The organism is Alteribacillus persepolensis (assembly GCF_900099605.1).
Taxonomy (GTDB): Bacteria; Bacillota; Bacilli; order Bacillales; family Marinococcaceae; genus Alteribacillus; species Alteribacillus persepolensis.
Map to the genome: position 1 here is coordinate 115,343 of NZ_FNDK01000001.1, position 57,671 is coordinate 173,013.

The 57,671-nt window shown below is 42.6% G+C and carries 55 protein-coding genes and 1 other annotated feature (2 of these 56 running past the window's edge); of the genes, 53 read left to right on the plus strand and 2 right to left on the minus strand.

Features of this window, described 5'->3' with window-relative positions; genetic code table 11:
- From mraY to BLT18_RS00735, 35 genes are all read left to right on the plus strand, one after another.
- Window positions 1-723 carry the 3' portion of a phospho-N-acetylmuramoyl-pentapeptide-transferase gene (gene mraY / locus BLT18_RS00565; protein WP_091270230.1) on the plus strand. The gene continues 249 nt to the left of window position 1, outside the view, so only the last 723 of its 972 coding nucleotides appear in the window; its start codon lies beyond the left edge, outside the window; the stop codon is at window positions 721-723.
- Complete coding sequence (gene murD, locus BLT18_RS00570; protein ID WP_091270231.1) at window positions 720-2,069, plus strand: UDP-N-acetylmuramoyl-L-alanine--D-glutamate ligase; 1,350 nt, start codon at window positions 720-722, stop codon at window positions 2,067-2,069. The genes mraY and murD overlap by 4 nt, the downstream gene beginning before the upstream one ends.
- 96 nt (window positions 2,070-2,165) lie before the next feature.
- Window positions 2,166-3,275 (plus strand): stage V sporulation protein E, encoded by a 1,110-nt coding sequence (spoVE, locus tag BLT18_RS00575; protein ID WP_091270232.1) that lies wholly within the window; start codon window positions 2,166-2,168, stop codon window positions 3,273-3,275.
- Between the two features lie 7 nt (window positions 3,276-3,282).
- Complete coding sequence (murG, locus tag BLT18_RS00580) at window positions 3,283-4,392, plus strand: undecaprenyldiphospho-muramoylpentapeptide beta-N-acetylglucosaminyltransferase (RefSeq protein WP_281242316.1); 1,110 nt, start codon at window positions 3,283-3,285, stop codon at window positions 4,390-4,392.
- A gap of 52 nt (window positions 4,393-4,444) precedes the next feature.
- Window positions 4,445-5,353 (plus strand): UDP-N-acetylmuramate dehydrogenase, encoded by a 909-nt coding sequence (murB, locus tag BLT18_RS00585; RefSeq protein ID WP_091270234.1) that lies wholly within the window; start codon window positions 4,445-4,447, stop codon window positions 5,351-5,353.
- 65 nt (window positions 5,354-5,418) lie between these two features.
- Window positions 5,419-6,243 carry a cell division protein FtsQ/DivIB gene (locus BLT18_RS00590; protein ID WP_175487317.1) on the plus strand — a complete coding sequence of 275 codons (825 nt, stop codon included), beginning with the start codon at window positions 5,419-5,421 and terminating at the stop codon, window positions 6,241-6,243.
- The gene (locus BLT18_RS00595) at window positions 6,236-6,934 is read left to right on the plus strand and encodes a DUF881 domain-containing protein (protein ID WP_091270236.1); all 699 of its coding nucleotides are present in this window, start codon (window positions 6,236-6,238) and stop codon (window positions 6,932-6,934) included. Before BLT18_RS00590 ends, BLT18_RS00595 begins: the two co-directional genes overlap by 8 nt.
- On the plus strand, window positions 6,931-7,629 hold the full coding sequence (locus BLT18_RS00600; RefSeq protein ID WP_091270237.1) for a DUF881 domain-containing protein: 699 nt from the start codon (window positions 6,931-6,933) through the stop codon (window positions 7,627-7,629). Before BLT18_RS00595 ends, BLT18_RS00600 begins: the two co-directional genes overlap by 4 nt.
- Window positions 7,630-7,631: 2 nt before the next feature.
- Complete coding sequence (locus BLT18_RS00605; RefSeq protein WP_091270238.1) at window positions 7,632-7,982, plus strand: small basic family protein; 351 nt, start codon at window positions 7,632-7,634, stop codon at window positions 7,980-7,982.
- Between the two features lie 199 nt (window positions 7,983-8,181).
- Window positions 8,182-9,468, plus strand: coding sequence for a cell division protein FtsA (gene ftsA, locus BLT18_RS00610; RefSeq protein ID WP_091270239.1), 1,287 nt, complete (start codon window positions 8,182-8,184; stop codon window positions 9,466-9,468).
- Window positions 9,469-9,512: 44 nt separating this feature from the next.
- Complete coding sequence (ftsZ, locus tag BLT18_RS00615; RefSeq protein WP_091270240.1) at window positions 9,513-10,682, plus strand: cell division protein FtsZ; 1,170 nt, start codon at window positions 9,513-9,515, stop codon at window positions 10,680-10,682.
- Window positions 10,683-11,020: 338 nt separating this feature from the next.
- On the plus strand, window positions 11,021-11,926 hold the full coding sequence (gene spoIIGA, locus BLT18_RS00620; RefSeq protein WP_281242317.1) for a sigma-E processing peptidase SpoIIGA: 906 nt from the start codon (window positions 11,021-11,023) through the stop codon (window positions 11,924-11,926).
- A gap of 1 nt (window position 11,927) precedes the next feature.
- A complete protein-coding gene (gene sigE / locus BLT18_RS00625; RefSeq protein WP_139184691.1) occupies window positions 11,928-12,665 on the plus strand; it encodes an RNA polymerase sporulation sigma factor SigE in 738 nt (245 codons plus the stop codon).
- 429 nt (window positions 12,666-13,094) lie between these two features.
- Window positions 13,095-13,880: an RNA polymerase sporulation sigma factor SigG gene (gene sigG, locus BLT18_RS00630; protein ID WP_091270243.1), complete on the plus strand. Its 786-nt coding sequence runs from the start codon at window positions 13,095-13,097 to the stop codon at window positions 13,878-13,880.
- A gap of 149 nt (window positions 13,881-14,029) precedes the next feature.
- Window positions 14,030-14,272, plus strand: a complete 243-nt coding sequence (locus tag BLT18_RS00635; protein ID WP_091270244.1) for a YlmC/YmxH family sporulation protein — start codon at window positions 14,030-14,032, stop codon at window positions 14,270-14,272.
- Between the two features lie 114 nt (window positions 14,273-14,386).
- Window positions 14,387-15,220, plus strand: a complete 834-nt coding sequence (pgeF, locus tag BLT18_RS00640; protein ID WP_091270245.1) for a peptidoglycan editing factor PgeF — start codon at window positions 14,387-14,389, stop codon at window positions 15,218-15,220.
- Between the two features lie 18 nt (window positions 15,221-15,238).
- Window positions 15,239-15,931, plus strand: a complete 693-nt coding sequence (locus BLT18_RS00645; RefSeq protein WP_091270246.1) for a YggS family pyridoxal phosphate-dependent enzyme — start codon at window positions 15,239-15,241, stop codon at window positions 15,929-15,931.
- A gap of 21 nt (window positions 15,932-15,952) precedes the next feature.
- Window positions 15,953-16,369, plus strand: coding sequence for a cell division protein SepF (locus BLT18_RS00650; protein WP_091270247.1), 417 nt, complete (start codon window positions 15,953-15,955; stop codon window positions 16,367-16,369).
- 24 nt (window positions 16,370-16,393) lie between these two features.
- Complete coding sequence (locus tag BLT18_RS00655) at window positions 16,394-16,648, plus strand: YggT family protein (RefSeq protein WP_091270248.1); 255 nt, start codon at window positions 16,394-16,396, stop codon at window positions 16,646-16,648.
- A 12-nt stretch (window positions 16,649-16,660) separates the two neighbouring features.
- Window positions 16,661-17,440 carry a YlmH family RNA-binding protein gene (locus BLT18_RS00660; protein ID WP_091270249.1) on the plus strand — a complete coding sequence of 260 codons (780 nt, stop codon included), beginning with the start codon at window positions 16,661-16,663 and terminating at the stop codon, window positions 17,438-17,440.
- Between the two features lie 70 nt (window positions 17,441-17,510).
- On the plus strand, window positions 17,511-18,029 hold the full coding sequence (locus BLT18_RS00665; RefSeq protein WP_091270250.1) for a DivIVA domain-containing protein: 519 nt from the start codon (window positions 17,511-17,513) through the stop codon (window positions 18,027-18,029).
- A 39-nt stretch (window positions 18,030-18,068) separates the two neighbouring features.
- Window positions 18,069-18,289: a binding site (T-box leader), on the plus strand.
- A gap of 77 nt (window positions 18,290-18,366) precedes the next feature.
- Window positions 18,367-21,135, plus strand: a complete 2,769-nt coding sequence (gene ileS / locus BLT18_RS00670; RefSeq protein ID WP_091270251.1) for an isoleucine--tRNA ligase — start codon at window positions 18,367-18,369, stop codon at window positions 21,133-21,135.
- A 100-nt stretch (window positions 21,136-21,235) separates the two neighbouring features.
- Window positions 21,236-21,712 carry a signal peptidase II gene (lspA, locus tag BLT18_RS00675; protein WP_091270252.1) on the plus strand — a complete coding sequence of 159 codons (477 nt, stop codon included), beginning with the start codon at window positions 21,236-21,238 and terminating at the stop codon, window positions 21,710-21,712.
- Complete coding sequence (locus tag BLT18_RS00680; RefSeq protein WP_091270253.1) at window positions 21,709-22,620, plus strand: RluA family pseudouridine synthase; 912 nt, start codon at window positions 21,709-21,711, stop codon at window positions 22,618-22,620. The genes lspA and BLT18_RS00680 overlap by 4 nt, the downstream gene beginning before the upstream one ends.
- A 228-nt stretch (window positions 22,621-22,848) precedes the next feature.
- Complete coding sequence (pyrR, locus tag BLT18_RS00685; protein WP_091270254.1) at window positions 22,849-23,400, plus strand: bifunctional pyr operon transcriptional regulator/uracil phosphoribosyltransferase PyrR; 552 nt, start codon at window positions 22,849-22,851, stop codon at window positions 23,398-23,400.
- A 213-nt stretch (window positions 23,401-23,613) separates the two neighbouring features.
- Window positions 23,614-24,954: a solute carrier family 23 protein gene (locus BLT18_RS00690; protein WP_091270255.1), complete on the plus strand. Its 1,341-nt coding sequence runs from the start codon at window positions 23,614-23,616 to the stop codon at window positions 24,952-24,954.
- A 362-nt stretch (window positions 24,955-25,316) separates the two neighbouring features.
- A complete protein-coding gene (locus BLT18_RS00695) occupies window positions 25,317-26,261 on the plus strand; it encodes an aspartate carbamoyltransferase catalytic subunit (RefSeq protein ID WP_281242318.1) in 945 nt (314 codons plus the stop codon).
- A complete protein-coding gene (locus BLT18_RS00700) occupies window positions 26,258-27,544 on the plus strand; it encodes a dihydroorotase (RefSeq protein ID WP_091270256.1) in 1,287 nt (428 codons plus the stop codon). The genes BLT18_RS00695 and BLT18_RS00700 overlap by 4 nt, the downstream gene beginning before the upstream one ends.
- A complete protein-coding gene (locus BLT18_RS00705; protein ID WP_091270258.1) occupies window positions 27,541-28,623 on the plus strand; it encodes a carbamoyl phosphate synthase small subunit in 1,083 nt (360 codons plus the stop codon). Before BLT18_RS00700 ends, BLT18_RS00705 begins: the two co-directional genes overlap by 4 nt.
- A 19-nt stretch (window positions 28,624-28,642) precedes the next feature.
- A complete protein-coding gene (carB, locus tag BLT18_RS00710; protein WP_091270259.1) occupies window positions 28,643-31,867 on the plus strand; it encodes a carbamoyl-phosphate synthase large subunit in 3,225 nt (1,074 codons plus the stop codon).
- 11 nt (window positions 31,868-31,878) lie between these two features.
- Window positions 31,879-32,640, plus strand: coding sequence for a dihydroorotate dehydrogenase electron transfer subunit (locus BLT18_RS00715; RefSeq protein ID WP_245705153.1), 762 nt, complete (start codon window positions 31,879-31,881; stop codon window positions 32,638-32,640).
- The gene (locus BLT18_RS00720; RefSeq protein ID WP_139184692.1) at window positions 32,637-33,551 is read left to right on the plus strand and encodes a dihydroorotate dehydrogenase; all 915 of its coding nucleotides are present in this window, start codon (window positions 32,637-32,639) and stop codon (window positions 33,549-33,551) included. The genes BLT18_RS00715 and BLT18_RS00720 overlap by 4 nt, the downstream gene beginning before the upstream one ends.
- Window positions 33,548-34,258: an orotidine-5'-phosphate decarboxylase gene (pyrF, locus tag BLT18_RS00725; protein ID WP_091270264.1), complete on the plus strand. Its 711-nt coding sequence runs from the start codon at window positions 33,548-33,550 to the stop codon at window positions 34,256-34,258. Before BLT18_RS00720 ends, pyrF begins: the two co-directional genes overlap by 4 nt.
- Complete coding sequence (pyrE, locus tag BLT18_RS00730) at window positions 34,255-34,884, plus strand: orotate phosphoribosyltransferase (RefSeq protein ID WP_091270266.1); 630 nt, start codon at window positions 34,255-34,257, stop codon at window positions 34,882-34,884. The genes pyrF and pyrE overlap by 4 nt, the downstream gene beginning before the upstream one ends.
- Window positions 34,885-34,977: 93 nt before the next feature.
- Entirely contained in the window at window positions 34,978-35,634 is a 657-nt protein-coding gene (locus BLT18_RS00735; protein ID WP_175487318.1) for a class I SAM-dependent methyltransferase, read from the plus strand.
- A 41-nt stretch (window positions 35,635-35,675) separates the two neighbouring features.
- Here the strand turns inward: BLT18_RS00735 and BLT18_RS00740 are convergent, their stop codons facing one another.
- Entirely contained in the window at window positions 35,676-37,388 is a 1,713-nt protein-coding gene (locus tag BLT18_RS00740) for an Rqc2 family fibronectin-binding protein (RefSeq protein WP_091270273.1), read from the minus strand.
- A gap of 176 nt (window positions 37,389-37,564) precedes the next feature.
- Here BLT18_RS00740 and BLT18_RS00745 point away from each other — a divergent pair, with 176 nt between their 5' ends.
- From BLT18_RS00745 to spoVM, 15 genes are all read left to right on the plus strand, one after another.
- Window positions 37,565-40,225 (plus strand): calcium-translocating P-type ATPase, PMCA-type, encoded by a 2,661-nt coding sequence (locus BLT18_RS00745; protein WP_091270275.1) that lies wholly within the window; start codon window positions 37,565-37,567, stop codon window positions 40,223-40,225.
- A 100-nt stretch (window positions 40,226-40,325) separates the two neighbouring features.
- Window positions 40,326-41,204, plus strand: coding sequence for a YicC/YloC family endoribonuclease (locus tag BLT18_RS00750; RefSeq protein ID WP_091270276.1), 879 nt, complete (start codon window positions 40,326-40,328; stop codon window positions 41,202-41,204).
- An 85-nt stretch (window positions 41,205-41,289) separates the two neighbouring features.
- A complete protein-coding gene (remA, locus tag BLT18_RS00755; RefSeq protein WP_091270278.1) occupies window positions 41,290-41,550 on the plus strand; it encodes an extracellular matrix/biofilm regulator RemA in 261 nt (86 codons plus the stop codon).
- Window positions 41,551-41,592: 42 nt separating this feature from the next.
- Complete coding sequence (gene gmk, locus BLT18_RS00760; protein WP_091270279.1) at window positions 41,593-42,207, plus strand: guanylate kinase; 615 nt, start codon at window positions 41,593-41,595, stop codon at window positions 42,205-42,207.
- Window positions 42,208-42,210: 3 nt separating this feature from the next.
- Window positions 42,211-42,414, plus strand: a complete 204-nt coding sequence (rpoZ, locus tag BLT18_RS00765) for a DNA-directed RNA polymerase subunit omega (RefSeq protein ID WP_091270281.1) — start codon at window positions 42,211-42,213, stop codon at window positions 42,412-42,414.
- 164 nt (window positions 42,415-42,578) lie between these two features.
- Window positions 42,579-43,781 carry a bifunctional phosphopantothenoylcysteine decarboxylase/phosphopantothenate--cysteine ligase CoaBC gene (coaBC, locus tag BLT18_RS00770; RefSeq protein ID WP_091270283.1) on the plus strand — a complete coding sequence of 401 codons (1,203 nt, stop codon included), beginning with the start codon at window positions 42,579-42,581 and terminating at the stop codon, window positions 43,779-43,781.
- Window positions 43,782-43,784: 3 nt separating this feature from the next.
- Entirely contained in the window at window positions 43,785-46,196 is a 2,412-nt protein-coding gene (priA, locus tag BLT18_RS00775; RefSeq protein WP_091270285.1) for a primosomal protein N', read from the plus strand.
- A 66-nt stretch (window positions 46,197-46,262) separates the two neighbouring features.
- The gene (gene fmt / locus BLT18_RS00780) at window positions 46,263-47,210 is read left to right on the plus strand and encodes a methionyl-tRNA formyltransferase (RefSeq protein ID WP_245705140.1); all 948 of its coding nucleotides are present in this window, start codon (window positions 46,263-46,265) and stop codon (window positions 47,208-47,210) included.
- Window positions 47,200-48,543: a 16S rRNA (cytosine(967)-C(5))-methyltransferase RsmB gene (gene rsmB / locus BLT18_RS00785; RefSeq protein WP_091270287.1), complete on the plus strand. Its 1,344-nt coding sequence runs from the start codon at window positions 47,200-47,202 to the stop codon at window positions 48,541-48,543. Before fmt ends, rsmB begins: the two co-directional genes overlap by 11 nt.
- Window positions 48,544-48,565: 22 nt before the next feature.
- Window positions 48,566-49,651 (plus strand): 23S rRNA (adenine(2503)-C(2))-methyltransferase RlmN, encoded by a 1,086-nt coding sequence (gene rlmN, locus BLT18_RS00790; RefSeq protein ID WP_091270289.1) that lies wholly within the window; start codon window positions 48,566-48,568, stop codon window positions 49,649-49,651.
- A gap of 9 nt (window positions 49,652-49,660) precedes the next feature.
- On the plus strand, window positions 49,661-50,413 hold the full coding sequence (locus BLT18_RS00795) for a Stp1/IreP family PP2C-type Ser/Thr phosphatase (protein ID WP_091270291.1): 753 nt from the start codon (window positions 49,661-49,663) through the stop codon (window positions 50,411-50,413).
- Entirely contained in the window at window positions 50,413-52,395 is a 1,983-nt protein-coding gene (gene pknB, locus BLT18_RS00800; RefSeq protein ID WP_091270293.1) for a Stk1 family PASTA domain-containing Ser/Thr kinase, read from the plus strand. The genes BLT18_RS00795 and pknB overlap by 1 nt, the downstream gene beginning before the upstream one ends.
- Window positions 52,396-52,403: 8 nt before the next feature.
- On the plus strand, window positions 52,404-53,282 hold the full coding sequence (rsgA, locus tag BLT18_RS00805; RefSeq protein ID WP_091270295.1) for a ribosome small subunit-dependent GTPase A: 879 nt from the start codon (window positions 52,404-52,406) through the stop codon (window positions 53,280-53,282).
- Window positions 53,283-53,285: 3 nt separating this feature from the next.
- Entirely contained in the window at window positions 53,286-53,939 is a 654-nt protein-coding gene (gene rpe / locus BLT18_RS00810; protein ID WP_091270297.1) for a ribulose-phosphate 3-epimerase, read from the plus strand.
- Between the two features lie 400 nt (window positions 53,940-54,339).
- Entirely contained in the window at window positions 54,340-54,420 is an 81-nt protein-coding gene (gene spoVM, locus BLT18_RS00815) for a stage V sporulation protein SpoVM (RefSeq protein WP_091270301.1), read from the plus strand.
- 116 nt (window positions 54,421-54,536) lie between these two features.
- On the opposite strand, the gene rpmB is transcribed toward spoVM, so the two are convergent.
- A complete protein-coding gene (gene rpmB, locus BLT18_RS00820) occupies window positions 54,537-54,725 on the minus strand; it encodes a 50S ribosomal protein L28 (RefSeq protein WP_091270303.1) in 189 nt (62 codons plus the stop codon).
- Between the two features lie 208 nt (window positions 54,726-54,933).
- Here rpmB and BLT18_RS00825 point away from each other — a divergent pair, with 208 nt between their 5' ends.
- From BLT18_RS00825 to BLT18_RS00835, 3 genes are all read left to right on the plus strand, one after another.
- Window positions 54,934-55,296 (plus strand): Asp23/Gls24 family envelope stress response protein, encoded by a 363-nt coding sequence (locus BLT18_RS00825; RefSeq protein WP_091270305.1) that lies wholly within the window; start codon window positions 54,934-54,936, stop codon window positions 55,294-55,296.
- A gap of 21 nt (window positions 55,297-55,317) precedes the next feature.
- Window positions 55,318-57,033: a DAK2 domain-containing protein gene (locus BLT18_RS00830; protein WP_091270312.1), complete on the plus strand. Its 1,716-nt coding sequence runs from the start codon at window positions 55,318-55,320 to the stop codon at window positions 57,031-57,033.
- 61 nt (window positions 57,034-57,094) lie between these two features.
- A protein-coding gene (locus BLT18_RS00835; protein WP_091270314.1) for a DegV family protein crosses the window boundary here: on the plus strand, window positions 57,095-57,671 show its 5' portion. It continues 284 nt past the right edge of the window; 577 of the gene's 861 nt are visible here — the first part of the coding sequence; the start codon lies at window positions 57,095-57,097; its stop codon lies beyond the right edge, outside the window.

The window sequence follows — 57,671 nt, forward strand, 5'->3', positions numbered from 1 at the left end:
TTATTAGTTACAATCGGATTTGGGCTGATTGGATTTCTTGATGATTTTATTAAAATCACAAAAAAGCGCAATCTCGGCCTGACGTCTAAACAAAAGTTAGCAGGGCAGCTTGTCGTTGCCATTATCTTTTTTCTTGTTTTAAACAATCAAGGTTTTGATACATCTGTAGCCGTACCAGGAACCAATTGGTCTGTTGAATTCGGCTGGTTTTATGTCATATTGGTTATTATTATGCTCGTCGGTGCTTCCAATGCTGTGAATTTAACGGATGGACTGGATGGCTTGCTTGCAGGGACATCAGCCATTGCATTTGGTGCATTTGCTGTGCTGGCTTGGAATGCAGAAATGACAGAAGCTGCTGTTTTTTCAGCAACAATCGTTGGCGCAGTCCTGGGTTTCCTTGTATTTAATGCACATCCGGCAAAAGTATTTATGGGGGATACTGGCTCTTTAGCGTTGGGTGGCGCGATAGCAGCTATTGCGATCTTAACGAAGTTAGAGTTGTTGCTGATTTTAATCGGTGGTGTCTTTGTTGTCGAAACATTATCGGTTATTCTCCAAGTACTTTCTTTTAAACTAAGAAACAAACGAATTTTTAAAATGAGTCCGATTCATCACCATTTTGAATTGATAGGCTGGTCTGAATGGCGTGTTGTTGTAACGTTCTGGGCAGTTGGAATGGTGTGTGCAGTACTCGGTATTTATATTGAGGTGTGGGTATGATGAAAACAAGTTGGTTTCAAGGAAAGCATGTTCTAGTAATTGGCCTGGCAAAAAGCGGTATGGCAGCATCAAAACTTTTGCGCCGCTTAGGTGCTCATGTGACTGTTAATGATGCGAAAGATCTAACCGGGACAGAGGAAGGGCGTACTTTAAAAGATGCAGGAATGACAGTAGTATCGGGAGGCCACCCATTGTCTTTATTCGATTCAAAAGTTGACTATGTGGTGAAAAACCCTGGTATCCGTTATGATACGCCCATTATAGAAAAAGCGGTAAGCTTAGGAATTCCGGTTGTTACCGAAATGGAGCTGGCAGGACTTGTTGCTGAAGGCGATATCCTTGCTATTACCGGATCAAATGGAAAAACAACGACCACGACATTAATTTATGAGATATTAAAAAGAAGCAATGTCCATGCTCATATTGCCGGGAATATTGGCAAAGTGGCTTGTGCTGTAGCAGAGAATACAAAAAAAGACGACGTGATGGTAACAGAAGTATCTAGTTTCCAATTGAAAGGCACGGAGTACTTTCATCCGAAAACAGCGGTGCTTTTAAATATTTATGATGCCCATTTAGATTATCATGGAGATCGTGCGGACTATGAGTATTCCAAAGGGAAAATTTTTGCCAACTTAACAGCTGGTGATTATGCGGTTTACAATGCAGACAATCCATCTGCCGCATCGCTTGCACAGGCATCGTCTGCAAAACTTATACCCTTTTCTGCCAACACAGAAGTACCAGAAGGCGCTTATGTGAAAGATGGTGCTTTTTATTTTCAAAACATGTATATTCTTTCGGTGAAAGAGGCTGCACTGCCTGGACGTCACAATCAAGAAAACATGCTTGCTGCGATTGCAGCAAGCATGCTTCACGGTGCAGAAGCAGAAGAGGTACAAGCTGTATTAAAAACATTTACCGGTATTGAACATCGTCTGCAGTATGTCGGCGATGTCCATGGACGAAAAGTCTACAATGACTCTAAAGCAACCAATATTTTGTCTACGCAAAAAGCGGTGGAAGCATTTGACGGCCCTGTTGTATTGATTGCGGGTGGACTGGACCGCGGGAATGAATTTGATGCATTAATTCCCTCTCTGCAAACTGTAAAGGCAGCTGTTTTTTATGGTGAAACAAGAGACAAACTAAAAAAAGCAGCACAAGCAGCTGGTGTAGCCGATACTGTAACGGTTGACTCATTAACAGAAGCGGTAAGACATGCTTATGCGTACACACAAGAGAATGATGTTTTGCTGCTTTCTCCGGCTTGTGCAAGCTGGGATCAGTTTCAAACGTTTGAAGAGCGCGGCCGTTGTTTTATAGAAGAAGTAAATAAGCTGTAGGAAGTAAGGCTTGTCATTTGAGAAAGCATGTTCACCTCTTTTTATTCATACATTTGAAAGAAGAATACAGTTCATAGATGAAGAGGTGAACAAACGATGGACAATCAAACGCGTCCGTTAGATCCAGTACTGCTCGCAGCCGTCATCGGCCTGTTGGCTGCAGGTCTGTTTACGGTATATAGTGCCAGTTCGGCCTGGGGAGAGTTTGTGCAAGGAGATGCTTTTTATTTTGTGAAACGGCAAATGATTTTTGCTGGTGTAGGCATCTTTGCCATGATTTTTATTTCTAAAATAGACTACTGGTTTTGGCAGCGCTGGTCGCTCGTTATATTACTTATCTGTTTTGTGCTGTTAATAGCAGTATTAATTCCTGGCATAGGTATGGTGCGCGGTGGTGCTAGAAGCTGGATTGGAGCGGGTGCTTTTTCAATTCAGCCTTCGGAGTTTATGAAACTTGGTATGATTATGTTCTTGTCGCACTATTTAATGCAGTATCATAAGCGGATTACATCCTTTCAAAAAGGGATGCTGCCAGTCTTAATGCTTATTTTTACTGCTTTTGGATTAATTATGCTGCAGCCCGATTTAGGTACAGGGACTGTCATGGCAGGGACGTGTTTTGTGTTATTGTTTGTAGCCGGGGCTCGTATTCGTCATTTCGTATTGTTAGGGATGGTTGGTATAGCTGGATTTGTAGGGCTGATAGCATCAGCGCCGTACCGTATACAGCGTATTACGTCGTTTTTAGATCCGTGGTCTGATCCACTAGGGGCTGGTTTCCAAATTATCCAATCATTATATGCGGTTGGACCAGGAGGGTTATTTGGTTTAGGCTTTGGTGACAGCAGGCAGAAATATTATTACCTTCCTGAGCCGCAAACCGACTTTATTTTTGCTATATTAGCAGAAGAAGCGGGATTTATCGGTGCAAGTTTTGTGCTGGTTTTGTTTGGTATTTTGCTGTGGCGGGGAATTGCTACAGCTTTGACGGCTCCTGACATGTTCGGTGCATTTTTAGCAACAGGCATATGCGGAATGATTTTTATCCAAGTATTAATTAATATCGGTGTTGTCACCGGGCTGTTTCCGGTTACTGGTATTACACTGCCATTCTTAAGTTACGGAGGGTCATCGCTCACATTGATGTTAGTGGCTGTTGGCATCTTATTGAACATTACGAGGTTTCGAGTGAATTATCATCAGTAGAACAGAAATGCAGGAGGATATTATGAGAGTGATTGTAACAGGAGGGGGGACCGGTGGTCATATTTACCCGGCTCTTGCCCTAGTAAAGACGATAAAGCAGATGAATCCACACAGTGAGTTTTTATATATCGGTACCAAAAATGGATTAGAAAAGGATATTGTGCCAAGGGCAGGCATTCCTTTTCAAACAATCACAATCAGCGGATTTCGGCGTAAACTGTCATTGCAAAATGTAAAAACGGTTTGGCGCTTCCTTCGAGGGACGAAAAAGGCCAAACGTGTGATTAAAGAATTTGGAGCAGACGTGGTAGTTGGAACAGGAGGTTATGTTGCAGGTCCTGTCGTTTATGCGGCAGCGAAATTAGGGGTGCCTTCCATTATTCATGAACAAAATAGTGTGCCGGGGTTAACAAATAAGTTTTTGAGCCGTTATGTCGATAAGGTGGCGGTGTCATTTCAAGATTCCGCGGTTTATTTCCCAAAAGAAAAAGTGCGTTACACAGGAAACCCCAGGGCCTCCGAAGTGACACGCAGCACGTCGCGTAATCCACTTCCTGATTTTGGTCTGCACTCAAATAAAAAAACAGTCGTTATCGTTGGCGGCAGCCGGGGGGCCAGGCCGATAAATGAGGCGTTTTTGGCATCTCTGCCGAGAGTGGAAAACAAAAAATGGCAGTATTTGTATGTAACTGGAACTGTTCATTATGATAAAGTAATAGAAGAAGTAAAAAAAGCAGGCAGTCCCAATAACGTTGTGATTGAACCTTTCCTTCACGATATGCCTGCTGTTCTTTCGTATGCAGATCTTCTCGTGACAAGAGCAGGAGCTACGACGTTAGCTGAAATCACTGCTTTAGGGCTTCCGTCTATTCTTATACCAAGCCCCTATGTGACGAATAATCATCAGGAAAAAAATGCGGCGGCGTTAGCGGATGGCGGTGCAGCAATTGTCAGGAAAGAAAGCGAGTTTAATGCTGATGTGCTGCTTGAAGATATTGATCATGTTTTGACAGATGAGAAAAGGTGGCAGCATATGCATCAAGCAGCTTTGCAATTAGCAGCTCCAAACGCGGCTGAAAATATATATCAATTAATGGAAGAGTTAATGACTCCGTAATAACTAGGTTTGACACGTTTGTTCTTCTGTAGAAGCAAGGAGGGTAAAAGATATGAAAGAACTGATAACCGACTTACAAAATGCGCAAGTAGGCCGCGTGGCAGAAAATGAACCAATGGCCAAACATACAACATGGAAAATAGGCGGTCCGGCAGATGTTTTCATTGAACCAGACGGAGTGGACGGTTTAGTGGAGACGATGAACCTTATTCAAAAACATCAAGTGCCATGGCGGGCGGTCGGACGCGGTTCGAACTTGCTGGTGGATGATGCAGGTATTGAAGGTGCCGTCATCAAGCTGGGGCAAAACATCAGCCATTTAGAAATAGAGGATGATATCATCCGTGTCGGTGGTGGCTATTCTTTTATTAAGTTAGCAACCATTATTAGCAAAAAAGGGTTATCCGGACTCGAATTTGCAGGCGGCATACCAGGAACGGTTGGCGGTGCTGTTTTTATGAATGCTGGTGCACATGGATCCGACATGTCCGACATTTTGATTGAAGCTCGTGTGCTGTACCCGGACGGAAGTTTAGCCTGGGTAAAAAATGAAGACATGGATTTTTCGTATCGCACGTCTATTTTGCAAAAACAGCAAGGAATTTGTGTGGAAGCAAGGCTGCAAATGCAGCAGGGAGATAAATCATCCATCGTGGAAGAGATGCAAAAGCATAAAAGTTACCGCCGTCAAACACAGCCCTGGAATTATCCGTGTGCAGGCAGCGTCTTTCGCAATCCCCTCCCTGAACATGCTGGTGCGTTAATTGAAAAATCTGGTTTAAAAGGGTACCGTATCGGCGGTGCACAAATTTCTGAACTCCACGGAAACTTTATCGTTAACGTAGATAATGCCAAAGCACAAGATGTGTTAGCGATTATTTCCCACGTTCAAGAAGCAATCAAAAAACGTTATGACATCGATATGAGAACGGAAGTGGAACTCGTCAAAAGGCAGGCATAGTCCTGTCTTATTTGAGAGTTCTTTTGTCGTTGCGTGCGCTGTCTGCTTTATATGGAGGGATGAACATGGCAGATAAAAAAGTTGTCACCATCGATGACAAAATTCCCGGGTTGAAAGAAAAGCGGAAGAAAAGGTCCAACCGCCGCCTGCTTGTGTATTTGTCAATCTTTTTTTTACTCATTCTTTTAGTTATTTATTTTCAATCACCGTTAAGTCATGTACGAAATATTGATGTGGCTGGAAATATACATACAGACAATACGCAAATCATTCGCACGAGCGGAGTGGAAGAGGGAGTAAGTTTGTGGGATGTTGATCGTGATGACGCAAAAGAAAACATTGAAAAATTAGCGGAAATAAAAGAAGTGACAGTGAAAAGAAAACTGCCGTCAACGATTCAGATAAATGTTGTGGAACATCAGAGGATTGCATATGTGTCAGCAGGTGGAGATCAGTATATTCCTATATTAAAAAATGGAAAGGTCTTGCTTGAAAATAAAGTGGATATCCTTCCTGCTGATGCACCTGTATTATATGGATTTGAAGAAGGTCCAGTCTTGCAAAAATTTGCAGAGCAATTAAGCCAATTGGGAAATGGTATTACCAATCGTATTTCTGAAATTCATTTTAAAGAAGAAGAGCTGGTGACCCTTTACATGAATGATGGCATTGAAGTGGAGAGCGTGGTGGCCAACTTTGCAGAGTATATGTCTGCTTATCCATCTGTTGCAGCAGAAATAGATCCCGATATACCAGGAGTGCTGCACATGAAAATGACCCCGTATTTTGAAGCAGACCAGCCAGAAGAAGAATCAGAAGAAGAATCAATAGAAGAGGACGGCGAAGCAGCAATGGACAACTCCGGGTCAGAGGAGGTGGAGCGTGAATAGCGGAGCAGTAAAAAAGACAGCAGTTATCAGTCTGATTCTCGGTTTTTTATTGACGGTTGTGTACCAAACAACAGCTGAAAAAAGTGGCCAGGAAATCAGCAGCGACCGATGGTACAAAGAAGAGGAATTACGGCAGTCTATTTTGCAGGAGCAAAAAGAAAATAGGCAGTTAGAAGAAGAGTGGCGTTCTTTGCAAAGAGACGTGCGTGCGGTGGAAGAAGAGATGGCACATAGAGAGGTCTCTACATTTAACTTGGTTGAGGATTTGGAGAAACTGCGTATGCTCAGCGGTGAAGTAGCGGTAAAAGGACCAGGAGTTGAAGTGACATTAAACGATCACACATATGTTCCTGATGGCAATAATCCCAATGATTATATTGTCCACGAACGGCACATTCAACAAGTAGTGGATGAACTTATGCTTGCAAGTGCTGAGGCTGTGTCCATCAATGGAGTCCGTATTACTCGAAATTCGTCTATTCAATGTGAAGGGCCAGTGATCAGTGTTGATAATTATACGTCCACAGCTCCATTTGTTGTGCGAGCCATCGGTGACCCGGACCAGTTAGAAGCAGCCCTGGAGCTTTCTGGCGGGGTGAAAGATCAACTAGTCAATGAAAACATTGAAGTTCGTATGCAGCAGCAAAGCGAAATATTGATGGATACAGTAGTAGGTGAAAGAGAAACATGAAGAAACAACAAAAGGTATTCATTGCGGGGCTCTGTGCAGCAGCTGGCTTTCTGGTAATTAATAATATTGATTTTTCATCAGAAAGCAGCGCCCGTGAAAATAAGGATATAGTGGAATTACGAAAAACACTGGAAGAAGAGCAAGAACATAGGCAAAAGTTGTATGAACATATTAGAGAACAAGAACAATTGTTAGAAAGATATAAAACGGAACAAAAAAACAGCAGGGAAGAAGCCATGGAAGAGGCAGTAGCGAATTTGGAGGAAAAAGCGGGTTTGACAAAGCGGCGTGGAGAGGGGGTAACGATACAATTAACAGCAGATACCAAAGTAGAAGAGACCGCTGATAATTTTATAGGCCCTGAGGTGTTGCGAAAGCTCGTGAATGAACTATACCGCTTCGGTGCCAAAGACATTTCCATTGAAGGCGAACGGATATTAGAAACGTCAGCGTTTCGGGATATTGATGGTGAGGTCCATATCAATGGACAGCCGCTTTCTGGATTCCCTATTACAATTAAAGCGTTAACTGATGACCCAAAGGCAGTACATAACCAATTTATGGTTTCGGATTCGTGGGAATATTTAACGTATGAACAAATTGCGATTGAGTCATCAATTGAACAAGAACTTGTTATACCGGCTTATGAGGAAGTTAGAAGAGTACGATTTATGGAAGCGGCAGAGGAGGACTAACCATGTGGCTGCCGGTTGTTGGTGTATTATTTGGTGTGCTGCTTGGGCTGTTAACAGGGGCGAGCGTTCCTGCTGCCTATACAGCTTATTTATTGGTAGCGGTATTAGCGACGGTGGATACGCTGTGCGGGGGAGCAAAAGCGGGTTTGCAAAACGAGTTTGATGATGCGCTGTTTCTATCCGGATTTCTTATGAATCTGGTTGCAGCCTTAAGTTTAACTTTTCTAGGTGAGCAACTTAGTGTAGACTTGTATTTAGCAGCTGTTTTTGCTTTTGGTGTGAGGCTTTTTCGAAATATTGCTATAATACGACGGGAACTTATCACACGGTGTAAATATAGAAAACGTTTATAATAGTTTTTCCTTTTTGGACAAGGGATTTGTAAAGCAATTGTTGAATTGTAATAACATTGAAAAACAATCGTAAATAATTTTTTGTTCGTTTTTTTACACCATCCATCTGTATGCATGCTAAGATGGAAGGAAGATTAACTAACTAGAAATAAAGAGAATAATAGATGCAGTTAAGATATGCAACGGGAGGTGCCAATACATGAACAACAAAGATATTTATGTCAGCCTTGATATCGGTACGTCCGGCGTTCGGGTAATTATTGGTGAAATGTCCGGAGGCTCTTTGAAAGTAGTCGGAGTCGGAAGTGCTCCTTCTACCGGTTTGAAAAAAGGAGCTATTGTAGATATCGATGAGACAGTAAGATCGATTAAACAGGCTGTCGATCAAGCAGAACGAATGGTAGGATTACAAATAGAACAGGTCATTTTAGGTGTAAACGGCAATCATATTGATATGCAAGAATGCAGTGGTGTGGTGGCAGTGTCAAGCCCTGATCGGGAAATAAGAACGGAAGATATTGACCGGGTAATGGATGCAGCACAAGTGCTTTCTATTCCACCAGAACGCGAAGTCATTGATGTGATTCCGAATCAATTTATTGTCGACGGATTAGAAGGTATTAGTGATCCGCGCGGCATGCTTGGTGTACGTCTAGAACTGGAAGGAATTATTATTACTGGAGCGAAAACAGCATTACATAACTTGCTTCGTTGTGTTGAAAAAGCTGGACTAGAAGTGGCTGATATTTGTCTGCAGCCTCTTGCTGCAGGAACGGTGGCACTGTCCAGAGATGAAAAGGCACTAGGGGTAGCTCTTGTGGATATCGGTGGCGGTTCGACTACTGTTTCTGTCTTTCGAAATGGGGTTATGCAATCGATGTCTGTGCTGCCAATTGGAGGCGATCACGTAACCAACGATATTTCTGTTGGAATTCGGACAACGACAGAAGAAGCGGAACGGGTGAAAAGAGAACACGGCCATGCCTTTATCGATGAGGCTTCAGATGAAGTGACATTTGAGGTGCAGACAATCGGCAGCGAAGAGAGTGAAGAATATTCCCAGTATGAAATAGCCCATATTATTGAACCTCGTTTTGAAGAAATACTAGAGCTGGTTGATAATGAAATATATAAAATGGGTTTTTCTGATCTTCCCGGAGGTTATATACTTACGGGAGGTTCTGTTATGGTTCCAGGAGCGCTGGAGCTAGCAAGGGATGTCCTTCGCCATAATGTGCGAATGGCAGTTCCAGACTACATTGGCGTAAGAGAGCCAATATATACCACAGGTATCGGGTTGATTGAATTTGCTCACCGAAATGTTAAAATTCAAGGTAAGGAGGCAGCTGCTTCCGTTTCTTCACAGAATAAGGAAAGTGAAGAAGAACCGCAGCAGCCTGCGCCTAAAAAGGAACAACAAAAAGATCCCGATAATCCTGGAATGAAAAAGAAGATGAAAAACTTCTTCAAAGTTTTCTTCGAGTAAAGTGATGCAGGATTGATAGATTTGAAGAATTAGGAGGACCTTGAATGTTAGAATTTGAGATGGATATGGAACAGTTAGCACAGATTAAAGTTATAGGCGTTGGAGGAGGCGGATCTAACGCTGTCAATCGAATGATTGAAAATGGGCTGCAAGGAGTAGAGTTTATTGCAGTTAACACAGACGCACAAGCGCTTCAATTGTCTGAAGCAGAAACAAAGCTGCAGCTCGGTGGAAAGCTGACGCGCGGCCTGGGTGCTGGTGCGAATCCAGAAATTGGCAAGAAAGCAGCAGAGGAAAGCAAAGAACAAATTGAAGAAGCCTTAACCGGTGCTGACATGGTATTTATCACCGCTGGTATGGGCGGCGGTACTGGAACGGGAGCAGCTCCAGTCATTGCAGAAGTAGCCAAAGAAATAGGAGCACTCACTGTAGGAGTTGTCACAAGACCATTTACATTTGAAGGACGTAAACGTTCGGGACAAGCATCCACTGGTATTACCGCGCTAAAAGAAAAAGTAGATACGTTAATCGTTATTCCAAACGACCGCTTGTTAGAAATTGTTGATAAAAATACACCGATGCTTGAAGCATTCCGCGAAGCAGATAATGTACTTCGTCAAGGTGTGCAAGGTATTTCGGACTTGATTGCTGTACCGGGGCTCATTAACCTTGACTTTGCCGATGTCAAAACGATTATGAGTGAAAAAGGATCGGCGTTAATGGGAATTGGTATAGCAACTGGAGAAAATCGTGCGGCAGAAGCGGCGAAAAAAGCGGTATCAAGTCCGTTGCTTGAAACATCTGTGGATGGGGCGCAAGGTGTATTAATGAATATTACCGGCGGCACGAATTTAAGTTTGTTTGAAGTACACGAAGCGGCAGAAATTGTTTCAGAAGCTTCCGATCATGAAGTGAATATGATATTTGGCTCTGTGATTAACGAAAATCTAAATGATGAAATCGTTGTGACAGTGATTGCAACAGGTTTTGAAGACAATGAGGATAAAAAACAGAAGCAATCACAGCGTCAATCTAACATGCAGCAGCGGCGTCCGCAGCAAAGTGCAGGATCAGCACCACGTATGAATGCGCCGCAACAGGAACGCCCTTCAACAGAAGAAGTGAATGAACCAGAACGTGAACAGCAGCCTCAAGAGAACACAGAAACATTGGACATACCGACATTTTTACGTAATCGCAGACGCAGAAAGTAAATGCAAACCTGTCCTGTTCCCCGGATTTATCGGGAAACAGGACTTTTTTGTGGATGGAAGGAGAACAGCTGTGGTTATGGAAATGGAGACCAATAGCACAGACCTCTAATGGTTGCTTATAACCTTCAGTACATTTCTTTATTCTACGGCGTTTTAGCATTTATCTATCCCTTGTTTTAATAATTAGCAATATTCTATCTTTTTTTTATGACAAAATCTCTAAAAAGAACAAGAAAAAGCTGTCATGAAATGACAGACTTCTAAATAGATTACATATATAATTAAAATACTCTGTAAGAGCAATGCACAAGAGGGTGATATGAATATATTATCTTGATTTGTTATGGGGATTAAACATGATCATTCACCTTGTATTGTTTGCGGGAACGGCAAAGTTAGTAAAACGCCGGATATCGAAAAAAAGACTATGGTTAGCGGCACTTCTTGGTTCTTGCAGTATTTTTATCGTTTTAACTCCGTGGGAGGACTGGCTCATACATCCGCTAGGAAAATTAGCATTATCCATTCTTTTAGTATGGACAGCATTTGGTTTTCCATCCTTAGCTTTATTTTTTCAAAGCTTATGTATGTTCTATGTGATGAGTTTTTTAGCAGCAGGGACGATGACAGCGGTTGAAACACTACGGTTTTCGATGCAGCAGCAGTCTGGCTTTCTGTCAGAGTACACATCATCAATGTATAGCAGTTATTCAGTAATGCTTGTTCTGTTTTCCATTCCGCTTGTTTGGTTTGCAACGAGGTGTACCGATAACATTACCACAGCACGAAAATTGCAGGCAGCGAAAATAGCAGATATCAGTGTCCATGTAAATCAGGCTGTTTATCAAGGGAAGGCTTTAATTGATACAGGGAATCAGCTGAAAGATCCAGTTACACGTGCTCCGGTAATGGTGATGGAAGCATCCCTTGTACAATCACAATTAGCTGGTGAGCAATACCAACAACTCTATACAATGATTAGCAAAAAACGTATCGAAGATTTGGAGAATCTCACGTTTTGGGAAGGGAGGTGGCGGCTTGTACCGTTTCGCTCTGCTGGACAGAGCAGTCAAATAATGTTTGCTCTAAAGCCGGACGTTATAACCGTTCAATGGGAAAACACGACGCTGCGGTTTGAAAATGTATTGGTAGGCCTAGAAGCAGAAGCTTTGTCAGCGAATCAGGATTTTCAAATGATTTTTCCATCTGATCCACTGCAAGCACAGGCACATGAAAGTGCCTAATATGCTAACGTGGGAGGTTGTTTGCTTGCTAAAATTGAAGTTTAAGCTGTTATGGTATAGGCTGCTGCAAAAAATTGGTTTGAAGCCGGACGAACTATATTATATTGGAGGAAGTGAAGCATTGCCGCCTCCTCTTTCAAAAGAGGAAGAAGCTCATTTGATCAGCTTGCTGCCAAAAGATGATGAGGCGGCACGTTCGATGTTAATTGAAAGAAATTTACGTCTTGTTGTCTACATTGCGCGTAAATTCGAAAACACAGGTATCAATATTGAGGATCTAATCAGCATTGGTACGATTGGTCTAATTAAAGCTGTTAATACATTTAATCCAGAAAAGAAAATTAAACTGGCCACGTACGCTTCCCGTTGTATCGAAAATGAAATTCTTATGCACTTGCGTCGTACAAATAAACTGCGCTCAGAGATATCATTTGACGAACCATTAAATATTGACTGGGACGGAAATGAGTTGCTTCTGTCCGATATTCTCGGTACAGAAGAAGACATTATTACAAAAGGAATTGAAGATAAAGTAGACCGCCGTTTATTAAGAAGAGCATTAAGTACGTTAAATCCACGAGAAAAGCAAATTATGGAAATGCGTTTTGGGCTTGCAGGACAGCCTGAAAAAACACAAAAAGATGTGGCTGATTTATTGGGGATTTCGCAATCATATATATCTCGTTTAGAAAAACGAATTATTAAAAGACTGCGAAAAGAATTTAATAAGATGGTGTAATAGCCTGTTTCAATAAAACATCGGGCTATGAGAAAATTCGTCTTGAGACAGCACATTTGAATAGAAGCGCAGGCAGACTGAGAAAGACTGTATTGTTTAAGCAAACATCATGTGTAAACAGTTAAAGAAAAACTAATGATATTCATATATTCTTTATGTATAAAAAGGATAGCCAGGATCTATGGGAAGGTCCGGCTATTCTTTTTATATAAAGAGGTAATTTAAAAAAATGTTAATTTATATATGGAAAATAAATGCGCGAAAACAGTGTTGATACAAGAGATGACATGTTAACTATATGAAACAGTCCTTTTTTCCATCATTTGCTTTCTGCATAATTTTTCTTTCCAAGGACATACTGAACATAAACATACAAGATTGACGGGGTGTACATACATCCCCCTACATCATTGCTTGGGAGGGAACACAGTGGCACGTAGCAAGGTGGAGATTTGTGGTGTTGATACTTCTAAACTTCCCGTTCTAAAAAACAAAGAAATGAGAGAGCTTTTTAAGCAAATGCATGAGGGAGATGAACAAGCTAGAGAAGAATTAGTAAATGGAAATCTTCGTCTTGTTCTCAGTGTCATACAACGTTTTAATAATCGCGGAGAACATATGGATGACTTATTTCAAGTCGGATGTATTGGTCTTATGAAATCCATTGATAACTTTGATTTGTCGCAAAATGTCCGGTTTTCAACCTATGCGGTGCCGATGATTATTGGCGAGGTGAGACGTTATCTGCGCGATAATAATCCTATTCGAGTATCCAGGTCTTTGCGGGATACGGCGTATAAAGCCCTTCAAGTTCGTGATCAGTTAATGGCAGAGAGAGCTCGTGAAGAAGAGCCGACTGTACAGGAAATCGCAGCGAAATTAGATATGCCAAAAGAAGATGTTGTTTTTGCCTTGGATGCTATTCAAGATCCGGTGTCGTTATTTGAACCCATTTATAACGATGGTGGAGATCCTATTTATGTGATGGATCAAATCAGTGATGACAAAGAACAAGATAAAAAATGGCTTGAGCATCTAGCTTTAAAAGAAGCAATGGTGCAATTAACAGACAGAGAAAAAATGATTTTAAATATGAGATTCTTTCAAGGGAAAACGCAAATGGAAGTGGCAGATGAAATCGGTATTTCACAGGCACAAGTGTCTCGTTTGGAAAAAGCAGCGATTAAACAAATGAATCGTTCAGCGAGTAGTTAACACGTATGTCCCCGCCATCATGTGGCGGGCTTTTTTTTTGTGACGAACGAACATAGAAGGCTGTAAAGTTTTTTATTTCAAGTGATATGTTTAACGAATGAGTCACATATAATGAAGTACGCAACTATTGGATAAAGGGGCCAGTGTAGATGAGAATATCTGATTTGCAGTCCAAAGATATTGTGAATATGCACACGGGAAAACGCCTTGGTCATGCTGGTGATGTAGATATTAACGTAGAAACTGGTCAAGTCGATGCCATTATTGTCGGCGGAGCAGCAAAAATGATGACATTATTTAATCGTGAACAGGAGTTTGTTGTTCCGTGGACACAAATTGTCAAAATAGGCTCGGATGTTATATTAGTTAATTTATATGAAGGAGACGAGTGAGGTAATGCTGATGCGGAAATTGCCAGAACGTGCAACATTTTCTATGGGAAACACACAAATTATGTTAAAATAAAAAGAACAAATATGACGAATGAGTGCGAAGGAAGTGGTCCGATGGAAAAAGATCCTTTTGCAAAAGAACATGACAGTATTCTTTCCGTACAAAGTGAACCGTTTCAACAAAATCCCTTGCTCGTAAGCGGTATGACCACGCGAAATGGTGGGGTCGGAAGGCACCCTTATGAGACATTAAACACCGCTTTTCACGTAGGAGAAGACATAGATACTGTTATCGAAAACCGTCAAAGGATTGCACGAGAACTGAATTTTCCACTTTCTTCCTGGGTGGCACTCGAACAAGTGCATGGGTCAGACATTGTAAAAGCCGCTAGTACAGATAAAGGAAAAGGCTCTGTTTCACGTGATACAGCACTAAGCAAAGCAGATGGGTTTTATACAAATGATAAGGGAGTGCTGTTAGTGAGCTTTTACGCTGATTGTGTTCCCTTATTGTTTTATGCACCAAAAGCTGGGTATATTGGTCTTGCTCATGCTGGCTGGAAAGGGACGGCTTTAAATATTGGCGGAAAATTTGTTGAAACGTGGAAGAAAGAAGAACATATTGATGCAGAAGATATATATGTTGTAATTGGTCCATCGATTTCTGAAGCTGCCTATGAAGTTGACAATAAAGTGATTACACAAATGAAAGCGGCACTTCCAGCTCAACAACAAACACCGTGGTATACGAAGGGAAATGGAAAGTACCAACTAAACATGAAACAAATGAACAGGTACTTGTTAGAATCTGCCGGCATTTCTCCCGATCACATTTTCATCAGTTCTTATTGTACATACACAAATGATGCGTACTTCTTCTCACACCGAAGAGATGGGCAGAAAACAGGGCGGATGATGACATTTATTGGGTTTAGAGATAAAGAATAGAAAGGAGAAAGAGACACCGTGGACATAGCAGAACAACTTCATACCATTCAACAAAACATTAAAAAAGCATGTGAGCGCTCCAATCGAAATTCAAATGATGTAACGGTAGTTGCGGTAACGAAATACGTGTCTGTGGAAAGAACAAGACAAGCCATCGAAGCGGGTGTCGAACATATTGGTGAAAACAGGCTTGAAGGTGCTTTGGAAAAATGGGAAGCTTTCGATGGACAAGCAGCGTTTCATTTTATTGGCACGCTGCAGTCAAAAAAAGCCAAACATATTATTGATAAGTATGACTATCTTCATTCATTAGACCGTTTATCACTCGCTAAAGAAATCGAAAAGCGATGTCCGGAAGGAAAAAAAATTCGTTGCTTTGTGCAAGTGAATGCATCAGGAGAAGCATCTAAATCCGGGCTTATCCCGGAAGAAACGATGGATTTTATTGAAAAGTTAAGGGATTTTCCATCCATCGAGGTAGTTGGATTAATGACAATGGCACCACTTGAAGAAGATCCGGAACAAACACGTCCAGTATTTAAAAGGTTAAAGCAGCTGCGTGATGATATTCAAAAGCAAGATTTTGACCACGCGCCTTGTCATGAATTATCCATGGGAATGTCTAATGATTATCAGGTGGCTGTAGAAGAAGGGGCAACATTTATTCGTTTAGGCTCTACGTTAGTTGGTCGTGATAAGGCGAATGGCTAAAGGGAAGAAGGAGGGAAGAGGATGAGCTTCAAAACGAAATTCAAGCGTTTTTTTGAATTGGAAGACGAAGAATTTGATGAAACAACTAGTTATCAAACAGGAGCAGACCAAGAAGACGAAAACTATGACACACGCGGCAAAAATGTGGTTAGTTTGCAAAGTGTTCAGCAGTCTGCCAAAATGATGCTGGTTGAACCGCGCACCTATGATGAAGCTCAAGATATTGCTGATCATCTGAAAAATCGCAAGTCAGTCATTATTAATGTTCAGCGTATTCCAAACGATCAAGCCAAACGGATTATTGATTTTTTAAGCGGCACAGTCTATGCCATTGGCGGAGATATTCAAAAAGTCGGGCGGAATATTTTTCTTTGTACCCCGGATAATGTGGATGTTTCCGGCGCGATATCGGAAATTTTATATGATAAAGACGATTGATTGTGGTAAAGGAGAATGTAAAAGATGAGTACAATTGGATCATTATTGCTGTTAGGTATGCAGCTATACTCGTGGATGATTATCATCTATATTTTAATGTCCTGGTTTCCTAATGCTCGAGAGTCATCTTTTGGGCAAATGCTTGGCTCGTTAGTCGAACCATATTTAGAACCGTTCCGAAAAATTATTCCGCCGCTTGGCATGATTGATATTTCTCCGATTGTTGCCATTGTTGCATTGCATTTTGCACGCTATGGTGTCATGGCGCTGTTTTTCTAAGGAGTATTATATATGTCAATTCTTGTACATTTCCGAAAAGATGAGCATGCATTTGTCGAACAAGTATTGGAATGGAAAGAAATGGTAGAAACGCGTTATGAACGGAAGCTTACTGATTTTTTAGATCCAAGAGAACAAGATATCCTCACGTCCGTTATTGGCAAGGATGATGTGGTACACGTTCAATTTGCAGGAGGGCAAGGTGGCTGTGAAAGAAAGCGGGCGCTCTTGTATCCATTTTATGAACAGCCTGCTTTGGCGGATTTTGAATTAGCATTATTTGAAGTAAGTTACCCGAAAAAGTTTGTTACGATCGGCCATCGCGACGTACTTGGGTCGCTGATGGGACTTGGGTTAAAGCGCAGTAAGTTTGGTGATATCGTCGAAGGAGACGGATTGTTTCAATTTGTAGCAGCAGAAGATATCCGTTTGTTTATTGAGATGAATTTAAGTAAGATAGGAAGCGCGTCGGTCTCTGTGCAGCCAGCTCCCATAGAGAAGATGCTTTTTATAGACGACAACTATGAAGAAATAGAGTCGACTGTTTCTTCTTTTCGTCTGGATGTCTTGATCGCTGATATGTACCGTTTATCACGAAGCAAAGTCATTCCTTTTATTGAAAAAGGCCGTGTGAAGGTAAATTGGAAGACGATTGACCAAGCTTCATTTCCTCTAGAGCCAGGAGATTACGTATCAGTACGTGGAATGGGGAGAAGGAAGTTTTTACATGCCGGGCATAAGACGAAAAAAGGCCGCTATAAAATAAGGTATGGAAAAAAACAGGATCCTTAACAAAAAAGCAGGATTTAAGCAATCGTTGTCGAAATAACCGTTACGCAAAAACTAAAAGGAGGTGCAGCCGTTGCCTTTAACGCCGTTGGATATTCATAATAAGGAATTTACGAGAGGGTTTCGAGGGTACGATGAAGATGAAGTCAACGAATTTCTCGATCAAGTCATTAAAGATTATGAGAATGTTATCCGGGAGAAGAACGAGTTATTTGGTAAAGTGGATGAATTAGAAGAACGTTTAGAACATTTTTCGAACATAGAAGAAACGTTAAATAAGTCAATCCTTGTCGCGCAAGAGTCAGCAGAAGAAGTACGGCAAAATGCCAAAAAAGAAGCACAGCTTATCATCAAAGAAGCAGAAAAAAATGCGGATCGCATTATTAATGATGCCTTGAACAAATCACGAAAAATTGAACTAGAAATTGAAGAGTTGAAAAAGCAAGCATCTGTGTACCGGATGCGTTTTAAAATGTTAATTGAGGCACAGCTGGAAATGTTACATAATGATGATTGGGATCAAGTGGTGGATGGAAGTGAAGAAGAAAAACTAACAGTATCGAATGATGAGGCTTCTAATCAGCTTGACTAACAAAGGAAGAATGTTCTATAATTTTCTTCACAAAACACGTTAAAAACGAAGAAAGGGACGCGCCGATTGTTACGTTTTCTTTAGCGAGCCGTGGATGGTGGGAGCACGGTGAAAAAGTCAATACGGACATCACCCTGGAGTTTCGGAACCGAAGATGTTTTATCGAGAGGCTTCCGACGGTACATGCCGTTATCATGATGAGCCGATGTTGTACATACAGCATAACTAGGGTGGTACCGCGAGACCTTCTCGTCCCTAACAAGGGATAGAAGGTCTTTTTTTATTGTAGGGCTGTAAACGATGAATAAACGTTTTAATAAACAGAAGGAGGAAAACGATGAGCTATAAAGAAACACTATTAATGCCAAAAACAGCGTTTCCAATGCGAGGAAACCTGCCAAACCGTGAGCCGGAAAAGCAAAAAGAATGGGACGAACAAAACATTTATGAAAAGGTGCAGGAGCGGACGAAAGGACGTCCATTGTTTGTACTGCATGATGGACCGCCGTATGCAAACGGCGATATTCATATGGGGCATGCTTTAAATAAAATTTTAAAAGATATGATTGTCCGTTATAAATCAATGAACGGTTTTCACGCTCCATACGTTCCGGGATGGGACACACATGGTCTTCCAATTGAAACAGCGTTAACCAAAAAGAAGAAAATAGACCGTAAAAAAATGAGTGTTGCGGAGTTTCGAAAAGCATGCGAAGAGTATGCGCTTGAACAACTCGACCGCCAGCGTGAACAGTTTAAGCGGTTAGGAGTACGGGGGGATTGGGACAACCCATACATTACATTGACAAAAGAATATGAAGCGCAGCAAATTAAAGTGTTCGGAGAAATGGCGAAAAAAGGGTATATTTATAAGGGTAAAAAGCCTGTTTACTGGTCGCCGTCTTCAGAATCGGCGCTTGCAGAAGCAGAAATTGAGTACCACGACAAACGATCTCCTTCAATTTATGTCGCGTTTGACGTCAAAGATGGAAAAGCAACTTTAGACGGTGATGAAAAGTTTATTATCTGGACCACAACACCTTGGACGATTCCAGCTAACTTGGCTGTTACCGTTCATCCTGACCTCGATTATGCTGTTGTAAAGGTGAAAAATGAAAAATATGTGGTGGCAAAGGATCTCGTAGAAGATTTAGAACAAGAGCTGGAATGGGAAGAGGCAACTGTGCTGAAAACCGTAAAAGGACAAGAGCTTGAGCATGTAATGACGTCTCACCCTATTTACGGGCGGGACTCCCTTGTTATTCTAGGTGAACATGTTACCATCGATGCTGGTACAGGGTGTGTGCACACAGCACCTGGACATGGGGAAGATGACTATGTAGTCGGCCAGAAGTATGGATTAGAGACGCTGTGTCCAGTGGATGATAAGGGCTACTTTACAGGCGAAGCACCTGGATTTGAAGGAATGTTTTATGACGAAGCAAATAAGCCGATCACACAAAAGCTTGATGAATTAGGAGTGCTTTTAAAACTTCAGTTCATTACCCACTCGTATCCGCACGATTGGCGTACGAAAAAGCCGGTTATTTTCCGGGCCACTGCACAATGGTTTGCTTCTATTGACGACTTTCGGGATGATTTGCTAGAAGCAGTGAAAAGTGTTACATGGCTGCCAGAGTGGGGCGAAACACGCCTTTATAACATGGTAAGAGACAGAGGGGATTGGTGTATTTCCAGACAGCGCGCGTGGGGCGTGCCAATTCCGATTTTTTATGCTGAAGATGGTACAGAAATCGTAACCGATGAGACTATTACACATGTCTCCGAATTGTTCCGTCAGCATGGATCAAATATTTGGTTTGAATGGGATACAAAAGACTTGCTGCCAGAAGGATTTACTTCATCACATAGTCCAAACGGTAAGTTTACCCGGGAAATGGATATTATGGATGTGTGGTTTGACAGTGGTTCATCTCATCAAGCGGTACTCGAAGAAAAGGATGGATTAGAGCGTCCGGCCGATATTTATCTGGAAGGGTCCGACCAGTACCGCGGCTGGTTTAATTCATCGCTCTCCACCAGTGTAGCTGTTACTGGAAAAGCTCCATACAAAGCGATTATTAGTCACGGGTTCGCTTTAGATGGGGAAGGCAGAAAAATGAGTAAATCAGTGGGCAATGTGGTTGTGCCAAATAACGTCATGAAACAGCTGGGAGCTGATATTTTACGGCTGTGGGTAGCTTCTGTAGATTATCAAGCTGACGTGCGCATTTCTGATAAGATTTTAAAACAAGTTGCAGAAGCGTATCGTAAACTGCGTAACACCTTCCGGTTCCTGCTTGGAAATCTTCATGATTTTGATCCAGCAAAACATCGCGTACAAGACGATGACTTGCCGGAATTGGACAAATACATGATGATAAAACTGCAAGATGTCATCAATCAGGCGAAAAAAGGCTATGATGACTACCAGTTTGCTTCGGTATTTCACAGCGTCCATAATTTCTGTACGATTGACTTGAGTTCGTTTTATATGGATATTGCCAAAGACACGCTTTATATTGAAGCACCGGACAGTGAAGAACGCCGTGCCATTCAAACGGTAATGTATGACACGCTTGTCGCACTTGTGCGTCTGGTATCACCGATTATTCCGCACACTGCCGATGAAGTGTGGGCATTTATTCCAGGAGTTGAAGCAGAGAGTGTTCAATTGACTGATATGCCGCAAGAAAAGGATATTGAGTCATTTAACACGCTGAAAGAAAAATGGGACAAAATCATGGATGTGCGCGATGATGTGTTAAAAGCGTTAGAAAACGCAAGAAATGAAAAAGTAATCGGAAAGTCGTTAACGGCGTCTGTAACATTGTATCCAACACTTGAAGTAAAAAATATCTTAGAAGAAGCTGGCGATTTGGCGAAGCTCTTGATTGTATCTAACGCCGAAATCGGTGGAGCAAAAGAAAATGCGTCTGCTCGTGCAGAATCATTTGAATATGTAGCGGTTGATGTAAAACCGGCAGAAGGTGAAACGTGCGAAAGGTGCTGGACTGTTACAGAAAACGTAGGCAAAGATGAAAAACATCCTGGATTATGTGATAAATGTACCGATATTGTTAACACTCACTACAGCCACGTATAAGTTAAACATCCGGAAGCTGTGCGTACGGCATGGTTTCCGGATACTTTTTAAATAATTGCCGAATTTCTCGGTGAACATAAAGAGCAGGGTGGATGGTAGGATGGTCATTTTATGGTATTATTTGTTAAGTATAGTGGTTATTGGTATTGACCAATTAACGAAATATCTCGTAGCAGAACATATGGAAATAGGGGAAAGCATCGAAGTTATTTCCGGCTTTCTTTATTTAACGTCCCATCGCAATGCCGGCGCTGCATTTGGAATTTTGCAAGGACAGATGTGGCTGTTTTTTATCGTGACCGTCATCGTTATTATTGCGGTGATTTATCATTTGCATAAATATGCAAATGACAGCGGCGTTACAGGTATTTCACTTGCACTCATTTTAGGTGGTGCCATCGGCAATTTTATTGACCGGTTAATGTTTGGAGAAGTTGTTGATTTTTTTGATGTCTATATTTTTTCATATAATTATCCTATTTTTAATATTGCAGATTCAGCTCTTGTGGCGGGAGTTATTCTCTTGATCATGAAAATGATAAGAGACGAATGGAAAGAAAAGAGGAAAAAAGCATGAACAAACGCGAATGGATCGTTCAACAAGATGATGAGCAGATACGGATTGATAAATTTCTTTCTCAAAAACACAAGGAATCACGTACGGCTGTACAAGCATGGATTAAAGAAGGAAATGTGCTGGTAAACGGAAAAAATGTAAAAAGCAATTATATTGTCCAAGAAGGGGACGTTATTGTCGTATATGTAAAAAAGGCGGAAGAACCCAATATTCAGGCGGAAAACATCGCGCTTGATATCCGCTATGAGGACCAAGATATTGTAGTGGTGAATAAGCCGAGAGGAATGGTGGTGCACCCAGCACCTGGTCATTATTCGGGAACGCTTGTAAATGCACTGTTGTACCATTGCCAGGATCTCTCTGGTATTAACGGAGAATTGCGTCCAGGTATTGTGCATCGCATAGATAAAGACACGACTGGTTTATTGGTGGCGGCTAAACACGATAAGGCACACGAGCACTTAAGTAATCAACTGCAAAACAAAAAGATAGAGCGCGTATACCGCGCGGTTGTACATGGAGACATTCCACATGATCACGGGACGGTTGATGCTCCGATTGGAAGAGATCCAAAAGACCGACAAAAAATGGCGGTAACAGAAAAAAATGCCAAAGAAGCAGTAACGCATTTTAATGTTCTAGAGCGCTGGAATGACTATACGTATATTGAATGTAAACTTGAAACAGGAAGAACTCACCAAATTCGTGTGCACATGGCTTATATTCGCCACCCAGTAGCAGGGGATCCAAAATACGGACGCCAAAAAACGCTTCCTATCCAAGGACAAGCTTTGCATGCTGGAAAGCTGGGTTTTTTGCATCCAGCTAAAGATGAGTATATGGAGTTTGAAGCACCTCTGCCTGATGATATGTCAAAAATCATTGCTGGTTTGCAAAAAAAGTATTGACCTTTCATGGGTAGTTTGCGATAATCAGTTACAAGATAAAAATAATGTCCCTTTAAGACAGTCCCGTGAGGCTGAGAAGGAGTTTGTGTACTGGTCGCTTTTTTAGTGGCAGTATGTCTAAGTATAGGAAACTCATCCTCTCACCCATCGGGCGGGAGGATTTTTATATGCTTCGAGGCCATAGAGGGAAAAGAAGTATTACGAAAAATAGATAGGACGGTAAATACAATGGATACACAAGAACGCGTATTGTTAGATGATCAAGCCATTCGCAGAGCACTGACGCGGGTATCACACGAAATTATCGAAAAAAACAAAGGCATTGAAGACTGCATTCTTGTTGGTATTAAAACGCGAGGCATTCATATTGCTGAACGGCTTGCCCAAAACATTTCCCGTATTGAAGGCAAGGAAATCCCAGTAGGCGTAGCCGATATTACTCTTTATCGAGATGATTTAACGCCGCAAACAGAAAATGCGGATCCGGAGTTAAAAGGAACCGATATTCCTTTTGATGTCCAAGAAAAAAAAGTCATACTCGTTGATGATGTCTTGTATACAGGACGGACGGTCCGTGCAGCGATGGATGCCGTGATGGACCTTGGAAGGCCGTCACAAATTCAGCTGGCTGTTTTAATTGACCGAGGCCACCGTGAATTGCCAATCAGACCAGATTATGTTGGCAAAAACATTCCTACATCAAAAGAAGAAGTTATTTCGGTGAAAGTAGCAGAAGTTGATGAAAATGATCGAGTCACGATCTGCCATAAAAGTAAATAGAGAACACCTCTTTAAATCAGTCCAGAGAGGCTGAAAAGGGGTATAAATCAAGCAGGGTTGGACAATGCTCATGTTCTTATCCGCTTGTCATTTGTACCTCTTTGTCCTCTTAGGGCAGGGAGTTTTTTTATGCCGGTGATAAGGCGAGGGAAACTTCTTGCAGCTGTGAGGAAGCGACAAACACAGAAAGAACCATAACGGGAGGGACAAAGGATGGAAAACGAAACAAAATTACAGATTCACGAAGTACCCAAATGGAACCAGTGGCTGATTTTAAGCTTGCAGCACTTGTTTGCCATGTTTGGAGCAACGATTCTTGTGCCTGTATTAACCGGATTAAGTCCAGCCATTGCTCTTATATCAAGCGGGGTAGGAACAATTGCTTATTTAATTGTGACAAAAGGGCAGATTCCGGCTTACCTTGGCTCATCATTTGCTTTTATTATGCCGGTTATTGCAGCGATGTCTATTGGCGGACCAGAAGGCGTTATGATAGGGACATTTACAGCTGGTGTCATTTACGGCATTACAGCATTGCTGATTAAAACGACAGGTGTCAAATGGCTGATGAATCTATTGCCGCCAATCGTTGTTGGTCCGGTTATCATGGTCATTGGTTTGGGACTGGCAAGTACAGCAATTGAGATGGCTATGAACTTTGACGAAGAAACCGGCACATACATCGATCCGATGCTGCACTTTAGTGTTGCGCTTACTACACTATTTATCACAATTGTCGCATCGGTCTATTTTAAAGGCTTCTTTAATCTCATTCCTATTTTGTTTGGTATTGTCGGTGGATACACAGTGGCTGCTTGGCTTGGTCTGGTGGACTTTGCAGAAGTTGCTGAAGCACCGTGGTTCAGAGTTCCTGACTTTGTTACTCCATTTGCTACATTCGACCCGCAGTGGTCTTGGAGCATTGTTGCTATTATGGCACCGATTGCGGTAGTGACGATTGCCGAGCATATTGGTGATCAAATGGTGTTAAGTAAAGTAGCTGGAAAAAACTTTGTCAAACAACCAGGTTTACACCGCTCGATTCTTGGTGATGGGATAGCAACCATCATCGCATCACTTGTAGGCGGTCCTCCTAACACTACGTATGGTGAAAACATTGGCGTCTTAGCCATCACGAGAGTGTTTAGCGTGTTTGTCATCGGCGGCGCAGGAGTGCTTGCGATACTGTTTGGCTTTATCGGAAAAGTTGAAGCATTAATTGCCAGTATCCCCGGAGCAGTCATGGGCGGCGTCTCAATTTTGCTCTTTGGTATCATTGCTTCCTCTGGAATGCGGATGTTAATTGACAATCAAATTGACTTTGGTGTGAAACGAAACTTGATTATTGCGTCTGTCATTTTGGTTACAGGCATTGGCGGCGCATTCATACAAATTGGTGATACGTTAGAGATCGCCGGTATGGCACTAGCAACACTTTTTGGCATTGTTCTGCACGCTATTTTGCCTGGAAAAGAACACGGACAAGGAAATGGAAAGATGTTTGGTTCCCTTCACGAACAGGTAAGAGAAAACAATAACGACCGTGCTGCATAAACGACATCCTTTAAAAGAGTACAGAGAGACTCTCAAGGGTGAACGTACAGAAGCTAGAGGGACAATACACAGGCGACGTGTACTGTCTTAGCTCTGGCTGATAAAGCTGTATGTATCCCCCCTGGAGAGTATCTTCAGGGGGGTTTTTATATGATGGAAAGCAGGGCATTTTCGCATGGGTGAGTCATTGATGCAGTGAACGTTTTGAGGCAGTTCCTATACGTCCAGCACGGCTGCCGCCTGTACCTAAAGACTTAGTGACAGCCGCGTTTTCTTTAGAAATGAATGCTGGCAGCAGTGAAGCAAAAACATGGGATTGGATGGTTTTTTCATAAACATTTCGATGGGGAGATGATGGTGGAATGATGATGCAGACTGAACTGGAAAGAAAATGGGAGCGATGTAAACCGGCACACGTATTAACAGTAGAAGACTGGAGTGTTTCAGAGATTCACAGCATACTGGATGCAGCAGAAACTCTGTCACATGCGCCAAAGCAGTTTTCTGGCAGGGGCTTGTTTGCGGCTAATCTATTTTTTGAGCCGAGTACACGCACAAAAATAAGTTTTGAAGCTGCTGAAAAAACACTGGGACTGGATGTTCTTCCTTTTGAAGCTGATACATCAAGCGTAAAAAAAGGAGAAACATTATACGATACGGTAAAAACACTGGAGAGTATCGGAGCTGATGTTGTGGTGATCCGACATAGCAAAGAGCGCTATTTTGATGAACTTCGCGATAAAATCAACATCCCGATTATTAATGGCGGTGATGGCTGCGGGCATCATCCAACCCAATCTTTTCTCGATCTGCTGACGATAAAACAGGAATTTGGACAATTTAACGGCTTAAACATTGTCATTGCTGGTGATATTTTTCACAGCCGTGTGGCCAGGTCCAATCTCGATGTGCTGGAACGCTTAGGTGCAAATGTTTATGTGAGCGGACCAAAAGAGTGGATGTCAAAGGAGTTAATGAGTCGGTATGTAACAATGGATCAAGCAATGGAAATGGCAGATATTATGATGCTGCTTCGTATCCAGCATGAGCGTCACGCAGTAAAAATGGTTGCTGGTCCTGGTGAGTACCACAAACTCTATGGGTTGACCGCACAAAGAGAAAAGAAGATGAAGAAACATAGCATCATTATGCATCCAGCTCCTATCAATCGCAACGTAGAAATTGCCGATGAGCTTGTTGAATGCAAACGTTCGAGAATCTTTAAGCAAATGAAAAATGGTGTATTTGTACGAATGGCCGTGTTAAAGCACGTTCTTGACCAACATAAAGGAGGATTTTTTCAATGAATGGATGGATTATCGGTGCAACGGTATTTACAGAGAATGAAGAATTGGAAAATAACGATGTGTATATTGAAAATGGCATGATTAAAGAAGTAGCACAAGCACCAGAACATGCTGATGTGTTGTTGCGCGCGCATGGCAAACTGCTTTCCCCGGGATTTATCGATGTGCATGTTCATCTGCGTGAGCCAGGCGGGGAACATAAAGAAACGATTGAAACAGGAACCAAAGCTGCAGCTAAAGGCGGTTTTACAACGGTATGTCCCATGCCCAATACCCGTCCAGTACCTGATACAGCACAGGAAATGAAAAACCTCTATGCACGCATCAAACAACACGCACATGTTCATGTGCTTCCGTATGCAGCCATTACAACCCGTCAGCTCGGCAAAGAGCGAACTGATTTTGAAAGGTTAAAACAGGCAGGAGCCTTTGCTTTTACAGATGATGGTGTCGGAGTACAAGATGCTTCGACGATGCTTAAAGCGATGAAAGAGGCGGCTCGAATGGATATGCCGATTGTTGCTCACTGTGAGGAGAATACGCTTGTTAATAAAGGAAGTGTGCACGAAGGGGATTTTTCAAAAAAACAAGGTATCAACGGTATTCCGTCTGCTGCCGAATCGGTACATATCGCAAGAGACGTTCTATTAGCTGAAGCGTCTGGTGTTCATTATCATGTTTGCCACGTGAGCACAAAAGAGTCTGTTCGTGTGATTCGCGATGCTAAAAAAGCAGGCATCCATGTGACCGCAGAAGTAACACCACATCATTTGCTGCTGACAGACGAAGATATTCCTGGATTAGATGCAAATTTTAAAATGAATCCACCGCTTCGCAGCAACGAAGATCGGCAGGCATTGCTAGAAGGATGGCTGGATGGAACGATTGATTTCATTGCGACCGATCATGCTCCTCATGCTAAAGAAGAAAAAGACGTTGGCATGGAAAAGGCACCGTTTGGAATTACTGGATTGGAAACAGCTTTCCCATTGTTATACAAACACTTGGTGAAAAAAGGCGTATGCAGTCTCGAGCAGCTGCTAGCCGGATTGACAAAAAAGCCGGCTTCGGTATTTAACCTCTCAAAAGGTGTCATCGCACCTGGAAAGCCGGCAGATATCACATTCATTGATTTGGATAAAGAGGAAACAGTGGATCCTCACACGTTTGTCTCAAAAGGGAAAAACACTCCGTTTACAGGGTGGAGCATAAAAGGAATGCCTGTTGCTACTATGGTTTCTGGCAAAATCGTGTACGAAAAGGAAGGAGCATATCAATCATGAAACGCAAATTAGTTTTAGAAGATGGCACAGTATTTATTGGAGAAGCACTCGGAAGTGAACGTGAAATATCCGGTGAAGTCGTATTTAATACAAGCATGACAGGATATCAAGAAATTCTTTCAGACCCTTCTTATTGCGATCAAATTATTACATTAACGTATCCTCTCATTGGCAACTACGGTGTTAATCGTGATGACTTTGAAACATTGAATCCGTCAGCCGGGGGGTTGATTGTACGAGAATCTGCTGCTCACCCTAGTAACTTTCGCAGTGCGCAGTCGCTCGACCAATGGTTAAAAGACAAAAATATTCCAGCAATATGCGGCATCGATACGAGAATGCTGACACGTTTAATACGAAACCAAGGAACACTGAACGGACGAATTTGCCACGAAAAAGCCGATGAGAAAGAAGTATTGGAAGAGTTGCAAGCTTTTCAGCCGTCCAAAGATAAAGTAAAAAAGGTATCAACTAAAAATGCATATCACGCACCTGGTTCAGGCCGGCGGGTAGTTCTTATGGATTATGGCGCCAAACACGGTATTGCCCGAAATTTAATTGAACGCGGCTGTGATGTATTTGTTTTGCCCTTTAACGCCACGGCTGATGATATTCGTGCCTTCAATCCAGACGGCATCATGTTAAGTAACGGGCCGGGAGATCCATCGGATGTGGCGCAAGCAAGTGAAACCATTAAAGAATTGCTTGGTGAAATACCGATTTTTGGTATTTGTCTTGGTCATCAATTGCTCTGTCTGGCTGCGGGAGCCCGTTCATCAAAGCTGAAATTTGGACATCGCGGCGGAAATCATCCTGTCAAAGATGTTCGTACAGGACGAGTAGATATTACGTCACAAAACCACGGATATACGATTGACCGGGACTCATTAATGGGTACAGATTTACAGCTGACACATGTCAATGTCAATGACGGCACTGTAGAAGGGGTTGCTCATCACCATTACCCTGCATTTAGCGTGCAATATCATCCGGAAGCAAGTCCAGGCCCGAATGACTCCAACGATTTATTTGATGACTTTATTACCCTCATGGATAAACAGAAAACGGTAATTAGCTAAACGAAAAGGAGAGAGGATCATGCCAAAACGAACAGATATACAAAAAATACTTGTTATTGGATCCGGACCAATTGTTATTGGTCAAGCTGCTGAATTTGACTATGCTGGCACACAAGCTTGCCAGGCTCTGAAAGAAGAGGGCTATGAAGTAATTCTTGTCAATTCAAATCCGGCCACAATTATGACGGATACCAACATGGCCGATAAAGTGTACATTGAACCTATTACACTTGAGTTCGTCAGTCGGGTGATTAGAAAAGAAAGACCAGATGCCCTTCTTCCGACGCTTGGCGGGCAAACGGGGTTGAATATGGCAATGGAACTCTACCAAGAAGGTATTTTAGACCGGTACAATATATCACTTTTAGGAACAGAGCTAGAAGCCATTCAAAAAGCAGAAGATAGAGAAGTATTTCGTTCACTCATGCAAGAACTAGGCGAACCGGTGGCAGAAAGTGAAATCATTCATAATTTGAATGAAGCCAAAACGTTTGTTGAAAAAATCGGCTATCCTGTAATCGTTCGTCCAGCTTACACGCTCGGCGGAACAGGAGGTGGCCTTGTTCACAATGAGGAAGAACTCCACGACATTGTCAGTTCCGGTTTGAAATACAGTCCGGTTCATCAATGCCTGCTAGAAAAAAGCATTGCAGGTTTTAAAGAAGTCGAGTATGAAGTGATGAGAGACAGTGCTGGTCAAAGCATTGTTGTGTGTAACATGGAAAACATTGACCCGGTAGGCATTCACACAGGAGACTCAATTGTAAGTGCACCCAGTCAAACGTTGTCTGATCGTGAGTATCAAATGCTGCGTGACTCTTCTTTAAAAGTTATCCGTGCATTAGAAATCGAAGGCGGCTGCAACGTGCAGTTTGCACTTTCACCGCATAGCTTTGAATACTACATTATTGAAGTAAATCCACGAGTGAGCCGCTCTTCTGCATTAGCATCAAAAGCAACTGGATATCCCATTGCTAAGTTAGCGGCTAAAATTGCGGCAGGATATCGGCTTGATGAGTTGGAAAATCCAATTACTGGTACAACATACGCCAGCTTTGAGCCAACGCTTGATTATGTTGTAACGAAAATTCCACGCTGGCCGTTTGACAAGTTTGAAGCTGCTAACCGGACGCTTGGCACACAGATGAAAGCGACAGGTGAAATCATGGCGATTGGCCGTACATTAGAAGAGTCCATCATGAAGGGGATTCGTTCGCTTGAAATGAACAAACTGCACATGACAGATGCAGCGTATGCTTCTTACGATGACGACACCATCAAAGAGAAGTTAGTAAAGGCAGAAGATGAACGCCTGTTTGTTATTGGAGAAGCGTTTAAACGAGGCTGGTCGATAGAGACCCTTCATGAGTTAACAAAAATTGATCGGTTCTTCTTAGAGAAATTTGCTGGAATTGTCATGACGGGGGAAGAATTAGCGGATCATCCTGGGAACGTGATGATGCTAGAACGTGCCAAACAGTTAGGGATTGCTGATGCTTATATTGCACAAAAGTGGAACTGGAGCGAAAAGGAAGTGTATGAATACCGCAAAGAAGAGAGTCTGATGCCGGTATATAAAATGGTGGATACATGTGCAGCTGAATTTGAATCACAAACCCCTTATTACTATTCATCGTATGAACGGGAAAACGAAAGCATCACTAGTGAGAAGCCTTCCGTATTAGTACTTGGCTCCGGTCCTATCCGTATCGGGCAAGGAATTGAATTTGACTACGCAACGGTTCACACAGTCTGGGCGCTGCAGCAAGAAGGGTACGAAGCCATTATCATTAATAATAATCCGGAAACGGTCTCAACAGATTTTAGTGTATCGGATAAATTGTACTTTGAACCGCTCACGTTAGAAGATGTGATGCATGTTATTGATCAGGAACAGCCAGAGGGGGTCATCGTACAATTTGGAGGGCAGACGGCCATCAATTTAGCTGATGGGCTTCATGAACGCGGCGTCCGTCTTCTTGGAACTGCACTAGAAGATATGGATCGAGCAGAAGATCGTGACAAATTTGAGTATTCCTTGCAGCAGCTGGGCATTCCGCAGCCATTAGGAAAAACAGCTACGTCTTCGAAAGAAGCAGTGACGATTGCTTCTGACATCGGCTATCCGGTTTTAGTACGCCCTTCTTACGTGTTAGGCGGCAGAGCAATGGAAATTGTCGATAACGAAACAGAACTTCTTTCTTACATGGACAGAGCGGTGAAAGTCAATGAGAAACATCCGGTATTAATTGACAGGTACATGATAGGAAAAGAAATTGAAGTAGACGCGATTGCCGACGGTGAAACGGTATTTGTTCCGGGCATCATGGAACATATTGAACGCGCCGGTGTGCATTCAGGTGACTCCATTGCTGTTTATCCGCCGCAAACGCTGTCCGAAGACATTAAACAAAAACTCGTTGAGCGGACGATTGCTATTGGAAAAGGCTTAAATATTAAAGGATTATTAAATATCCAATTTGTCATTCATGATGACGAAGTATATGTTTTGGAAGTCAATCCGCGAGCGAGCCGGACAGTGCCGTTTTTAAGCAAAATCACCGGTGTGCCGATTGCATCTATTGCAACAAGAGTCATGGCGGGGCAAAGCCTGATTGCACAAGGATTCAATGATGGCGTATTGCCAGAAAAACAAGAAGTCTCCGTCAAAGTCCCTGTCTTTTCATTTGCAAAACTGCGTCGAGTTGACATTTCTCTTGGACCAGAGATGAAGTCAACTGGAGAAGTAATGGGGCGTGATGTTTCACTGGAAAAAGCACTATATAAAGGTTTAATCGCGTCTGGTATGAACATTCCGGAACACGGCTCCGTACTTTTTACCGTTGCTGATAAAAATAAACAAGAAGCATTGATGCTTGCCCGGCGTTTTCACCAAATCGGCTATGATCTGCTGGCGACAAAAGGCACTGCAGACTTTTTGCGAAAGGAAAACATTCCAGTAACGGTTGTTAATAAAGTCGCGGATAACTCGCCGAATATTTTAGACATTATTCGCGACGGCAAAGCACAATTTGTTATCAATACATTAACAAAAGGAAAACAACCCGCACGGGATGGGTTTAGAATTCGCCGGGAAGCAGTGGAAAATGAAGTGGTTTGTATGACGTCTATTGATACAGCAGACGCACTGTTAAAGGTATTAGAGATGATTACGTTCTCTGCAGAAGCTATGCCGGCCATGGAGACAAGACAATCATTGCCAGCAAACGAGGTGACGGTGTGAAAAAAGAGAACATGACAATCTGTTCCAATCAGGAAATTGCCGAAAATACTTTTGAAATGGAGCTGACAGGTGCCCTTGTCCAAGACATTCAGGCACCTGGACAGTTTCTGCATATAAAGCCATCCCATGAAAACGTGCCATTACTGCGCCGGCCTCTCAGTATTTGCGACGCTGATCAAAGGGGAGGAACACTGTCTATTATTTACCGGACAGAAGGGATTGGAACCAATCTGTTATCAAAAAAAACAAATGGTGAGACCGTTGATGTGCTTGGCCCATTAGGTAATGGATTTTCTCTTAGTGATATCAATCAAGAACAGACGGCATTAATCGTTGGCGGAGGAGTAGGGGTGCCTCCGTTATACGGATTGGCGCGTGAACTAGCGCGAAAAGGGGTTCATGTCGAAACCGTTCTTGGGTTTTCGGATGCCGAAGCACTCTTCTATGAAGATGCATTTAAAGAAACAGGTAATGTGTATGTCAGCACAGTAGATGGAAGTGCCGGCCAAAAAGGTTTTGTAACCGATGTGATTGACCAGGAAGATCTGGCTTTTGACCGGTTGTATGCTTGTGGCCCGACACCAATGTTAAAAGCATTGGAAAACAAATTTCCAAAAGCAGAAGGTTTCATTTCATTAGAAGAAAGAATGGGCTGTGGCATTGGAGCATGTTTTGCGTGTGTATGTCATACGCAAACTGATCCAGAGGGCAGCGAATATCGGAAAGTATGCAGCGATGGACCTGTTTTTCCGCTAAGAGAGGTGGTGCTGTGATGAGTTTGCAAACGAATCTGCCGGGATTGCCAATGAAAAATCCGGTGATGCCGGCATCTGGCTGTTTTGGCTTCGGAGAAGAGTTTGCCAAGTGGTATGACTTGAATACACTTGGTGCTATTGCTTTAAAAGCAACGACAGCAGAGCCAAGGTTTGGAAATGAAACGCCGCGTGTGGCAGAAACACCTGCTGGCATGTTAAATGCCATTGGGCTGCAAAATCCGGGGTTGGAAAAAGTGGTTTCCGAGAAGCTTGCTTGGTTAAAGGCGCTTGAGACACCACTTCTTGCAAACATTGCCGGAACGACAATGGAAGACTATGAAAAAGTCGCAGCAGAACTATCGTCCACAAATCTTATCGGGGCCCTTGAATTAAATATTTCCTGTCCAAATGTAAAAGAAGGCGGCATTGCTTTTGGGACGGACCCGGATCTGGCGGCTGAGCTGACGAAGCGGGTGAAAAAGGCAGCCAGCTGTCCGGTATATGTGAAGTTATCTCCAAATGTTACTGATATTACGGTATTAGCCAAAGCAGTGGAGCAGGCAGGGGCAGATGGATTGTCTATGATTAACACGCTTTCTGGCATGAAAATCGATACTCGTTCCAAAAAACCTTTGCTTGCAAATGGAAGCGGTGGTTTATCGGGGCCTGCGATCAAACCTATTGCCATTCGAATGATTTATGAAGTACGCAAGCAAACAGAACTTCCCATCATCGGCATGGGAGGAATTTCTACATGTGATGATATCATTGAGTTCCTCATGGCTGGTGCGGATGCAGTAGCGGTTGGAACGGCCAATTTTACGAATCCATTTATTTGTCCGGAATTGATTGAAGAGCTAGAAAAATGGACGTTAGAACAAGGGATGACATCCATTCAAGATATTCGCCGTCAAGGGGTGATATCATGAACAAACCGCTCATCATTGCAATGGATTTTGCCGATAAGCAAACAGCAGATGCATTTCTAGGACGTTTTGAAAACGAGAAACTATTTTTGAAAATAGGAATGGAATTGTTTTACCGAGAAGGGCCGGCATTAGTAAATCAGTGGAAAAGCGAAGGCCATGATATTTTTTTAGATTTGAAACTGCATGATATTCCCAATACCGTTAAACAAGCAGCCAAACAGCTTGCTTCGCTTGAGGCAGATTTAATTACCGTACACGCTGGCGGAGGCATTAACATGATGGAAGCGGCGAAAGAAGGGTTGGAAGCGGGACAGCCTGTTGGTTCGTCTACAAAATGTATAGCTGTTACACAGCTGACAAGTACATCAAAACGTATGTTAAAAGAGGAACTGCTGATTGAAAAGCCACTCGAAGACACTGTGGCAGAGTACGCAGGAAACACAGACAAAGCAGGTCTTGACGGTGTTGTGTGTTCTGCGTTAGAAGTACCTTTGATAAAAGAACATGTTCGCACAGGTTTTCAAACTGTTACTCCAGGTATTCGACAGCCTGAACATGCAGCAGATGATCAAGAGCGTATTGTAACACCAGAAAAAGCAAAGGAACTTGGCAGTGATGCAATCGTTGTAGGCCGAAGCATTACTCGTGCTGATGATGCTGTTTCAGCGTATCAGCAAATCAATAAGGCGTGGAGGAATGAAACATGAAACAAGCGATAGCAGAAGAATTATTAAAAATAAAAGCAGTCAGTTTGCAGCCAGATGATCCGTTCACATGGTCATCGGGGATATTATCTCCTATTTATTGCGACAATCGTTTAACACTGTCCTACCCGTCATTGCGGCAAAGCATTGCAAACGAATTACAAACACTGATTGAAAAGCAGTATCCGGATGTGGAAGTGGTAGCAGGGACAGCTACAGCCGGTATTCCTCACGCTGCATTGGTTGCCGACAAAATGAATGTACCAATGATTTATGTAAGAGGTTCCTCCAAATCACATGGAAAAGGCAATCAAATTGAAGGTGTTGTAAAAGAAAACCAAAAAGTTGTTATTGTAGAAGATCTGATTTCGACTGGAGGCAGTGTCATTGGGGTACAAAAAGCACTGCAGCAAGCAGGAGCAGACGTGTTAGGCACAGCCGCTATCTTCACATATGGATTAGAGCGTGGAAAAGAGAATTTACAAGCAGCTAATCTGAAAACAGAGACTTTAACGGATTACGAGGCATTAATTCAGGCAGCTCTTTCAAAAAACTTTGTAACAACAGAACAATATGAACGGCTGGAAATGTGGAAAAAAGATCCTGAAAACTGGCTGCAAGCATTATAGAAAGAAAGTGTGAGTTCATTTGCTCACACTTTTTTTGTTGAAGAAAAGTGCGCGGTGTTCTACGCTTAAAAAGGGAAAGAAAGGAGATATATGATGCGGAAAATGACAGGAGATGATTTTAGCAGACAAGTAACGTTTTTTCATCAAATGGCAAAAACGTCTTGGATGATTCATTTACACGAACAAATTCAGGAACAAACTCGCTCATGGAAAAACCAGCACGTTCTTGACATCGGCTGTGCAACTGGAGAATTGCTCCGAAAAGGGGTGGAAGAAGCAGCATCTATTACAGGTGTTGATTTATCAGAAGACATGGTAAAAAAGGCAAGAGTGGAAACTGCTCCATGGGAAGAAACAACAGACTGCTCCTTTTTGGTCGCAGACGCCTATTCGCTGCCATTTTCAAATCAAACGTTTGATATCAGTTTGTCGACATTAGTAATGTTTTTGCTTCCAGAGCCGAAAAAAGGTTTGCAGGAAATGGGGCGGGTGATGAAACCAAATGGAATCAGTGTGCTTTTGAATCCTAGTCCATCGATGAACCCGAAGGCAGCTGAACACTATGCAGACAAAATGTCTATCAGCGGCTTTGAACGCGAAGCATTAATAAAGTGGTCCGGAGTAGCAACGCAAAGACACCGCTTTCAGCCAGAGGAATTAGGAGATTTGCTGTATCAGCATGGTGCTGAACATGTCGAACATAGTGTTTCGCTTGGGGGGCTGGCATTGCTGACAAAAGCAGAATGGTAAAGAGAAGAAGCTTGCCTGTTTGTTTGGCAAGCTTCTTGTATTTATTTATCGCGCAATTGATACAGCAGCTCTTCATCTGGTGTTACAAAAATGGTAGATTGCTGCTCATACGTAACAAAACCAGGCTTTGCCCCGTTTGGTTTGCGCACATGCCTAACCTTTGTATAATCGACGGGAACCGATGCTGAATCTTTGGCTTTGGAATAATAAGCAGCGATATTAGCCGCTTCTGCCAATGTTTGTTCACTAAACGATGCACCGCGAATAACGACATGAGAGCCGGGGATGTTTTTGGTGTGCAGCCATGTATCTTCTTTATTTGCGACTTTGGAGGTTAAATATTCATTTTGTTTATTATTTTTTCCGACAAGAATATCCGTTCCATCGGTAGACGTATATTTTTCAAGTGCCGGCTGAGATGATTTTTTTCGTTTATTTCGCTTGGATACTTGTTTTTTAAGGTAGCCTTGTTCGGATAATTCCTCACGAATGTCAGCAATGTCGCCGACAGATGCAGATTCCACCTGCTGGATTAATTGCTCTATATACGTCATTTCTTCTTTGGCTTCTGTAATCTGCTGCCGGCCCATTTCTAATGATGTTTTGGCTTTGTTGTATTTGCGAAAATAGCTTTGTGCATTTTCTGAAGGTGTTTTTTCTGGGTCCAGTGGAATCGTTAAGGAACCGCCATTTTCATCGTAGTAATCCATTACTTCCACTTCTTTTTCCCCGCCGTGAACGAGATGCAAATTGGCGGTAAGCAGCTCTCCGTACTTTTGGGACGAGAGAGCTTTTTCTGCTTGTTGGATCGTTTGTTCAAGTTTTTTAATTTTTTTCTTATTTTTTTGCCATTCATTTCGCAGTAGTCGTTCTAAATCATGGGCTTGCTGTTTGACACGATCTCTCTCAGCTTTTCCGGTGTGGAAGCGCTCGAGCATCTCAGATACCGAATCGAAATATTGGCTTTTCCCATCTGTATGGGTCAGCTCCATCACCGAGTAGTATTCTTTGCTGCCAGAGAGCTTGATATTTGGGCGGTAACAATGGTTGTTGACGTTTTGCATCATCTTAATAAAGGTATCAGCGATTTTTTCGGCACTGCCAAGCCCAGCACGGTGAACAATTTCTTTCGCTGTTTGAGGAGAAAGTCCTGTGAACGCTTGAACGAGCTGGCGGTCAATTTTGCCTTGATTAGCATCTAATGCTTTTAGAACATCAGTTTTTTCAGCAGGTAACGGGTTGCGTTTGTTTTGTTTAGGCGGTTCAACATATGGACGTCCCGGCAGTACCGTGCGGTGGCGATTGACGGAAGGAGGCAGGTGTTTCATACTGTCTAAAATTTGGTTGGATGATTCGTCAACGAGTATGATGTTGCTATGTTTCCCCATAATTTCTATGATTAAGTGTTTTGTAGACGTATCGCCAATTTCATTTTTTCCTTCAATGACGAAGGTGACGACTCTCTCCATGCCATCTTGTTTTATTTCTCGAATGAATCCGTTTTCAATATGTTTTCGAAGCAACATACAAAACATTGGCGGCTCCGCTGGGTTTTGAAAACTGGCGCTTGTGAGCTGCATTCTGGCAAAGCTTGGATTGGCCGATAAAAATAGCTGGTGATTTTTTCGGTTCGCCCGAACAGTGATTAATAAATCAGTGGGATACGGTTGTTTTATTTTCGTGATTCTGCCGTTTGCTAAGTGTTCGAATAATTCATGCACAACGGCTCTTGTCATTATTCCATCAAAAGACATAAATGTCTACATCCTTTCTCGCAAGTAAAAAACCTATCATGTTCGTGATGAAAATACAATGAAAACGCTTTGCGTATGAGCAAAGAAGGACATTCTATTTTCTCATTAGTATAGCATGATTTGCTGCTTGTCTGAATATGATGTGTTGATACGTTTAAGCAGGGGTGAGGGATGGAATGAATTGGCATCAGCAACCGAAAGAAAAACTGGAAGACCTATTACAAGTATCTACCACGGCTGGACTAGAAAATGGACAGGCCAAAGCACGTTTAAGACAAGTGGGGCCGAACACGTTGGAACAAAAGAAAAAAGTACCGGGCTGGCTGCTTTTTCTTCGTCAATTCCAGGATACCATGATACTCATCCTGATTGCAGCAACTGTCATTTCTGCGGCATTGGGAGAATATATCGATGCCATTACGATTGTTTTTATTGTCATCATGAATGGCATTTTAGGGTTTATCCAAGAGAATAAAGCAGAAAAATCGCTCGATGCTTTAAAAGAGCTGGCTTCCCCTACAATGACAGTCAGGCGCAGTGGGCAGTGGATGACAATCCCGTCTGCAGAAGCCGTCCCAGGGGATATTGTTAAATTAACGGGTGGAGATAAGATCAGCGCAGACATTCGTTTGTTGGAGGCAAGCAATGTAATGGCTGAAGAATCGGCACTGACAGGGGAATCATTTCCTGTGCAAAAACATGCGGATGTTCTTACATCCAGTGACGTTTCGATTGGTGAAAAAGAAAATATGGCCTTTGCAGGAACACTCGTTACAAAAGGGCACGGCATTGGCGTGATTGTTGCAACAGGGATGCAAACTGAAATGGGTAAGATTGCCCATATGCTAAGTGACTCAGAAAATAGTGAAACGCCATTGCAGAGAAGGCTTTCACACCTTGGGAAGATGCTCATCACTGGTGCCCTTATATTAACAGCGCTTGTTGTAATCTTAGGAATTATGCAAGGACAACCTGTGTACAAAATGCTCCTCTCCGGTGTTTCTTTGGCTGTTGCGGCGATTCCAGAAGGCCTTCCAGCAATTGTTACGGTCGTATTGGCACTTGGCGTGCAGCGTATGATTAAACGTAATGCCATTGTCAGACAGCTCCCAGCCGTAGAAACCTTAGGCTGTGCGTCTGTGATTTGTTCGGACAAGACTGGAACATTAACGCAAAATAAAATGAAAGTGACCGCATTAGCCGGTGGGAACGGGTTAACCTTTCGAAAGTCCAAAAAGCCGTTTGAACGTGCTAAACATGAAAAGTTATTGACATATGGAGCGTTATGTACACAAATAGCAGTTGAAAAACAAGAAAATCCAGGTATGAAAGAAGAGCTTCGCAGAGATCCAACAGAAAATGCACTGCTTGAAGCGGCCGAGGCTAGTGACATTTCACTGCCATCCATTCTAGCGGCGCATACTATTAAGAAAGATTTCCCATTTGATTCAGATCGAAAACGAATGTCGGTCGTTGTGACAAACAAAAAAGGGCAGTCGTTTGTCATCACGAAAGGAGCTCCTGACTTATTACTTGAAAGAACAACGCAAATAGAAGCGAATGGACGAGTGGAACGTTTCACGCCGATGAAAAAACAGGAAGTAAGACAAACAATTACATTAATGGCCAATAAAGCACTTCGTACAATTGCAGTAGCTTATCGTCCATTAAAAGCAGGTGAAACGATATCGAGCGCAGAAACAGCAGAGCGAAACTTAATTTACCTTGGCGTCGAAGGGATGATTGATCCCCCGCGCCAAGAAGCAAAAGATGCCATCAAGGAGTGCCGCCAAGCAGGGATTAAAACAATTATGATTACTGGTGACCACAAAGATACAGCGGCTGCAATTGCAAAAGAAATCGGCCTGCTTCCCGAATATGGCCTTGTTGTTACCGGAAAAGAATGGAATCAGGCATCTGATAGAGAAAAAGCTCGTATGATCCAAAAGACATACGTGTTTGCCAGAGTGAGTCCAGAAGATAAGTTAAATATTGTCAAAGTATTAAAAAGCCAGGGGCATGTCGTTGCTATGACTGGCGACGGTGTGAACGACGCGCCGGCTCTTAAAGCTTCTGATATAGGCATAGCAATGGGGAAAACAGGCACAGACGTTGCCAAAGAAGCCTCCGCATTAATTTTAAGGGACGATAATTTTTCAACCATTCGTTCTGCTATCAAAGAAGGCCGCAACATTTATGAAAACATTCGAAAGTTTATTCGTTATATGCTTGCTTCTAATGTCGGCGAAATTTTAGTTATGCTCTTTGCGGTGATGCTTGGCATGCCGCTTCCGCTTGTGGCTATACAAATTTTATGGATTAATTTAATCACCGATGGCCTGCCGGCGATGGCGCTTGGCCTCGATCAGCCCGAACGTAATGTAATGAAACGGCCGCCCCGCTCTTCAACAGAAAGCATCTTTGCCCGTGGAATGGGATGGAAAATTATTTCGCGCGGCTTCTTAATTGGTGTTGTTACGCTAATCGGCTTTATGACAGCACTTTATGAACAGCCCGATCATTTAGTAAGAGCACAGACCATTGCATTTGCAACACTTGTTATGGCACAGCTTATCCATGTGTTTGACTGCCGCACCAATGGAACAATATTTGACCGAAATCCGTTGGAGAATAAATATTTAACGTTAGCAGTATTGTCTTCTGTAGTTTTACTGGTACTCGTTATTTATACACCGATGCTGCAGCCGATCTTCCACACCACTGCTTTAACAGTTGTTGAATGGATGCTCGTATTGGCGCTTGCTTCCATTCCAACATTTGCACTGGCAGGCAGAACATTATTCCGTCCTGCTTCGCGTAAACCAGCGAAAGCCTAAGGAAATAGAAAAAAAGCGAAGCAAAAAAGCTATTTTCCTTTTCAATTGCTTGTGAGAGGTGGTAAAATTAGTTAGAATGTAAGAAGCGGATGTGATAACCATGGCAGTGAGTATGACTGGATTTGGCCGCGCGGTTGTCGAACAAGACGGCGGCCGAATTCTTGTTGAAATGAAATCAGTAAACCACCGTTTTTGTGATATTCAATTTCGAATGCCAAGGCAGCTGTTATCGTTAGAAGATCGGTTCCGTACCATTATTTTGGATAAAGTGGAGCGCGGCAAAATCGATGTGTTTATTTCGATGGAGGGGCTGACGCCGCTTGAGCGGACGCTGCGTGTGGATTGGCCGCTCGTGCAGCAATATCTGGATCAAGCAGAAGAGCTTGACCGGCTGAATGTCTTTGAATCGAAGTTAAGACTGCAAGACTTTCTTCTGCATCCAGATATCGTTGTTATTGAGGATGCCGAAAAAATGGACGAAACGCTTGAGCAGGCAGTAGAAGACGCTGTGGCAAGCGCAGCAGCTGAATTGTATGATATGAGAGTGCGGGAAGGCATGAAGTTAAAAGAAGATATCGAAGCACGAATCGAGCACGTGCAGCAGTTAACCGGTATGCTTCAAAAAGAAGCTCCTTCTGTGGCCCAGCATTACCGTGAGCGGATGTATGATAGAATAAAAGCATTTATGGGAGATTATGAACCGGATGAAGAACGCCTTATACAAGAAACTGCATTTTTTGCAGAAAAGTCGAATGTAGAAGAGGAGCTAACGAGGCTTTACTCTCACTGTGATCAATTTCTTGTTTCTCTCGATGCAGGCGGAACAAAGGGCAGAAAATTAGATTTTCTAGTGCAGGAAATGAATAGGGAAGCGAACACAATTGGTTCTAAAGCAAACAATGCATCACTTAGCCACCTGGTTGTGGAACTGAAAAGTGAACTAGAAAAAATAAAAGAACAAGTACAGAATATAGAGTAGCCAGCGAACGCATTTTCGTATATATTTATAAATATGTGGTAAAAATAGAGCGTAGCTGTCGCTTTTGAAGAAGTGAGGGATACTAGTGAATATTAAACTGATAAACATAGGTTTTGGCAATATTGTATCAGCTAACCGTATCATTTCCATTGTTAGTCCTGAGTCAGCACCGATTAAACGCATTATTCAGGAAGCAAGAGACAGAAACATGCTCGTTGATGCTACGTACGGCAGAAGAACGAGAGCCGTCATTATTGCTGACAGCGATCACGTCATTCTTTCTGCTGTACAGCCAGAAACTGTTGCACAACGTTTAAGCACAAAAGACGATTTATCCGATGATTAAATCGTTTCACTTGGATTTTTTGCAGGAAAGGCGTTGGAAACTATGAAAGATGATAAAGGATTATTGATTGTTTTGTCCGGGCCGGCCGGTGTAGGAAAAGGCACGGTCTGCAATGCCTTGCGTAATGAAGATACAGACATTGAATATTCTGTTTCAGCTACGACAAGACAGCCGAGAGCAGGAGAAACACATGGCATTAATTATTTCTTCAAAACCAAGCAGGAATTTGAAGAAATGATTGAGAATAATAAGTTGCTGGAATGGGCGAAGTATGTCGATAATTATTATGGTACTCCGCTCGATTATGTAGAAGAAACGATTGATAAAGGAAAAGATATTATTCTAGAAATTGAAGTACAAGGGGCAAAGAAGGTAAAAGAAAGATATCCAGATGGGGTATTCATCTTTTTAATGCCGCCAAGCCTTGCTGAACTTCGTAATCGTATTGTCGGCCGGGGTACAGAAAATGAAGATCTCATCAATAAACGGATGAATGTTGCCAGAGAAGAAATTGATATGATGGAAAGCTACGATTATGTCGTGGAAAATGATGAGGTTGAAAAAGCTGTCGAACGGATTAAATCGATTGTTACAGCCGAACATTGCAAAAAGGATCGTTTAATAGAAAAATATAAGCAGCTCGTGGAGGTAGAATAAAATATGTTACATCCTTCTATTGATGAACTAATGAAACATATTAACTCGAAGTATACGTTAGTTACCATTTCTGCACGGCGTGCTCGTGATTTGAAAGAAATGGAAGAGGCAAAGCCGCTGGTAGATAACCATGAATCATCCAAATTGGTTGGTGTGGCACTAGAGGAAATTGAGAATGGCAAACTTGGCTACAAACATACAGAGTAACATGTACTAAACAACAACCTATATGATATAGGTTGTTGTTTTACTTCAGACTTTCGAAATGCTTATATGTGCTGAAAGTTCATCGAAACAGAAACGAACAGGCGCGTGTTTTTTGTTTTTATAAAGCGTTACTGTTTATAAAATGAAGGTGGAGAGGAATAGACATGCTTGATAACAAACGTATCTTGTTAGGTGTTAGCGGAGGTATTGCAGCATATAAGGCGTGTGCGCTTGCAAGCAAATTAACACAAGCTGGTGCGGCCGTAAAAGTAGTGATGACAGAGAATGCAAAGCAGTTTGTTAGCCCTTTGACGTTTCAAGCGTTAACGAGAGAAAGAGTCTATGATGATACATTTGCTGAAAAAGAACCGGATAAAGTTGCTCACATTGATATTGCCGACTGGGCTGATTTTATTGTGGTAGCTCCTGGCAGCGCCAATATCATTGCTAAACTGGCTCATGGACTAGCTGATAATATGCTGTCAACGACTATGCTTGCAGCAACTTGTCCGGTATATATAGCTCCGGCTATGAATGTGAATATGTATGAGCACCCTGCTGTGCAGGAGAACATGCGAACGTTGAAAAAAAGAAATGTCCGCTTTATCGAGCCTGGAGAAGGGTATCTTGCCTGCGGTTGGGTTGGTAAAGGCCGCCTGGCTGAACCAGAAGATATTGTTGCTTTTCTTCAGCAAGAAACATATCCCAAACAGCTGCTTTTCAAAAAACGTGTACTTGTGACAGCAGGACCGACATATGAATATGCTGACCCTGTCCGTGTTTTCACGAATCCATCGACGGGGAAGATGGGATTTGCGATTGCAGAGCAAGCAGCTAAATTAGGAGCTGACGTCACGCTTGTAGCTGGTCCTGTTCAACTTGAAACGCCAACAGGGGTGAACCGGATAGATGTCACTACCGCAGAAGAGATGTATGAAGAGGTGACAAAACGGTATCCAGATTGCGACATTGTCGCAAAAGCAGCGGCGGTAGCGGACTTTAAACCAAAAACGGTAGATACAAAGAAAGCTAAAAAACAGCCCGGTGATGTAGTGATAGAGATGGAGCGTACAAAAGATATTTTAATGGAGCTTGGCAAGAACAAAACGCACCAAATACTAATAGGGTTTGCTGCCGAATCCAATGATGTAGCAGAATATGCCCAAGATAAATTGAAACGTAAAAATCTTGATATCGTCATTGGCAACAATATTACAGCAGAAAATGCTGGTTTTCGTTCGGAGACGAATGAAGTAGTGATTGTAGAGAAAGGAAAAGATCCTGAGTATTTGCCGCTTATGACGAAACGAGAGACGGCTGAAGAAGTATTTGCGCGTGTTTTAACTTACGAAAAGAAGGAAGCATAGTTTATGTATGCAAAAGTAATTGTTGACGTACCGGCCAATCAAACCGATAAATTGTTTGATTATCTTGTTCCAGAAGAGCTGGAACGCTTCATTTCACCTGGCATGCGCGTCGTAGTGCCATTTGGTTCAAGAAAGATACAGGGATTTGTATGGGAGATTACAACTTTTACATCCTTACAAAAAGTAAAACCGATTACGGAGCTTTTGGACCCATTTCCTGTATTAACACCCGAAATGATGAAGCTTGCAGAGTATTTGGCTAACGAGACGGTTTGTTTTCTTATTACTGCACTGCAATCAATGATCCCAGCAGCGATACGTGCCAAACCAAAAAAAATGCTGACATTAACAGCAAATAAAGCGGAATTGCCGCCTGTATTACAGGCTGTTTTTGGAAAGCAGCATACATTGGAATGGAAGGACCTTCCTCATGAAAAAGGCGTCTTACAGCTGGTGAAACAAGCATCTGAAAATGGTGATATCGACATTGATTATGTTGTAAGCGATAAAACAAACAAAAAGATAGTCCAAACTGTTTCCATTCATCCAGATTATAGAGGCGAAGACGTGCAGAATATTGTTGGAAATAAGGCAAAAAAGCAGGCGGCTGTACTTCAGTGGCTGCAAGAGAATGCTGGAAGTGCTGCAATAGCGGTGAAACAACTGACTAAAGAATTACATACGACACGGCAGACAGTTTTAGAACTTGTTCGCAAAAATCTATTAGTGTTAGAAGAACGAGAAGAATATCGTGATCCTTACCAATCGCGTGTGTTTCAGGAACAAGAGCGTCCTGCTTTGACAACACAGCAGCAGCATGTGTTGCAGCCTGTTCAACAAGCGGTTCATGACAAAGAACATATGACATTTCTTTTACGCGGTGTAACAGGAAGCGGCAAAACGGAAGTTTATTTACAAGCGATTGAAAAAGTACTGGCTAAAGGAGAAGAAGCGATAGTGCTTGTTCCAGAAATATCGCTCACACCTCAAATGGTGGAACGGTTTAAAGCCAGGTTTGGCTCCAAAGTAGCTGTGCTGCACAGTGCGCTGGCCGCTGGTGAAAAGTATGATGAGTGGAGAAAAATCCACCGCAAAGAAGTCCAAGTGGCTGTAGGAGCACGGTCGGCAGTATTTGCGCCATTTGAACATTTAGGTCTCATTATTATTGATGAGGAACATGAAGGAAGCTACAAGCAAGAAGATCATCCAAAATACCATGCCAGGCAAGTAGCGATTTGGAGAGGAAAGCATCACAATTGTCCGGTAATGCTAGGGAGTGCGACGCCGTCATTAGAATCTTATGCAAGAGCAAGGAAGGGCGTCTATAAGCTGTTGGAGTTAAAGGAACGTGTGAACAACATTGCTATGCCGGTAGTGAACATTATTGATATGCGGGAAGAGTTGAAAAAAGGCAACCGCTCGGTATTTTCCGAGCTGCTGTTAGAAAAACTGCGCACGCGTATCGAAAGAAACGAACAGGCAGTACTGTTTTTAAACCGGCGTGGTTATTCGACATTTGTTATGTGCCGAAATTGCGGGTATACAGCAGATTGTCCGCACTGCGAAATTACGTTAACGTATCATCATACGAAGCGTCAGCTCAAATGCCATTATTGTGGATTTGAAGAACCGATGCTTCAGCGGTGCCCAGATTGTGACAGTGAACATATTCGTTTTTTTGGAACCGGGACACAAAAAGTAGAAGAGGAGCTCACAAAGCTTCTCCCTGAAGCCAGAGTTATCCGCATGGACGTAGACACCACAAAGCGAAAAGGATCGCATGAAAAGTTGCTGCAGTCATTTGGACGAGGAGAAGCAGACATTTTACTAGGAACGCAAATGATTGCAAAGGGATTGGATTTTCCAAAGATTACGTTAGCTGGTGTATTGGCTGCTGATACGCTGCTGCACCTTCCAGATTTCAGGGCGTCAGAACGGACGTTTCAATTGTTAACGCAAGTAAGCGGAAGAGCAGGAAGAGATAAATTAACAGGGGAAGTAGTCATTCAAACTTACACCCCGGACCACTATAGTATTCAACACGCAAAAACTCATAACTATGAAGCTTTTACATTAGAAGAAATGGGACATCGAAAACGAAGCGGCTACCCTCCTTACTATTATTTGGCGCTCCTTACTATTGCTAGCGAAGATGTTGTTCAAGTTATCCAAACGTCTGAAAAGATAGCTGCATACTTGAGACAGTCTCTTTCTTCCGAAACGAAGGTGCTTGGTCCGACGGTGTCTCCTATTGCACGGATTAAAGATAGATATCGTTACCAATGCATGATAAAATACAGAAATGAACCAAATCTGACACAGACACTGCAAGTTGTAGCGAGTCACTATCAAAAAGAAATAGCGTCAGAGAAGATGTTTATTTCCATTGATATGAACCCGCAGATGTTCATGTGACAAGCAGCCCCGCTGTACCAAAACTTTGCGGGGCTTGTTTTATGAACATGAGAAAGGACGGATAGAATGAAGATGATATTTATGGGAACACCCGACTTTTCTGTTCCTATTTTGCGAGGGTTGGTCGAAGCAGGCTATAACATTCAAACGGTCGTGACACAGCCGGACCGTCCAAAAGGAAGAAAAAAGAAATTAACGCCCCCGCCAGTAAAAGAAGAAGCACAAAAACATGGTTTACCTGTGTTTCAACCGGAAACACTGAAAGATAGAGAAAACCTGAAGCACCTTTTACAATTGGAACCAGATATGATTGTGACCGCTGCATTCGGACAAATTTTGCCAGAAGAATTGTTAGAAGCACCTCGTTATGGTGCGATTAATGTACATGCTTCTCTGCTTCCAAAATATAGAGGCGGTGCACCGATACACTATGCTGTGATGAATGGGGAGGAAAAGACAGGTGTGACGATTATGTATATGGCCAAGCAGCTGGATGCAGGAGATATTTTAACACAGACAGAAGTAGAGATTACAAAAACCGATACGACCGGGAACGTACACGATAAGCTGAGTATCGCCGGACGCGATTTGCTGCTTGAGACGCTTCCTGATTTGGCAGAAGGCAACATAAGGGCGGTGACGCAAAATGAGAAAGAAGCAACATTTGCTCCCAACATCAAACGTGGCCAAGAGCAAATTAATTGGAACCGAAGCGGCGAGACTATTTATAATCACATTCGCGGCATGAATCCATGGCCGGTTGCTTTTACAACATACCGCGGCAAACCGTTTAAAATCTGGCAAGCACGTTTAGCAGCTGCCCGTGATAACACATTGGCACCGGGGACGATAGAAGCGGTGAAAGAGGACAGCATCATGATTAAAACGGGAGATAGCTGGTCATTAGAACTAACAGAATTACAGCCTTCTGGCAAAAAACGCATGAAAGCAGCCGATTATTTACGCGGCAATCATCCATTTGAAACAGGAGAGCAATGTGAATATGACGAGTAAATCACAACAAAATGTAAGAGCAAAAGCAATAGATGTGTTGCTCCGCATCGAAAAAGAAGGGGCTTACAGCCATTTGCTCTTAAACCATGTATTAACACATGGCGGAGTAGATGAAAAAGATGAATCTCTTTTAACAGAGCTTGTATACGGTACGTTGAGGCGTAAAAATACCCTTGATTATTATTTAACTCCTTTTATCAAGAAAGGATTAGACACACTCAATGACTGGGTGCTTGTATTGCTGCGGCTATCGTTGTATCAACTTGTCTATTTGGACCGGATCCCAGATCGAGCAGTTATTCATGAAGCCGTTAATATTGCAAAAAAGCGGGGACACCAGGGGATAAGCGGGTTTGTAAACGGTGTGCTCCGCTCGGTGCAGCGCAAGGGAGTACCGCGAACAGATATGCTGGAAGGAGTAGAGAAGCTTTCTATCGAAACAAGTCATCCAGTGTGGTTATTAGAAGAGTGGATTGCCGCTTTTGGAGAAGAACCAGCTGAAGAAATGGCCAAGGCTAATTTAGAACCGCCGCCTTTCACTGTACGCGTAAACGTGGCACAATCGACAAAGAGTACCGTGGCCAAGATGCTTGAAGAAGAAGGGGTGACCGTTCGAGAGGGGCATCTTTCGCCTGATGCACTCCATATCACGTCTGGCAGTGTGTTAAACACAGAGGTTTATAAGCAAGGAGCTGTGACGATTCAAGATGAAAGTTCAATGCTTCCAGCCAGAGTACTGGATGTAAGTCCGGGCATGGCAGTCTTAGATGCATGTGCAGCGCCTGGCGGTAAAACCACTCATATCGCGGAACGTATGAAAAATAACGGGGAAGTCAAGGCGTTTGACCTTCATAAAAAGAAAGTAAATTTAATTGTTCAACAAGCAGAACGGCTCGGTTTAACGATTATTGATGCTAATCAGCTGGATGCGAGAAAACTGCCGTCGGAGCTGGAAGCAGGAAGTTTTGATAGAGTCCTTGTAGATGCACCTTGCAGTGGATTGGGTGTCGTTCGCCGTAAACCAGAACTGAAGTGGCAAAAGCAAAAACAAGATCTTACGCGCTTTCCAGTGATTCAAACGGAAATCTTACAACAGGCATCTAAAATGGTTAAACCGGGCGGTAAATTAGTATACAGCACGTGTACGGTACGCCCTGAAGAAAACGAGAAAGTTGTCGAAACATTTTTAAACAACCATCCGACGTTTACAAGAGAGTACGATGCATTTTTGCACGAAAAATTTGGTGCAGAAAATGGACAAGCAACGATTTTGCCGCACCAATATGGAACAGATGGCTTCTTCGTAGCCTTGTTAAAAAAACGAGACGAATAATCGCTTGAAAGGAAGTATACCCATGCAGCAGCTAAAGAAAAAAGTCGCCGCAGAGGCACCAGGCAAAACATCAATATATACGTTGCGTTATGAAGAATTAAAAGATTGGTTGAAAGAGCAGCATGAACCTGCGTTTCGTGCTGATCAAATCTTTGAATGGCTGTATCAAAAGCGCGCACAAGATTTTGAAGAAATGACGAATTTATCGAAAAAACTACGCCAGAAGTTGGCTGATTCATTCTCTATCACTGCACTAAAGCAGGCCACTAAACAAGAGTCTCAAGATGGAACAGTGAAACTATTATTTGAACTGCAGGATGGATACACAATAGAAACGGTTGTGATGAAACATAACTATGGGAATAGTGTTTGTGTCACAACTCAAGTTGGCTGCCGGTTAGGCTGTACATTTTGTGCTTCAACGTTAGGCGGTCTAAAACGCAACCTAGAAGCTGGGGAAATTACTGCCCAAGTATTAGAAGCGCAGCGTGCATTAGATGAAAAGGGAGAACGTGTTGATTCTGTAGTTGTTATGGGGATTGGAGAGCCATTTGATAATTACGATGAACTGATGTCTTTTCTTAAAGTTATTAATCATGATGAAGGATTAAACATCGGCGCGCGTCATATTACTGTATCAACAAGTGGAATGGTCCCGCGCATTTATGATTTTGCAGATGAGGGTATGCAGGTTAATTTTGCGATATCGCTGCATGCGCCTAACACGGAAATCCGCAGCAGATTGATGCCAGTAAACCGTGCATGGCCGCTTGATAAGTTAATGGATTCTATTCGTTACTACCAGAACAAAACAAACAGACGTGTTACATTTGAGTACGGGTTGTTTGGCGGGGTAAATGACCAAGTGGAACATGCCGAAGAACTGGCTGATGTCATTGAAGGGTTGAAATGCCATGTGAACTTAATCCCAGTCAACTACGTTCCTGAACGCGATTACGTAAGAACAAAACGAGATGATATCTTTGCGTTTGAGCGGACCTTGAAAGAACGTGACGTTAATGTGACCATTCGCCGTGAGCAAGGACACGACATTGATGCAGCATGCGGACAGCTGCGCGCAAAGGAACGGAAACAAGAAACGAGGTGACCCCTGTTTGTGAATACTGTATTTTTAACGGATACCGGAAAGGTTCGTGAACACAATGAAGATGCTGGCGGTGTGTTTGTGAATAAAACAGGAGACTATCTAGCTGTGGTGGCCGACGGAATGGGCGGCCATCAAGCTGGAGATGTTGCCAGCCAAATGACAACGGACATGTTGAGGGAGTCGTTTGAAGGTTTAAATGAAACATTAACACCAGACAAAGCAGGGAAATGGTTAGAACGTGCTTTCCAAGAAATAAATGAGAAAGTGTTCGAACAAGCTGGCAAAAATCGTCATTTGCAAGGAATGGGAACAACACTTGTCGCTGTTGTATGTACCCGTTCGTTTATCGTCATTACACACGTTGGAGACAGCCGAGCTTATTTGTGGACCGACCAAGAGCTGCAGTTGAAAACGGAGGATCATTCGCTTGTAAACGAGTTGAAAAAAAGTGGTCAGTTGACGGCTCAAGAAGCAGACAATCATCCGCAGAAAAATATTCTCACAAGAGCATTAGGTACAGAAGTTTCTTTGAAAAGCGAGCAAACGGTGTTGGAGTGGAAAAAAGGAGATGCCGTTGTGCTTTGTTCCGATGGGTTAACAAATAAAGTGACCGATAATGAAATCGAACAGACGCTTTCTCAGCAGTCTTCTCTCCGTGAACAGGCTGAACATCTTGTACATATGGCAAAGGATCGCGGCGGAGAAGATAACATTACACTGGCTGTTGTAGAAAATATCCCGCTTGAAGAGGGGCTGATGTAATGTCTGAGCTAATTGGCCAGAGAATAAGCGACCGCTATCATATCGAAGAAAAAATTGGCGGCGGCGGAATGGCTCATGTTTACAAGGCGCAAGATATTATTTTAGAACGTCCGGTTGCTGTCAAAGTACTTCAGCCTCAGTATAATTCAGATGAAGAATTCATACGCCGCTTTCATCGAGAAGCACAAGCGGCTACAAGCCTTGCTCACCCAAACATTGTAAATATTTATGATGTAGGCGAAGAAGAGAATCTATACTATATTGTCATGGAGTATATTGAAGGGGAGACGTTGAAAGAGAAAATTCAGCATCAAGGGCCGCTACCTCTCGAACAGTCAGTGGAGTTAATGGGAAAAATCCTCGAAGCAATGGGCCATGCCCATGCGAATGGCATTATACACCGAGATATAAAGCCTCATAATATTTTGTTAAACCACTTTGGTGAGGCGAAAGTTACTGACTTTGGTATTGCTCGTGCGTCTTCTGCTCAAACGATTACACACACAAACTCAGTGATGGGGTCTGTCCATTATTTATCACCAGAACAAGCCAAAGGCGGACATATAACGGCTCAATCCGATATTTACTCGCTAGGCATTGTGTTGTATGAAATGGTAACAGGTGCTCTCCCTTATACAGGGGATTCTGCTGTCAGCGTTGCTTTAAAACATTTGCAAGAACCCTTGCCAAAGCCGTCAGAAAAACGCCCAGGTCTTCCGCAAAGTGTAGAGAATGTCATTTTAAAAGCAACAGTGAAAGATCCGCATGACCGATATGAAAATGTCTTTGCGATGCAAGAGGATTTAAAGACTGTTCTATCGCAGGAACGTCGTAATGAAGCTCCGTTTGTCATTGAAGAGGACAAAGAACAAACAAAAGCAGTACCGATAATAAAAGATGAACAATCTGTATCAGAAGAAACGAAAATAGCAGAGCAGGAAACAACAGTAAACCGCGATGTCACAAAAGATATCCCCCCGCCTGTCTCTCCGAAAAAGAAAAGCAAAAAGCGCTGGATATGGATTCTTCTGTTTCTGCTGCTTTTCTTCACAGCGGCTGCAGCCACGGCGTTCACGGTACTTCCTAGTTTGTTTACAGTCGATGAAACAGAAGTGCCGGACGTGGGAAATATGGTAGAAGAAGAAGCAGTTGCACAAATTGAATCGGCCGAGTTAGAACCTGAAATTGAAACGATAGCCGATAATGACATCGAAGAAAATCACGTTGTTAATCAAGATCCCGGCGGGGGCACAACAGTGAAAATGGATAGTACGGTGACGCTTTATGTAAGTGAAGGACCCGAAAGAGTCGAAATGCCAGATGTGACCGGTTTAAATCGTAAAGAAGCAGAAGAGAGGCTGAATGACTTTGAACAAGTAGAGTTTGCCTCGCAGGAAACGTCCGAGCATCCACCTGATACCATCATTGGGCAGAGTCCGGAAGCCGGAGACGAAGTTGTTCAAGAAGACACAACTGTCCAATTAACTTATAGCACGAGACCGGAATTCACCTTGGATAACTTGGAAGGTGAGTCAAAAGATGCAGTAGAGAGATATTTAGAAAATCACCGGTTGAATGGAAGCTTTGAAACAAGTTATTCTGAAGAAATAAGAAGTGGACGTGTGATTGAACATACACCTGGGCCGTACACCAATGTTAAAGAAGGTGACGAAGTGGCATTTGTGATTTCAGAAGGCCCGGAGCAAACAGAAGAAGAAACGGCAGTGGAGCAAATAGAAGCAGTGATACCAGTAGAAGTGGAACAAACGGAAGACAGCGAAGAGGCACCAGCATTCGATATCCGTATCGTTTACGAAGATAATACAACAGAGCAGGAAGAGGTTTTTGTTGAAGAAACAATTTCTGAGACGAAAACATATCGTGTGCCTTTAGAAGTAACACCGGAAACAGATGGACGCTACGTTTTGTTTGTCGACGACGAAGAAGTTCAATCGAACACTTTTTCTTATGGAGATGAATAGGAGGATTTATGGACGAAGGGATTATTATTAAATCTTTGAGCGGCTTTTATTATGTAGAAAATGAAAATGGTGTATTTCAGTGCCGAGGCAGAGGATTGTTTCGAAAACAGAAAATCAAACCTCTGGTTGGAGATTATGTATTTTTTGAAGCAGAACAAAAAGAAGAAGGATATATTTATGAAATAAAAGAGCGCCGTAACGAAATAAACCGCCCGCCTGTTGCAAACGTCGACCAAGCGCTGCTCGTTTTTTCTGCCGAAGAGCCAGCGTTTTCCACGCTGCTGCTTGACCGCTTTCTCGTCCACATGGAATCGCTTGATATTTGGCCGGTAATTATTATTAATAAATTTGATTTAGCGGCTCAAAAGCGTGAGCAGGAGCTGCTTGAGTGTCAGCATGATTATCAAGTGATGGGGTACCCATTTGTGTTTGTTTCTAGTAAAAACAATCAAGGAATGGAAGAAATCAAACCTTGGCTTGAACAGAAAGTGTCTATCGCAGCAGGTCAATCAGGTGTCGGAAAATCGACATTATTAAATGCGCTCGATCCGTCGTTGGAGCTGGAAACAGCCGAAATTTCCACGCATCTTGGCAGAGGAAAACATACGACAAGGCATGTGGAACTTCACTCTGTCCACGGTGGCTGGGTGGCGGATACACCAGGGTTTAGTTCGCTGGATTTTCAGGCTGTTCATGAAGAGGACTTAGATGTATGTTTTCCAGAAATGAAAGACAGGCTCGCTCAGTGCAAGTTTCGTGGTTGTACACATCGCAAAGAGCCGGGCTGTGCAGTCAAACAAGCAGTGGAGGATGAAAATATCCCGTCGTATCGTTACAATCATTATTTGCAGTTTTATGAAGAAATACATGCACAACGGAGGTATTAGCAGATGATAAAAGTAGCACCATCGATATTGTCAGCGGATTTTTCGCAATTGAAAGAAGAAATTATTGATGTTGACCAAGGCGGCGCAGATTATATTCATATTGATGTAATGGACGGACACTTTGTTCCTAACATAACGATTGGACCGCTAATTGTAGAGGCTGTCCGCCCTCACACGAAACTCCCGCTTGATGTTCACTTAATGATTGAAAAGCCAGATCATTACATCAGTGATTTTGTCAAAGCCGGAGCTGATATCATATCAGTGCATACAGAAGCATGTCCGCACTTGCACCGTACGATTCACCTCATAAAGTCACAGGGGATAAAAGCAGGTGTGGTAATCAATCCAGCCACGCCGGTAGAGGCTATTAAACATGTCATAAAAGATGTGGATCTTGTTTTATTAATGACAGTCAATCCTGGTTTTGGAGGACAAGCATTTATCCCTGAAGTGCTTTCTAAAATCGAGCACGTTCAAACAATGCTGAAAGAAGCTGGCAGTGATGCAGATATAGAGGTGGATGGCGGGGTGAATGCCGAAACCGCTAAATTATGCCGAGAAGCCGGAGCAAACGTATTAGTGGCTGGTTCTGCTGTTTATAAGCAGCAAGACCGCGAAGCAGCCATTTCAGCCATACGCGGAGAAAATTCCTAACATAGTATAGCAGAGCTGTTCTTCCTTGTTTTTACAGCAAGGCAGGACAGCTCTTTTTATTAAGATAAGCAAGGATACAAGACAGGATGTTTCAGGTTCTCATACATATGTTATCGACCGGTTTTTTATACTAGCCCAAGCACCCGGGCACATACGACGTGACGCTCTCAGCTGAACGTCTTTCTTTTAAGGCGCCTGCGCTTTTCTTAGAGCTAAACCGGTTTTTTATGATTTTTTTCAAGATTTTCTATGTACTATTTTAAAGTTCCTGAATATACATATAAAAGAATGAAATTAGGAAAACGACGTTTGTATAGAAAGAGTGTATATGGAAAGGAAAAACGACGTGAATGAAAGCGGCGCGTGCCGCATTATAGTAAAGGAAAGAGGAGGAATTATCATGAAGTTTTATACCATTAAACTGCCGAAATTCCTGGGAGGATTCGTACGCGCCGTCATTGGTACCATCAAAAAAGAATAGGTTTATATAATTATATTATGTTAACTAAAAAGAAAACATGATAAACCCCGGAAACTGTCCTTCCATGAAAAAACAGTTCCGGGGTTGTTTTTTCCGTTTTTCACTTAAGGTTTGTATTATACGCGCTGGACTTTGCCTGATTTCAATGCGCGAGCAGAAACATAAACACGTTTTGGTTTACCATCTACCATGATGCGTACTTTTTGAACGTTAGAGCCCCAGCGGCGCTTTGTAGCATTGTTTGCGTGAGAACGGTTATGACCGGATTTCGGCCCTTTGCCTGTCACGTAGCATTTACGTGCCATGACATGCACCTCCTTATTCATTCCATCTTTCATTTTCAAAGCATACTTAAATATTTTAGCATAGTGCCTATGTTATTGCAATCGCAACTTGTTGGAAAGGCGAAGAGGAAACCCATGTATCGTTTGTATTTGCCGACTTTTAAAAAGAGAGAGAGTATAGTAAAATAAAGCGTAGCAATTTGAAGGTACCGGATAAGGAGGCTCTTTCATGACAATTGAAATGAATTCCCAGTTAGGATCGATAGATGTTTCAACAGAAGTCGTTGCGACTATTGCGGGCGGAGCAGCAGTAGACTGCTACGGCATTGTCGGAATGGCATCACAAAAACAAATCAAAGACGGATTATCTGAAATACTCGGACGTGATAATTTTTCCCGTGGAGTTGTGATCCGTGAAGCGGATGAAGGCATTCATATCGATATGTATATTATTGTAAGTTATGGAACGAAAATTTCAGAAGTAGCATATAACGTTCAAAGCAAAGTCAAGTATCAATTGCAGCAAATGCTTGGATTAACAGTTGATTCTGTGAACGTTTACGTACAAGGGGTACGAGTGGCACAGTCGTAGGAAAGAGGAAGTTAGGAGGAAATGGCATTGAGTGAAGCAGTAGAAGGTAAAAAGCTTGCCTCTATGTTTGAACAAGGAGCAGCAATACTCGCTAAAAATGTAAAAACAGTAGATGCATTAAATGTATTTCCGGTACCAGATGGAGATACAGGTACAAATATGAATTTAACGATTCAATCTGGCATAAAAGAAGTACAGTCTGCCGCAGATAATCATGCCGGCAAAGTGGCAAAATCTTTTTCTAAAGGGCTGCTTATGGGTGCAAGAGGAAACTCAGGTGTTATTCTCTCTCAGCTTTTTCGAGGTTTTGCAAAAGCGGTGGAAAAGAAGGAAACACTGAGTGTTCGCGACTTGGAACAGGCATTAGAAGAAGGTGTAACGACTGCGTATAAAGCAGTGATGAAACCGGTAGAAGGGACGATTTTAACCGTTGCAAAAGACGCTGCAGAAAATGATCAGTCAGAGCATAGCTCAGCAGCTGCATGGATGAGCTCTGTGGTTAAGAAGGCAGAAGCATCGCTTGAGAAAACGCCAGAACTTCTGCCCGTGTTAAAAGAAGTTGGAGTAGTGGACTCTGGCGGTCAAGGTCTTGTATATATTTATCATGGGATGCTTGAGGTGCTTGAGGGGAATATTTCCAAAGAGAAAGCGCAGTCACAGCCAGCTCCGTCTTTGGATGATTTAGTAAAGGTGGAACATCACCAAAACGCTCAATCCCATATAAGTACAGAAGACATTGAGTTTGGCTATTGCACAGAAGTTATGGTTTCCTTTGATGAAGACAAGTTAAAACAACATCATTTTGATGAGACAACGTTTCGAAATGAACTTGCTAAGTTTGGAGACTCGCTGTTAGTTGTAAGTGATGAGGATCTCGTGAAAATACATATTCACGCTGAATATCCAGGAGATGTGCTGACTACTTCCCAAAAGTACGGCAGTCTTGTACATGTGAAAATTGATAATATGAGAGAGCAGCACCGTGCGCTTCAGCAGGAAGAACAGACAAGTGCATCACATGAAGAACAGACAAGTGCATCACATGAAGAACAGCACGAAGCGCCAGCACCGAATGATGAAGCTCAATATGGGTTTGTCACGGTTTCCATGGGAGAAGGCATTAAAGCGTTGTTTAAAGGGCTGGGTGCCAATGAAGTGATTGCCGGCGGCCAGACGATGAATCCAAGCACAGAAGATATTATGAATGCGATAAAAAAGGTGAACGCAGAGCACATTTTTGTTCTTCCAAACAACGGCAATATTGTAATGGCGGCTGAACAGGCGGCTGATGTCAGTGACAAACATGTAGAAGTTATTCCTACCAAGTCGGTGCCAGAAGGATTAAGTGCAATGATTGCTTTTCACGACCAAGCCGGTTTTGAAGAAAACAAACAAGCTATGCAGGCAGCCAGACAAGAAGTCAAAACAGGTCAAGTGACGTATGCTGTCAGAGATACATCCATTGATGGAATGGACATAGCAAAAGGCGATTACATGGGAATATGGGATAAAGATATTGTAGCTTCTGGCAAAAACGTAGAGGAAGTAACAACGCAGCTTCTCGAGAACATGGTAGATGAAACCACAGAAATTGTAACATTAATACGTGGGGAAAACGGACAAACATCCACGGATAATGTCATTGTAAACTACGTGGAGAAAAACTTTGAAGACGTCGAAGTAGAAGTACATGAAGGCGGCCAGCCTCTCTATTCTTATATTATCGCTGTGGAATAACGGTATTAACCATCGGCCGTCTCAACGGAAATACGGTAGAAATGAGGAAGGGGAATCTGCGATGGGACGTGTAAAAATTGTTACAGACAGCACGGCCGATATTCCAAAAGATCTCGTAAAGAAATATGATATTACGGTAGTACCACTAAAAGTTGCGATTGGTAATGAAACGTTTCAGGACGGGGTAAATTTGACGACGGAAGCGTTTTACCAAAAAATCGAAAGCTCAGAGGAGCTGCCTTCGACATCACAGCCGACTCCTTATGAGTTTGAAACAGTATACCGACGAATTGCTGAAAATGAAGCCGATGAAGTAACAATCCTCTCTATTCATCTTTCATCTCAATTAAGTGGTACGATGCAATCAGCTACGCTTGCTGCTGAAGAAGTAAAAGACGCGGTACATGTGGACGTGGTTGATTCCAAGCGTGCTTCCTATGCAATTGGCATTATTGTTGTTGAAATAGCAAAGTTAGCACAGGACGGAGCTGACGTGAAAGCATGTAAAGAAAGATTAAATACGCTCCTCGAGGAGACAAAGGTATATTTCTTAGTTAATACACTTGAATATCTGCAAAAAAACGGGCGTATTGGTAAGGCTTCGGCATTGTTTGGAACACTGTTAAAAGTCAAACCAG

What these genes read in the sequence shown, in the direction of transcription:
- murD (WP_091270231.1), top strand. Translation starts at nt 720, where the DNA reads ATGATGAAAACAAGTTGGTTTCAAGGAAAGCATGTTCTAGTAATTGGC.
- spoVE (WP_091270232.1), top strand. Translation starts at nt 2,166, where the DNA reads ATGGACAATCAAACGCGTCCGTTAGATCCAGTACTGCTCGCAGCCGTC.
- murG (WP_281242316.1), top strand. Translation starts at nt 3,283, where the DNA reads ATGCAGGAGGATATTATGAGAGTGATTGTAACAGGAGGGGGGACCGGT.
- murB (WP_091270234.1), top strand. Translation starts at nt 4,445, where the DNA reads ATGAAAGAACTGATAACCGACTTACAAAATGCGCAAGTAGGCCGCGTG.
- BLT18_RS00590 (WP_175487317.1), top strand. Translation starts at nt 5,419, where the DNA reads ATGGCAGATAAAAAAGTTGTCACCATCGATGACAAAATTCCCGGGTTG.
- BLT18_RS00600 (WP_091270237.1), top strand. Translation starts at nt 6,931, where the DNA reads ATGAAGAAACAACAAAAGGTATTCATTGCGGGGCTCTGTGCAGCAGCT.
- BLT18_RS00605 (WP_091270238.1), top strand. Translation starts at nt 7,632, where the DNA reads ATGTGGCTGCCGGTTGTTGGTGTATTATTTGGTGTGCTGCTTGGGCTG.
- ftsA (WP_091270239.1), top strand. Translation starts at nt 8,182, where the DNA reads ATGAACAACAAAGATATTTATGTCAGCCTTGATATCGGTACGTCCGGC.
- ftsZ (WP_091270240.1), top strand. Translation starts at nt 9,513, where the DNA reads ATGTTAGAATTTGAGATGGATATGGAACAGTTAGCACAGATTAAAGTT.
- sigE (WP_139184691.1), top strand. Translation starts at nt 11,928, where the DNA reads ATGCTAACGTGGGAGGTTGTTTGCTTGCTAAAATTGAAGTTTAAGCTG.
- BLT18_RS00635 (WP_091270244.1), top strand. Translation starts at nt 14,030, where the DNA reads ATGAGAATATCTGATTTGCAGTCCAAAGATATTGTGAATATGCACACG.
- pgeF (WP_091270245.1), top strand. Translation starts at nt 14,387, where the DNA reads ATGGAAAAAGATCCTTTTGCAAAAGAACATGACAGTATTCTTTCCGTA.
- BLT18_RS00650 (WP_091270247.1), top strand. Translation starts at nt 15,953, where the DNA reads ATGAGCTTCAAAACGAAATTCAAGCGTTTTTTTGAATTGGAAGACGAA.
- BLT18_RS00655 (WP_091270248.1), top strand. Translation starts at nt 16,394, where the DNA reads ATGAGTACAATTGGATCATTATTGCTGTTAGGTATGCAGCTATACTCG.
- BLT18_RS00660 (WP_091270249.1), top strand. Translation starts at nt 16,661, where the DNA reads ATGTCAATTCTTGTACATTTCCGAAAAGATGAGCATGCATTTGTCGAA.
- ileS (WP_091270251.1), top strand. Translation starts at nt 18,367, where the DNA reads ATGAGCTATAAAGAAACACTATTAATGCCAAAAACAGCGTTTCCAATG.
- lspA (WP_091270252.1), top strand. Translation starts at nt 21,236, where the DNA reads ATGGTCATTTTATGGTATTATTTGTTAAGTATAGTGGTTATTGGTATT.
- BLT18_RS00680 (WP_091270253.1), top strand. Translation starts at nt 21,709, where the DNA reads ATGAACAAACGCGAATGGATCGTTCAACAAGATGATGAGCAGATACGG.
- pyrR (WP_091270254.1), top strand. Translation starts at nt 22,849, where the DNA reads ATGGATACACAAGAACGCGTATTGTTAGATGATCAAGCCATTCGCAGA.
- BLT18_RS00690 (WP_091270255.1), top strand. Translation starts at nt 23,614, where the DNA reads ATGGAAAACGAAACAAAATTACAGATTCACGAAGTACCCAAATGGAAC.
- BLT18_RS00695 (WP_281242318.1), top strand. Translation starts at nt 25,317, where the DNA reads ATGATGATGCAGACTGAACTGGAAAGAAAATGGGAGCGATGTAAACCG.
- BLT18_RS00700 (WP_091270256.1), top strand. Translation starts at nt 26,258, where the DNA reads ATGAATGGATGGATTATCGGTGCAACGGTATTTACAGAGAATGAAGAA.
- BLT18_RS00705 (WP_091270258.1), top strand. Translation starts at nt 27,541, where the DNA reads ATGAAACGCAAATTAGTTTTAGAAGATGGCACAGTATTTATTGGAGAA.
- carB (WP_091270259.1), top strand. Translation starts at nt 28,643, where the DNA reads ATGCCAAAACGAACAGATATACAAAAAATACTTGTTATTGGATCCGGA.
- BLT18_RS00715 (WP_245705153.1), top strand. Translation starts at nt 31,879, where the DNA reads ATGACAATCTGTTCCAATCAGGAAATTGCCGAAAATACTTTTGAAATG.
- pyrF (WP_091270264.1), top strand. Translation starts at nt 33,548, where the DNA reads ATGAACAAACCGCTCATCATTGCAATGGATTTTGCCGATAAGCAAACA.
- pyrE (WP_091270266.1), top strand. Translation starts at nt 34,255, where the DNA reads ATGAAACAAGCGATAGCAGAAGAATTATTAAAAATAAAAGCAGTCAGT.
- BLT18_RS00735 (WP_175487318.1), top strand. Translation starts at nt 34,978, where the DNA reads ATGCGGAAAATGACAGGAGATGATTTTAGCAGACAAGTAACGTTTTTT.
- BLT18_RS00740 (WP_091270273.1), bottom strand. Translation starts at nt 37,388, where the DNA reads ATGTCTTTTGATGGAATAATGACAAGAGCCGTTGTGCATGAATTATTC.
- BLT18_RS00745 (WP_091270275.1), top strand. Translation starts at nt 37,565, where the DNA reads ATGAATTGGCATCAGCAACCGAAAGAAAAACTGGAAGACCTATTACAA.
- BLT18_RS00750 (WP_091270276.1), top strand. Translation starts at nt 40,326, where the DNA reads ATGGCAGTGAGTATGACTGGATTTGGCCGCGCGGTTGTCGAACAAGAC.
- gmk (WP_091270279.1), top strand. Translation starts at nt 41,593, where the DNA reads ATGAAAGATGATAAAGGATTATTGATTGTTTTGTCCGGGCCGGCCGGT.
- rpoZ (WP_091270281.1), top strand. Translation starts at nt 42,211, where the DNA reads ATGTTACATCCTTCTATTGATGAACTAATGAAACATATTAACTCGAAG.
- coaBC (WP_091270283.1), top strand. Translation starts at nt 42,579, where the DNA reads ATGCTTGATAACAAACGTATCTTGTTAGGTGTTAGCGGAGGTATTGCA.
- priA (WP_091270285.1), top strand. Translation starts at nt 43,785, where the DNA reads ATGTATGCAAAAGTAATTGTTGACGTACCGGCCAATCAAACCGATAAA.
- fmt (WP_245705140.1), top strand. Translation starts at nt 46,263, where the DNA reads ATGAAGATGATATTTATGGGAACACCCGACTTTTCTGTTCCTATTTTG.
- rsmB (WP_091270287.1), top strand. Translation starts at nt 47,200, where the DNA reads ATGACGAGTAAATCACAACAAAATGTAAGAGCAAAAGCAATAGATGTG.
- rlmN (WP_091270289.1), top strand. Translation starts at nt 48,566, where the DNA reads ATGCAGCAGCTAAAGAAAAAAGTCGCCGCAGAGGCACCAGGCAAAACA.
- pknB (WP_091270293.1), top strand. Translation starts at nt 50,413, where the DNA reads ATGTCTGAGCTAATTGGCCAGAGAATAAGCGACCGCTATCATATCGAA.
- rsgA (WP_091270295.1), top strand. Translation starts at nt 52,404, where the DNA reads ATGGACGAAGGGATTATTATTAAATCTTTGAGCGGCTTTTATTATGTA.
- rpe (WP_091270297.1), top strand. Translation starts at nt 53,286, where the DNA reads ATGATAAAAGTAGCACCATCGATATTGTCAGCGGATTTTTCGCAATTG.
- spoVM (WP_091270301.1), top strand. Translation starts at nt 54,340, where the DNA reads ATGAAGTTTTATACCATTAAACTGCCGAAATTCCTGGGAGGATTCGTA.
- rpmB (WP_091270303.1), bottom strand. Translation starts at nt 54,725, where the DNA reads ATGGCACGTAAATGCTACGTGACAGGCAAAGGGCCGAAATCCGGTCAT.
- BLT18_RS00825 (WP_091270305.1), top strand. Translation starts at nt 54,934, where the DNA reads ATGACAATTGAAATGAATTCCCAGTTAGGATCGATAGATGTTTCAACA.
- BLT18_RS00830 (WP_091270312.1), top strand. Translation starts at nt 55,318, where the DNA reads ATGGCATTGAGTGAAGCAGTAGAAGGTAAAAAGCTTGCCTCTATGTTT.